This is a genomic window from Ekhidna sp. (genome assembly GCF_039960695.1).
Classification (GTDB): Bacteria; Bacteroidota; Bacteroidia; order Cytophagales; family Cyclobacteriaceae; genus Ekhidna.
Map to the genome: position 1 here is coordinate 230,687 of NZ_JBDVKP010000011.1, position 57,671 is coordinate 288,357.

Sequence of the window (57,671 nt, forward strand, 5' to 3'; positions counted from 1 at the left end):
ACCTTTTCTTTCATTTCGAAATCAGCTTGTGGCAAAAGATGGAATGTTCCAAATATGTAAGAGGTTACTATGCTGTCGCCTTCTACTTTCCATAGCAATGTACTTTCAAGTTTCTGTCCGCGGGCCTCTGAAATAATGGAAGTCCCAATCCAAATCCCAATAATCAGCAGAACTCTTCTTGACCACTCTTTTTGTGTATTGTTGTTTTCCATATTATAAGTTTCTTCTATTTGTAGGTGGTTAAGTAGGTTTATTACAAAATCAATATGAATTATTCCTCTACGATTACAATGGGGAAATCTTGACCTCTAGAGAATGTGTGTGGATATTGTGGGCTTCCCTTGTATAAAATGCTCAATTCAGGGACCTGATCATCCAAATAACCTTTTAATTCATAGATGGTCACTTTTCCATCTTTCGGAGCACCATCGGCTGCGCCGGATAGTCCTTTTAGTAAAGCATATGTAAACAATCCATGACCTAATGATTCAAACTCCGTAGCATATTGTTCGCTTCCTGCTGCTGCCATTACATGTATACCAGAACTACGTGATAATTGAGCAATGGCCTTTTCTTCTGGAGCTCCTCTTTGGGCAAGTATTTCAACCGAACCGCCAGACTGGCATGCGTCCATAACGATCAGCTGTTTCAACGCTTTTATCTCCAACATAGCTTGTTGAAGTTGTGAAGCTTCTATACCATATTCATTCATTTTATCACTATCGTATAGTCTGCTTGCATTGGAGGATACCAAATAGAATTTACCATCGATCATACTCCCGTGTCCAGCATAATAAAACACAAACACATCATTGACTGAGATTTGACTTTGAAGTTCCGTGACCTTTTTCAGAATGTTCTCTTTAGTGGCTTCTCTATCAAATATTTCGTGCAAAATGATATTAGAGTAGATTTCACCGCCTTGTTTTTTCATTTGCGCTGCAAACGAATTTGCATCCGTTTTTGCATAGTTTAAGTTCAGTGATTTATTCTGGTATTCATTGATGCCTACAGCTAATATATGGCAGGTACTTCCTGGTACTTTAGAATCTGAGAATAAGGTGACAGATGCTTTATTCGATTCTAGGTTAGCATTCGATGAAGCTATGGCTGTAAATTCATTATGCCCAGCTACCAATGGATATTCTATGGAATAGATTTTTGCATTCTTGTCTGAGCGTATTTTTTGGATTTGAGGTTCCAGTGAAACTCTTCGTCCATTATGAAAAAACTTTACTTCTTGGATGCCTCCTCCCTTATCTTCTGCTTTTAGGTACAGCTTAGCCGTCTCTTCTTGTATCAGTCCTGAGAGCTTTAAAACTGGCGGGGGATCCTGATCTATAAGGTTTCCCATTGATTTTTTTCCAGCTCTTTTCGAACTAAAAATATCTTCTACCAATCCGGGCACATAGAATTCTTCCATTAATTGATCGGCTCCCACAGCTTCCATTCCTCGAACAAAGTGGATATTGGAAACTGCATCATCTGTTGCGTCAAAATAACCATCCGGCGTTTTCACCATCCAGTCGTTCTTACCTATCTGAATATGCTCAAAAAGTTCTTTTCGTTCGGTTAAGTCCCAAAATTTTGTAACTCCATCAACATCGGATGTCATCATTAAATTTTGAGCAATGCTGAGACCATTGATTTCGCCTTGATGGCCAGCAAGTGTACTTATTTTTTTACCACTGTTTTTATCCCAAAAACTTACAACCCGATCCGCTCCAGCAGTCACGATATGATCACCATATAACACACCTCCAAAAACTGGCTTGCCTGCAAACATGCGCTGCTTAATAAGGCCACTAGGCAAGTCCCAAAGTATAATAGATCCATCCCAGCTTGTTGTTAAAATTTCGTCTCCAATAACTTCGATTGCTGTGACAATTTCTTTGTGGCCCACAAACTCCTTTACGAATCTTTTAGTCTCTACTTCCCAAAGCTTAAGTGTCTTGTCTAACATTCCAACAACGAGATAGGCATCATTCGCTGTAAAACTTAAGGTGTATGTAGAGGCTCCCTCGTTGTATATATAATTATATCTTTCCCAGGTGTCTGTATCCCAAAGGCTTATTACTCCATCCCAGGCAGTGCTCGCAAGTAGTTTTCCGCTGTGACTCAGTTCAATATCAAATACAGGTTCTCGATGAGCTTTTATTTCTTTGATGCTCTTTCCTGTCTTTTCATCCCAAATGATGATTTTACCGTCGCCAGCACCTGTTGCTATGATATTCTCTCCAATTCTTTCGAAACATAGGATTCCTTTGTTGTGTCCTAAATATTCCATTGAGATCGATGCATTTTTCACATTCCACTTTCTAGCCTTGCTTCCAGTCTTTCCTATGAAAATGGATCTATCATCAAGCATCCGTGCAGACTTATATTTCACCCACTTGGCTATATAGTGCTCCCAATAACTGCCCAAATCATAATCCAGCCCGGTGCTTGAACGATTCAATATGCCATCATATCTCCTGATCTGATTTCCGCTGAAGTCAGTAACAGTCACCACCTTATCCACGGCTGCAACTATTTGCTCCTCATTTGGGTGGAACGAAGCATCGTTGATTTCTCCTCCCATTGACCACTTACTCACCAATTTTCCACTGTTATTATTATAGAGAAAAATGGAATCCTCATTTGCTGCAAGGAAATGTTTTCCAGAGCTTTGAAATCCTACTGCAGACACGTCTCTGAATTCTCGCTTTCCCTCCCACAGTTTACTGCCGTTCCTTAGATCATATTTGGTAAAAGTGGTTCCATTCGAGAGTTTTAGCAGCTTTCCGTCTCTCGTTGAGGTGAGTGTCCCACAACCACCACAGTAGCCTTTTTCAGGTTTGAATTCATATTGAAATGACCAGTCGTTGGTAGCGTAGACTTTAGCTGTTCGATTATCTTCTCCGGTTATTAAGTACTGACTATCCTGGCTAAAGTTGATACTTACTCCATAACCAACACCTCGATCAGAATTCGCCTTAATCTTATGAAGCAGTTTAAAATCAGTAGCATCGAAAATTGAAATAGAGTCAGCGTAGCTTCCAACTCCCAATAATTTTCCATCTGGACTGAACATCACTGAAGTGACATAATCCCTGAATTTTTCACTTTGCCATAGCAACTCTCCTGATGCTATGTTCCATACACCTACGGTTCCGTCGGCACTACTAGAAGCCAGCTGATTGTCACTCAAAGAAAAGCCATTTACCGTGTGATCATGCCCAATTAAAGTCCTTATCTCTTTCCCTGAAACAGCATCCCATATCTTGATTGTTTTATCTCTACTTGTCGTGATTAAGTATAGACCGTCGTTGGCGAATCTGGCCGACTTTACCGCCTCACCATGCCCTTTTTGAATAACGGCCTGAAAAGATTGAGCCTCTGCAAAACAGAGGCTCAGAAAAAATAGTATACAATGAGAAATTCTCACATCTTAATCTTTTAAATGAGTGGTCCAAACTGGGAATTGAGAATGATTCACAACATCCTCAGCTATGCTACCAGATAGGAAATGACCTACACCTTTTCGCTGATGCGTACCAAGAGCAATCATATCGGCCTTTACATCTTCTGCATAAAAGATGATTCCATCTTCTTCATTTTTGTAATTGTAGATATCGATGGTGTAATTGCTAATTGAATATTTTTTTACAAATTCTTCCATCTGTTTGGTGTCATGTCTTGTAGATGTGAAGCTTGCAGGCGTATTGATTTTAACAATATTCAATTGGGCATCAAATGTTTTTTGCATGTCCTTCATTTGAGAGACAAAGTCATCATCAGTATGCTGAAAATCTGAAGCAAAGACAATTTTTTCAATTGGTTCAAGCTCACATTTATTCTGAATCGTAATGACAGGGCAGGTGGCTTTCCGAACGATTTTTTCAGCATTCGATCCAGCAAAAAATTCATTCAACCCTTCTGCACCTTCTGTTCCCACCACCAACAAGCTCATTTTTTCTTCGATAATTTGATCGATAATGGTATTGAACGGATTACCTAATTGAATCTTAGTTGTTATTTTATCATCTGAATATTTAGCGGCCGTAACAACGTCTGCTAATTTAGCTTGAACCGTTTCATACATTTTCTTGATGTAAATCTGCTCCATTGGATCTACATTCTGCATGCCTAAAGTTTTAAACGAGTCTGCCGTAGGATGCTCGATTACATTTAAAAGCATAATCTCACTGTCTGCCTTATCAGCAATTTGGCAAGCAAAATCCAATGCATGTTCTGATACTTTTGAAAAATCGTATGGTACTAATATTCTTTTCATTTGATCCGTGTTTTATCTATCCCAAGTTAACCAAAAATGGAATTTATAGTTTGTTTTTGATGAAAATCATTGCTGGGTAGAGCATTTGTCAGTCAAAGGTTAGGTTAAGCCCTGACCTATTGAAAATAATAATGCAAAAAGAAAAACGGAAATAGCCATTTGCTTCAGGTATGGATCTAATTCATCCAGAGGCTTGCTATGTACTGCTTTAATGTTTTTAAAGAACAATATGCTGATGAAAAGGAAGATTAATGGGCCATAAGATTGAAAATTGAGAATGACGAATGTGACTGATGATGCCATACCACCTGCCAACAGTATGATGTGATATACAACAGCATTTTTCCTACCCAATCTAACTGGAATTGAGTTTTTCCCCGCTGCCTTATCAGTCTCAATGTCTCGGATGTTGTTCACATTCAGTACTCCAACACTAAATAGACCTAGTGAAGCTGCAGGTAACATCACCAACCACCTAAGTTCTTGTGTTTGCAGATAGTAGGTCCCAAATACCAGAACGATTCCAAAGAAAGCAAAGACGAAAATGTCTCCGAATCCTACATACCCGTATGGGTTTTTACCAACCGTATATTTGATTGCCGCTATTATTCCGATTATTCCTGTGGATAAGAAAATGAGTGCAGAAACCCAATCTTCAGGAAATGCTATTGCAAGCAAAATAGAACCTGATACTAAAGCTAACAGCCCGAAAATGATCATGGCCTTTTTCATAGCCTGAGGAGTAATTTGACCAGAGCTCACCATTCGTTCTTCTCCTTTTCGTTCTTTATCTACTCCTGATGAAGCATCACCATAATCATTGGCGAGATTAGACAAAATTTGTAGCAAAATAGCGGTGAGTAAAGTAAGCCCCGCAGTTATATAATTCAGTCCGATCGCATTGGCAGCTATCGAAGTACCTACCAACCAACCTGATATAGCCAGTGGAAGTGTGCGTAATCGAAATGCTTTAATCCAGGACTTCATATTAGAAATTACATACGTTCAGGAACCTCAATACCGAGAATGTTCATACTCTTTTTGATCAGCTTCGCTGTAATCGCAGAAAGTACAATTCTAAATGCGAGCCTGTCGTTATTTTCTTCATTGAATATTGGTACCTCTTGGTAAAAGCCGTTGTAGTCCTTTGCCAGATCGTAAACGTATTGAGCAATGATCGCTGGTGAATATTCTCTGGCTGCTTCTCTAAGTGACTTGGTGAATTCGGTAATTTTAAAGATCAACTCCACTTCTCTTTTGCTAAGCTCGCCAACCTTTTCAGGATCAAAGCCGGTTTGAACTTCCAATGACTTGCCTCTCCGTAAAATCGCTGAGATGCGAGCGTGAGTATATTGTATAAATGGACCTGTATGGCCTTGGAATTCAATGGATTCTTGTGGATTGAAAAGCATGCGCTTTTTAGGATCCACTTTCAAAAGGAAATATTTCAAGGCACCCAGGCCAAGCATACGATATAGGTTCATCGCCTCTTCTTCGTCCATCCCCTCAATCTTACCTAACTCTCTTGTATGCTTTTCTGCTGTATTGAACATTTCCTGCAACAGATCGTCGGCATCTACCACGGTTCCCTCTCGAGACTTCATTTTACCTGTTGGAAGATCAACCATACCATATGATAAATGATAAAGTCCATCGGCATATGCTCGTCCCAATTTCCCCATGATAGCAAAAAGTACCTTGAAGTGGTAATCTTGCTCGTTGCCTACGACAAACACGGACTTGTCAAATGCAAAATCTTTGTGCTTCATGTCGCAGGTTCCCATGTCTTGCGTCATGTAAACGGCTGTACCATCGGCTCTTAGCACAAGCTTTTCGTCCATACCCTCCGCGGTGAGGTCTACCCAAACAGATCCATTTTCTTTCTTGAAAAAGACGCCCTTTTCCAAACCTTCCTCTACCACTTCTTTGCCAAGTAAATACGTGTTAGACTCTTTATACATGGTATCGAAACTGATACCCATGGTCTCATAGGTCTTGTCAAAGCCTTTGTAAACCCAACCATTCATCTTTTCCCAAAGAGCAACTGTTTCTGCGTCTCCACTCTCCCACTTTTGAAGCATTTCTTGAGCTTCTTTAATGGACGGAGCTTCTTTTTTTGCTTCCTCTGGATCTATTCCCTTATCAATCAATGTGTTGATTTCGACCTTATACATTTGATCGAACTTCACGTAGTACTTTCCAATCAAATGATCTCCTTTCATTCCAGCGCTCTCAGGTGTTTCTCCATTCCCAACTTTCTGGTAAGCAAGCATTGATTTGCATATATGCACACCACGGTCATTTACCAGGTTCACTTTTTTTACTTCGTAACCATTTGCAGCCAATATTCTGGAAGCTGAGTCTCCCAGAAAGTTATTTCTCAAATGTCCTAAGTGTAGTGGTTTGTTCGTATTAGGCGAAGAAAACTCGACCATAACCTTTTGACCATTTGGTGAAAATGATCCGTAGGATTCATCGGCAGCAATTTCACTAAAAGTTTTTAACCAACTTTCATCACTCAATTCAAGATTGAGGAAGCCTTTCACCACATTAAAATTTGTGATGAAGTCCGTGTTATCTTTTAACCAATTTCCGATCTGTGCGCCCGAATCTTCAGGCTTACCTTTAGTGATTTTTAAGTAAGGAAAGACAACAAATGTGTAGCTCCCTTCGAACTCTTTTCGAGTAGGCTGAAGACCTACTTCTACCTCCGGTAAATCATGGTTATATAATTGGGCAAACGCCTCTGAAATCGCTTTTTGTATTTTTTTCTCCAGCATTTTGCTTGGTACCTATTTCTTTGGATTAAAAATTTCTGCCATCATACATCTGGCACTTCCTCCACCTAGCTTCTCGATTGTATGAATATCGCTATGAACGAGCCTTCCATGCTTTGATAATCTTTCTTTTTGATCCTCATTCAGTGAATGGTAAGCTGCAGAAGACATCACGACTAATCGATGATCATTCGCTCCCAGCACTTGTAACATGTTACCTGCAAACTGTTCCTTTTGGTGCTCTGAAATATCGATGACCTCTTTATTTGTTCTTTTAAGGGTAGATATCAGGTTAGCACGCTCTTCACTATCATCAATGCTTTCCAGACATACCACGGCAAATGCTTCACCCAGACACATCATCACGTTAGTGTGGTAAATGGGTAATCGACTACCATTCACAGTTTGCAGTGCATGAAATGCTATCGGGTCAAACCCTGCTTCATCGCAAAAATCTTCAAGAACATTGGGCATAGTACGCTCAGATATTGCGGCATATGCTATCTTATTTTGTCGATCGAGTAGCAGGCTTCCGGTACCTTCTAAATAGGCCCCTTTAGATTCCCAATCAGTAAAACTAATCACTTCTTCAACCTTAAACGCCTGTTTCAACCCTTCGATAATATCTTCCCTACGTTCAAATCTTCTATTTTCCGCATACATTGGATATAACCTAATGACACCATCTTGATGGAATGAAATCCAATTGTTAGGAAAAATCGAATCAGGAGTGGGCGGCTCTATTGTATCATCAAAAACAGTAACATTCACACCTTCTGAACGAAGTACATCTACGAATTGATCGAACTGGATTTGAGCTTCTTTCTGAATTTCATCAGAACTGAGACTAACATCATTTTTCTGATAATAATTATTCACCGCGGTTTGCTCATTCATATGAAAAGCAACCGGCCGAATCATCATAATGTTGTTTGTAATCTGCTTACTCATATTTCCTTCTTAGTGGCATGGTCGAGCACCTAAGCAAACCTTCCATTTTAGCTGTTTCTCTATACTTAACTTCCTCCACAGTCAATCCCCATTTTTTAAACTGTTCATTGAGTCGTCTGAAGCTACTATCTGAGATGACAATTTCCGGGCTGATGGAAAAAAAATTTGAATTCATCTCATACATCTCATCTTTTGTGATTTCAAAAACATTGTCCTTTCCGAAGAAATTGATAAGAAAATCTGCGTCCTCCTCCTTTTTAAATCCTCCTCGATAGATAACCGCTTTATCCTTACCAACAGGCTGAAAGCAACAATCTAAATGCAAGGCATTTTCCAGTGGGTCATTGTCAGACTTGTTTAGTTCAAAAGACTTGACTTTAAAATCTGTAAACGTTTTCTTCAAATAGTCAACTGCAGCTTCATTTGTTCTGGAAACAGTGTATTTATCAAAATCTTCTGCCTTAGAATAACCGACAAAAATGTGGTCTCTCCAAGGCATGATATCCCCACCTTCCATCCGCTCATGTTCATCAGGGAGTAAAACATTCTCAACCTGATCAATTACAAATTGAATGCCATCGGATTCTAGTTTTCTTTCTGGAGTAACACAAGGCACCACAAGCTTATCCTGAATCACGAAAGCTATATCTCTTGCGAAAATTTGGTTCAGCTCTGAAATACTATTGGGACGATAAACCTTCACTCCATGCTTTTCCAGCACTTTAGCGACCTGATCCATCTCTGAAATAAGATCAGCTTCTTTTGGAAAGGTGCCAGCTAAAATATGCTCTTTCGACTTGGGATCGTAGGTTTCTTCAATCTTCGGAATCCCTCCCATGCTATTAGCTATGCCTAATATCACTGCCTCTAGTGGTGCTGTTTCGTCTATAACTTTTACGGTGATCATGCGATTAGAAAATTGACGCAAAATTAAGCTTTATAATCAAGGTATGTTGCATCATTTAAAAAGGAAACTTACAAGATATGACTAAGATGTATTTCTAAATTCTGAAGGTAAATATTTTTATGAATCCTGTTTTTAATGGATAATTGCGTCCCAATTTTTCAGAAAGTCAATGAGAAAATATGCTGATCTAATAGATCAAACCTTTTACTTCCCCAACGAAGAGTTTAAAGTTGTAAAAGACACGCTTCATTTCCATGGTGTCAACTTAATGGATTTGATAAAAGAGTATGGCACTCCACTGAAGCTGAGTTATCTTCCTAAAATCGCGAAGAACATCAATTATGCCTACAAGATTTTTGATGATGCAATTAAGAAACATAATTATGATGGGAAGTATACATACGCATATTGCACGAAAAGCTCACATTTTCGATTTGTAGTTGAAGAGGCTCTCTTGAATAATGCACACATTGAGACTTCTTCAGCTTACGATATTCCAATTGTAAGAAGTATGGAAAAAGCGGGAAAACTCACCAAAGATCATTTTGTGATTTGCAATGGCTTCAAACGCCCGCTTTACTTGCAAGAGGTTTCGTCTCTTTTAAATGAAGGTTATAAAAACTGTATTCCAGTTTTAGATAACCTGAATGAATTGGGTCACTACAAAGAAAATGTGCAAAATGATTTTCAGATTGGCATTCGAATCGCTGCTGATGAAGAGCCTAACTTTGCTTTTTATACTTCCAGACTTGGAATTCGATATGGTGATATACTTCCATACTACAAGGAAGAAATAAAGAATTCTAATGCGAAGCTGAAGATGCTTCACTTTTTCATCAATACAGGCATAAAAGACTCAGCTTACTATTGGAGCGAATTAAGTCGATTTATTTACAAATATTGTGAACTTAAAAAAATCTGTCCTGAATTAGACACAGTAGATATTGGAGGTGGGTTTCCGATTAAAAATTCCCTTCATTTTGAATATGACTATCCTTATATGGCTGAGCAAATCATTGAGAATATTCAATGGATTTGTAAGAAAAACCATGTTCCGGTTCCAAACATTTTTACAGAGTTTGGCAGTTATACCGTCGGTGAAAGTGGAGCGACAATTTATTCTGTTCTTGATCAGAAACTCCAAAACGACAAGGAGCTTTGGTACATGATGGATGGTTCGTTTATCACACACATGCCGGATGTTTGGGGACTAAATCAGAAATATATCATGTTGCCGGTTAATCATTGGAAAAGCCCTTATCATAGGGTCAACCTTGGAGGACTTACATGTGACAGCATGGATTATTATGATTCTGAAGCACACATTGGTGAGGTGTTTCTTCCTCAATATGATGAAAACGAAACTCTATTTTTTGGCTTTTTTCATACTGGTGCGTATCAGGAGTCGTTGGGTGGATATGGAGGTATTCAGCATTGCTTGATTCCGGCACCTAAACATGTAATAATTGATCGGGATGCTGATGGAAAAATAACTCATGAGCTTTTCGCACCCGAACAGCATAGCGATGCGATGATGAAAATTTTGGGTTACTAATTCTGGAAAAATGAAAAAAATCATAGTTCTTCTAGCTCTGATTGGGTTGAGTCATTCTCCCTTTTGTCAAGTACTTGTTGAAAACATCCGACTTACCAGCGAGCCCAAACAAATACCGATCAATTTCAAGATTGGTAAGGTAAGTTGCTCGACAGTTATTCGGGACACTATTACTAATCATAAGGGATGGCAATGGCCAATCGAAGATGGTTTGATTGGAGCTATCACTGCTCATATAAATGAACAATATGAATCCACCAGCCATGAGACATTTCGCATGAATATCAATGAGTATAATTTCATCGTAAATGGATATAAAAAATGGAGAAGTTGGCTTGATGTTTCGTTTTATGATCAAAACAGAAATGAAATTTTCAGAGTTCTAAGTTGGGAAGATCTTGAAAGCATGCCCAAGAAAGAAAGAGGAGCAGCTGTGATCAAAACACTACTTCACGAATGTCTTAGTTTATATAACTCCTATCTCAGGAAAAGGCAAAACTATCTTAACACTGACAGCTTAAGAGCTGGTTTTTACATGGATCAAAAAGGTTTCCTTGACAATCAACCTTACTTTAATGATGAGGTAACTATTATGGATCTTGAAAATGGTAAAGAAGGTACAGGCATGTACTCAATCAAGTTTGCTAATGACTCCACATATGAAAAAAGTTTAGGAGGGTTGGTTTTTGGATATTCTGACGGTACGGATAACTACATTAGCACCAGAAATTATCAAAATACAACTGCATTTTCTAAGGTCATTACACAGGGTAAGGACTGGGCGATCTTTTATCATGATAAAGTGCCCTCAGATCCAGGTTTGGTAGCAGGTTCTATAGCAGCAGGCGTTATTTTAGGAGCATTGACAGGTATTGCTGTAGTTCCATACTTTAACAACTATGAAGGATATGTAGTTATCGACTTTGCATCTAATGAAGTTCAACCAGCCACATTGCAAATGTTGAAAACCAAAATAAACCAAAACCCAAGTTTGAAAAAAGAGGCTAAACTAGTTAGCAACAAAGAGTTAAAGGCAAATCTTTTAGATTGGTGGGAAAAGACAATGGAATCTCGTTAAATATTTAATTGTTCTTACCATAAGTTCCTCTTAGTTTTGAAGAATTCAGAACACAATAATGTCTAAAAATCTTGTCGTCATACCTACCTACAATGAGTGCGAAAATATTCGTGACATCATCACCGTATCTCGAGTGATAACGCCTTCATTTGATGTCTTGGTGGTAGATGACGGCTCTCCTGACGGCACAGCAGATATCGTAAAGGAAGAAATGGAGAAAGCTCCAGATCGAATCTTCCTCATCGAGCGGGAAGGAAAGCTGGGGCTTGGTACTGCTTACATCACAGGATTTAAATGGGCGCTTGAAAATGGGTATGAATATATCTGTGAGATGGATGCAGATTTTTCTCATGATCCCAATGATCTCGTTCGACTTCATGAAGCTTGCGAAAATGGTGCTGATGTAGCTATCGGCAGCAGGTATGTCACAGGTGTAAATGTGGTGAACTGGCCAATGGGACGCGTTCTAATGAGCTATTTTGCAAGTTTTTACGTTCGTCTGATAACTGGAATGCCTTTCAGAGATAGCACTGCAGGTTTCAAATGTTATCACCGGCGGGTATTTGATAAACTAGATCTTAACAAAATTCATTTCATAGGATATGCTTTTCAAATAGAGATGAAGTTTAACGCCTGGAAACATGGATTTAAGATTGTGGAAGTTCCAATAATCTTTACCGACAGAACAAAAGGTGTTTCTAAAATGTCAAAAGGAATTTTCAAGGAAGCAATTTTTGGTGTTCTCCAAATGAAAATTAAAAGCTTGTTTCAGAAATACGAGCCTGCCACTTAATCGAATCTTATAGCTTTAACCGGCTGTACTCTTGATATTATAGCAACCGGAATCAATAGCGTAAGACCAATCAAAGTAAGTATAAGTAGGTTCAATCCAAGGATTGTAAGTGTGTCAATCACAATAGGGACGTGACTCATATAATAGTTTGCCTCATCAAGCGGAATCAGCTTAAAGTATTTCTGAATTAATCCAATGGAAAGACCAATCACATTGCCCCAAAAAAGTCCTTTTACAATCAATTGCAAGCCATTAAAAACAAAAATCTTTCTGATCAACTGATTAGATGCACCCACGGATTTCAATATTCCAATCATCTGTGTTCGCTCCATGATTAAGATCAAAAGAATTGAAATGATACTTGTCCCTGAAACGAACAAAATAATTGTAAGTAGAATTACTACGTTTCGATTCAGCAAATTCAGCCATTCAAAAATCTGAATGTATCGATCTGTAACTTTGTCAACGTAAAGGTCGATTCCCAGCGTATTAAAAAGCTCACTTTCAGCTTGATCCAACTTATCTAAATCAGAAATAAATACCTCTATACCGCCTGCCAATGAATCTGGCCAATTATTCATGCGTCGTACCAAATCCAAATCACCAATGATTATCTTTTCGTCAAATTCTTCAAGGCCTGTTTCATAGATTCCAGTCACTTGGAGTCGCCTGAATCTTGGGGGATTTTGAACAAAATAAACCAACACTTCATCGCCCACATCAAGCGCTAAATAATTAGAAACACGCTTACTTAATGCCACCTCAGTTGAATACTTAATAGAATAGACATTCGGAAATCGTCCCTTCACCATATGTTTATGAAAGCCCAACGTATCAAATGACTCATCTACGCCTTTAATAATTACACCTTGCACTTCTTCATCAGTTTTTAGCAAGGCCGCTTTCATTGCAAAGGGTTGGATTCGTTCGGTAAGCGGATAATTATTTAGGGTTTGAATGAGTGAATCGTCAACGATGATTGAACTTTCCTCAAACGATGTGGAAAGTGTGTATTTACTCACAATTAAATGCCCGCTAAAGCTGTATATTTTATCCTTTATCTCATTCTTGAATCCATAAAGCACCATAAATGAAATGATGAGAACCGCCAAGCCTAGGCCAATGCTCACCACAGCTACTCGATTGATAATGCTAGAAAAAGATCCAGATGCCTCTTTCGAAATTCGCTTTGATATAAAAAAGGGGAGATTCATCATTGCAATGCAAAATAGGGTTTTCAATCCTGTAAGAACAAGTTAACTTCGGGATTTAAATATGTTAAGACTTTTTTCACTTTGTATAATTGTTGCATTTGGATGCTCTAGCGAATCAGCAAATGATTCAACACAAATTCTGACCGGTGCAGATCAAACGGCCAGGTATGTTTCATTAATTAAAGGCAAGAGAGTTGGCCTCACCGTGAATCACAGCTCTCAAATTGCAGACACCCATCTGACAGACACCTTGCTTGAGCTAGGTATTGACATTGCAAAAGTGTTCACTCCGGAGCATGGTTTTACTGGAACAGTTAGTGATGGAGCCAAGGTTGAATACGACTCTTCACAAGCATCTTACACGCTTATTTCTCTGTATGGCAAAAACAAAAAGCCTACATCTGAGCAGCTCGACAATTTGGATGTGATGGTTTTCGACATTCAAGATGTTGGCGCTCGTTTTTATACCTACATCAGCACGATGTACTATGTGATGGAGGCATGTGCAAAAAACAATATTCCGCTTATTATTCTGGACCGACCAAACCCTAATGGCAGCTATGTAGACGGGCCAGTTTTGGATACTGCTTTTTCTTCTTTTGTAGGAATAGCTCCAATTCCACTTGTCCATGGAATGACCATAGGCGAATTAGCTCAAATGTTTAATGGTGAAGGCTGGCTGAATGATGGGGTTAAGTGTGATTTAAATGTAATTACGATCGCGAATTGGAATCATTCAAAACCTTATTCAGTTCCGATCAAACCTTCTCCTAACCTGCCCAACGATCTAAGTATCTCATTATACCCAAGTTTATGTCTATTCGAAGGCACAATTATGTCTGTTGGTCGCGGTACTGAGCACGCATTCCAGCAAATCGGTCATCCAGAATATCCTGAAGCTCAACACGCATTCACGCCAGCATCTAGAGAAGGAGCTAAATGGCCACCTTATGAAGATTTGATATGTTATGGGAGGTCGTGGATTGGTCAGGAGCCTACTTATGTCTTTTCTCTACAACCGCTGATTGATGCTTATCAAAAAATGGATCGTGGTGATTTTTTTAACGATTACTTCAAACGATTGGCCGGAACAGATCAACTTCGAAAACAAATTGAGTCGGGAATGACTGAGGATCAAATTCGTGAAAGTTGGGAAAACGAATTAGACCAATTCAAGCAACTGAGAGCTAAGTACTTATTGTATAAGTAATGGAAAAAAGAAACAAGATCATCTACTGGATTTCTACGGGCCTCTTAAGTTTATTAATGCTTACGTCCGCCAGCATGTACTTGGTTAAGACCTCCGAGATAATAAAAATTTTCATCTCGCTCGGATACAACGAACGGATCGTTATTCCGCTTGCTATCTTAAAAATTTTAGGCATCATCATCATTTGGACAAACCTCTCAAAAACATTGAAAGAATGGGCGTACTTTGGTTTTCTTTTAGATTTCATTCTTGCACTTGAAGGTCACCTTTCAACAAAAGATGGAGAACATTTAATAGCAGTCATCGCGCTTATTCTGTGGTCAATTTCTTATCTATACAATAAAAAAGTATTTGGTGAACTTAACAGTTAGCGAGCTCGCTTTTAATTATGGACTATCAAGGAATACTCGATCAGATTCAAGACAAAATAGACTGCAAGAAACTACCAGGCAATGTAGCTACCTATATTCCAGAATTGGCGAAAGTCTCCCCTAATAAATTTGGTATGCACTTGTGTAGTGTAATTGGAGATGACTTCTCTTTTGGAGATTCAACGGAGCGCTTTTCAATACAAAGTATATCTAAAGTCCTTTCACTCTCGCTGGCTTTGCTTTATGAAGATGAAAACCTCTGGAAAAGAGTTGATGTAGAACCATCAGGAGATCCATTCAATTCATTGGTTCAATTAGAATATGAAAATGGCATTCCCAGAAACCCGTTGATCAACTCAGGCGCTCTTGTGGTATGCGACACATTGATTTCCAACCTCAAGGATCCAAAAAAAGAATACATAGAATTTGTACGCAAAGTGGCAGGTAATCAAACCATTAACTATAATAAAAAGGTGGCAGAGTCAGAAAAGGAACAAGGATTTAATAATGCTGCAATGGTCAATTTGATGAAATCATATGGCAACATCCGAAATGATGTAAACGAAGTGCTTGACTTATACTTCTATTCTTGCTCCGTCAGTATGTCTTGCCAAGAGCTGGCAAATACATTCATGGTTTACGCAAATCACGGTTGTCTTCAAGAAACAGGAGAGCAAATTTTAAGCGTCAAACGAACCAAGCGTATCAATGCCTTGATGCAGACGTGTGGGTTTTATGATGAAGCAGGCGAGTTTTCGTTTAGGGTCGGTTTACCTGGAAAAAGTGGAGTTGGTGGAGGCATTGTAGCGATATATCCTAATATGTATAGCGTCGCTGTTTGGAGTCCGAAGCTCAACGAAAAAGGAAATTCAACAGCCGGTATGTCCGCTCTTGAGCTACTCACTGATATGACAGGATCTTCGATTTTTTAATAATTTATAAATGTCCAACACCGATTTGATCATAGAGGAAAGAAGTAGAGATATTGGAGACTTTCTTGTCGGCAGATTGATCCCATTTCGTAAGAAACGGATGGTTGGTCCATTCATTTTCATTGATCATATCGGCCCAACCACAATCAAACCCGGAACTTACCTTGACATAGACCAGCATCCGCATATCGGACTTTCTACCTTAACGTATTTATTTGAAGGAGAAATTCAGCATCAGGATAGTATTGGCACCAATAAGCATATCAAAGCTGGATCAGTAAACTGGATGACTGCAGGTAATGGTGTCACGCATACCGAACGAACACCAAAAGAGCTACGGCAAGGTCAACAATTAAGCATGCATGGTTATCAGATTTGGGTGGCTTTACCAAAAGATAAGGAAGAAATGCATCCAGAGTTTCACCATTTAGATGCTTCCGAACTTCCAAAATGGAATGATGGTGCTGCTTCGTTTAAGCTTATTGCAGGAAAAGGATATGGTAAAGAATCTCCCCTACCCGTGCATTGCCATCTATTTATGATTGAGATTGAAACAACTGACAATTACCCTTTAACAATAAAAGATCAATTGAAAGGTGAAATTGGCTTCTGCATCGTGGAAGGGAGTATCGATGCATGCAGTCAACTTATTGAAAAAGGAAACATGTTGATCTCCAAAGTTGAAGATGCGTGCGAGCTTACCATTAACTCTAATTCAAAAGTTCTGCTTTTTGGAGGTGAAGCCTTTCCAGAAGAGCGACATATTTTCTGGAATTTTGTATCTTCCGACAAGCAAAAAATTGAAGCTGCTAAAGAACGCTGGAGCAACAAGAACTTTCCAAAAGTTGCAAATGATGATACCTATATTCCCATACCTTAAACACTACAATTATGAGAGCAAATTGGTTTGAACTTCCCGTAAATGATATGGACAGAGCAAAGAAGTTTTATGCTTCCATTTTCGATATCCAAATGGCTGATAACATGGAAATGGGCAACTCAGTGATGTCCTTCTTCCCGTTTGAAACTGACGCTAGTGGAGCCACTGGCACACTTATGAAGCAGGAAAGCTACATTCCTTCTCATGAAGGAGCGCTGGTTTATTTTTCTGTGGATGAGATTAATGATGTGCTTCCAAATATCACTTCTGCCGGTGGGAAAATCTTAAACGAAAAGATGAGCATTGGTGAACATGGTTTTGTTGCACATTTTGAAGATTGCGAAGGAAACCGTGTTGCTTTACATCAACAAGCATCTTAAATATGAGTCAAGATCCCACCGAAAGCATAATTGAAATTCTTCTTAATAAGTCAACAGTAAAACAGAAGACTTATCGAAAGGTCTGCAAAGCATTCAAGCAGCTTGAGAAGGAAGCTCAACAGCTCATTGAAGTGCTTAGTGCAAAGACCATTGATCGGGATCAAGATGTTAAATTAAGCGTTGAGTCAATAAGCAAGCAAGAGTTTCATATTCGTGTTGCTGGCGATTTACTGGTGTTTGTCTTGCACACGAATATCATCACTTTGCCAGAGGATTACGAATACAACAAAAGTAGTTACGTCACAGACCAACCACTTCGCAAATACCTGGGTCAAATAAATGTATACAACTTCATGGCCGATTCATTTGAGTTTAATCGACTAAATGATCCCGGTTATCTACTAGCTCGCCTTTTGATAAACAGTGAAAACTATTTTATCGTTGAAGGTGATAGACAGGTTGGTTTTATGTTTAAGTCTGCCGCAGCCAAGGAGCTGAAAAATGTAGACTTGAATATTTTGATCAAACTTATCATTAGTCAGGCTGCAGAAAATGATCTTGTAGTACCGCCATTTCCCAATATCCGTAATATTACGGTTAGAGAGAAACTTGAAAAAACACAATCGCTGGGAGCTGGAAATAAAATTGGCTTTCAAATGAGCTACCAAAATGAAACTAAATCATAATTTAAAATGAGCACCATTCAATCCAATTTCGTCGGGATGACCATACTTGAAAGGTTAAAAGTAACCGGTCAGTATGGCGCATTTAAAGCCGCCTTAAAAAAAAATAAGGCTGCTGCAATAAAGATGTTGGAGTCATTGAATCTTGATCAAAAATCCATAGAAGGATTTTTGAAGTCAAAGTTTTAATAGCACTTCAATCTTTCTGACCCTTTTTTCCAAGAAGGATCAGACTTCTTATGTTCATCACTCCTGTGTAATTCAGCGAAACTTCCAATGATGTTTTAATCTTTGGAGTTAATGAATTATTGATTGTCAAGTAAATATTGAAATCCGATGATGGTGTGTGAGTGATGCCTATGTACCTTCTTTTTTCACACCTTTTTAGACACCAATCTGAAAAGCTTTCGCTGATCACACGATCATAAGTCGTCAGACGATTCAACACGAGTTCAAAAGCTTTATTCTCACTTGTACTTTGTCTCAAGTGGACAAAATCTGTACTAGGCTGTGCGCTTGCTAAGATGTAGTGAAGACTTAGCGCCAACATTAGGGCTAATTTTATACTTCCTATTTTCATTATTATCTGAATTTGGAGTACAATGCTGCATCTACATTTATTTTGAAGCCTCGCCGCTTAGTCTTCACTATTTTTTTAGTAGTTCTGATACCTAAAAGGATAAGTGATGCACCAAGAATCATCCAAATTGAGACCGTCTCACCCAGAAAAATGATACCCAAAATCACTCCATATATAGGCATCAGATAAGTGACTAAAGAAGCATAACCTGCACTGGATCTTTCGATCAGTTTGAAGTAAACAATGAAGGCAATGGCTGTCCCAAAGAATGCAAGTATGAGCAATGAGCTCAAGGCAGATTTACTTACTGCATCTAAACTAAATTCAGGATACATTATAAATGCCAACGGTACCAAATAGATGGAAACGGACAATAACTGAGCGGCAGGTGCTTTAAAGGAAGGTGAATTTGCAAAATGCTTACGGATATACGAAAGTCCAATCCCGTAGCTTATAGCTGCAGCCGTTATGGAAAGAATTCCCCAAGTGCTTCCCTCTACTCCTTGAATCATACTCGGCATTACTAATACAATCAATCCTATGAAGCCAAGGCCCACACCGAAAAGCTTTTGCCTGTTTAATCGTTCATCAGCTATAATAAAATGAGCAAAAATAATTGTGAATAGCGGCACCAATCCATTGAGAACTGATGCTAAAGAGCTATCTACATATTGTTCACCCCAGTTGATTAGTATAAAAGGGATTGCCTGCGCAAACAATCCAGCTATAAATGTCTTTTTCCAAAAACTTAAGTCAAAAGGCAACCGTTGGTTCCAAAAAATACGCAGGACATTAATTATGATTGCGGCAATACCAATTCGCAGTGCGGCAAGCATAACGGGAGGAATTTCCAATACAGCGATTTTTATAAATAGGAAGGATGGACCCCAAAGGCTAGCTAGTAAAATTAGGAGATGAACATTCTTGATTTTCATGATATAATGCGTTTAGTATTCCAAATTGAACGCTATTAAAAATCGAATGAACTATTAATTGGATGAATTGATTTTATCATTACAATTAATTTTACTAATATAGCCTTATGGAAATAAGACATCTTAAACTCATAAGGGAGGTAGCAGAAACCAAAAGTCTCACTAAGGCTAAGGATGCCCTATTTCTTTCACAATCAGCGTTAAGCCATCAGCTCAAAGAGATTGAAGGACAACTCGGTACGCAGCTTTTTCATCGAGTAAACAAGCAGCTGATCCTGACAAACGCTGGTAAAATGGTATTGGAATCTGCAGAGCGAATCCTAAAGGATCTGGAACGCACGGAGCTGTCCATTAAGAAGTATGTATCAGGAACTAGCGGAACACTTCGGCTAGCTACCCAATGCTACACGTGTTATCATTGGCTCCCATCATTGATGACGGACTTCAAGAAAGAATTTCCTAACGTTGAAATAGAAATATTCCACAACAATAATGCAGATGTTGAGGATCAGATTTTGGAAGGCGCCATTGATCTTGCGATCATCTATGAAAACTCCGAGCGATCAAATATTGCATATCATGAACTTTTCCGGGATGAGGTTTATGCGCTAGTACCCACTGGTCACCCATGGACAAAGAAGCCGTACGTAGAAGCAAAAGATTTTGAAAATCAGAACGTTATCATACATTCATATCCGCTTGAGTCGGTTTCACTTTTCTCTCAGGTATTAATCCCAGAAGGCATAAAGCCCAAACAAGTGATGCAAGTACAGGTGACTGAAGCAGTTGTAGAATTAGTAAAAGCAGGAATGGGCGTAAATGTAATGGCCAAATGGATTGTAGAGCCTTATCTTAAAGACAATCGACTGGCGCTCGTTCCCGTGACCAAGCGGGGGATTCATCGGACATGGAATGCTATAACCCTGTCTGATGAAAACAGTCCGCAGTATCTTCAAAATTTTGTTCAGCACCTGAGGTGTAACATTGGCGGACTGTGCTGCTGCGATAACTAGCCATCCATTTTGGCCAGTTCTTCTTCAGTGAAATCTGTAGGTCTTCCTAATTCCCTAAACTTATCAACTTCTTCCTTAAATTCTTGAAGGCGAATACCAACTCGCTTGTATGCCGGACCTCCCAATGGTAAATGGACTGGCGGGTTATCAAGTGTAGTTACTTCATACATTGCCCTGGCGGCACGAACTGGATCTCCTATTTGATTGCCACTTACTTCACGAATACTTTCCATGTTTTTGTTTGCAGTCTCGTTGTACTCAGCTATTGAGGATTCATTGTAAGTAGCTGACCTTCCCGCCCAATCTGTTCGAAATGGTCCAGGTTCAATGTTTGTGACCCTTATACCGAGGTGACGTGTTTCCGCAGCCAAAGCTTCTCCAATTCCTTCGAGTGCAAACTTGCTTCCGTTATAAATACCTACACCTGGAAAACCATTCAGTCCTGCTATCGAAGTGATATTCAGAATATTTCCACTTCGCTGCTTCCGCATAAAAGGAAGTGCCAGTTTCATCATGCGAACACATCCAAATACATTGACATCAAATTGACGTTGCATCTCTTTTTCAGAGGTTTCTTCAATTGGGCCAAGCGTTCCATAACCTGCATTATTTACAAGCACATCTAGCCGTCCATACTCTTTTTCAATAATTGAAGCAGTATTATCAATTGTTTCTTGCTTCTGTACGTCTAGAACCACTCCTTTCACTAAATCAGGATTTATGGCTTCCAAATCAGCGATTTGCTCTGTTTTTCTTACGGTTCCAACGGCAATTTCTCCGTTCTCTGCAACTATTTTCACCAACTCTCTTCCAAAACCTGTGGAACATCCGGTGATAAGCCAAACTCGTTTACTCATAGCTTCAATTATTTTGTCGGTCAACATCAAGAGATTAGAAATTGTTCACATCCCCAGCTATAACACTATGATGGTATTTTTCCTATCGTTATTTCTCAAGATCTCTTCAATAAAACCTGCATTTCTTCAAAGGTTAATGCAGATACGAAATGAAATTGAGGATTCAGACTTAGGATTAATAATCTGCTAAGTAATCTTTATTTGAGCATATTGTAATCATTTTACAAGCTTTGTCAACTAAACTTTTTAACTTCATCCGGTCATTTCAAAACAACCATGTCATGAAGAAACTAACCTACTTACTATCACTTGCTTTTGCACTCAATACTTTTGCCCAAGCACCTATTACAAGTATACCTTTCGAACTTTTCGGAGATCACATCATCATTAAAGTCAGTGTGGATGATTCAGAACCACTTGATTTCATATTTGATACTGGCTCAGGGTACACCGTAATAGATGATGATGTAGCCAAAAAATTAAACCTTACTGGGAAAGAAATAGAAATGAATCAGGCATCTTCAGCCTGGCATTTGCTAAAGCACAATACGATCGCGATCAATCACTTTTTGATGGAAAAAAATACCAAGGTGTATTCTACAGATCTTGATCATCTGGAGATAAGTTTAGGGATGGATCTTGATGGTATCATTGGATATGACCTCTTAAGACATCATTCCATCTATGTAAATTTCGACACAATGGTGATCAATATCTACGATCACAGCAATTCACCAAAAAGAGGAGACGCGATCCCGTTTACACTTCATGTGTCTATTCCTGTGATTAAAGGCACTGTTGTTTTAAACAATGATGAACCACATAATGGAACTTTCTTTGTCATGACTGGCGCAGGTACCACTTTAGATTTTAATTCCCCATATGCGAAACAATGGGATGTGATAAACAAAACCGGAAAGCACTACTCATACTTAGTCAAAGGATTGGGTGATTATGAAACACCTCATTATGAAGGACATGTAAAGTCATTCAAATTTGGAAATCAGACGATTGAAGACCTACCGATTGGAATAAGTGCTGCCGAATCAGGCATTCAGGCAGACAAAAAAGTATCAGGTATTATCGGCTCACAAATTTTGAGAATGTACAATTTTACACTCGATTATGGCACAAAAATGCTTTACCTGGAAAAAGACCATACGTACGATGCAAACTTCAAAGTTAATTGCAGTGGAATAGACGTCCAATTATCAAAAAGTAATGACAAGGTTTTAATCCATCAGGTTTTTGAAGATAGTCCAGCAGCTGAAGCAGGCATCAAAGTAGATAGTGAATTGATCAAAATCAATGGGAAAACCATGCAGGAGATTAATCTTGCAGAGGTTAAGAAAATGTTGAAAATGGAAGGAGAAACTGTTGATTTGGTTGTGAAACAAGATGGAGCAGAAAAATCATTCTCTCTTAAACTCAGATCTCTTATAGATTAGTTTAAGGTTTGGTTTCTTTGCATCTATATGAGCAAAGATCTTCGAATAATATTTCTTGGTACACCTGATTTTGCTGCTGCAAGTTTAAAAAAGCTTTTGGAGAATCAAGTGCGTGTGGTTGCAGTAATTACAGCTCCGGACAAGCCCAAAGGCAGAGGTAAAAAACTTGGCATATCTGCGGTCAAGGAATATGCACTTGAAGCCCGGCTACCCGTATTGCAACCGACTAATTTGAAGTCCCCAGAATTTCTGAAGGAGCTGAAAGACTATAAGGCTGATCTACAAATTGTAGTTGCCTTTCGCATGCTTCCTACTGCGGTCTGGGACATGCCTCGTTTAGGCACTTTCAACTTGCATGCCTCACTTCTCCCCCAATATCGGGGTGCTGCTCCAATCAACTGGGCAATTATGAATGGTGAAACGGAAACAGGCATAACCACATTTTTTTTAAAGCATGAAATTGATACAGGAGAAATCATATTTCAAGAGAGTGAGCCAATTCACCCGACAGATAATGTTGGAAGTCTCTACATAAGACTCATGAAAAAAGGGGCCGACTTAGTCCTGAAAACTGTTCAGGCAATCGCCAAAGATGATTATCCACAGCTTCCACAAGCAACTAATCAGGAGCTAAATTCAGCTCCTAAGATTTTCAAAGAAGATTGTCAGATCGACTGGGAACAATCATCAAATGATATATATAACTTCATAAGAGGGCTCTCGCCATATCCAGCAGCATGGTCAGAACTGCAGGGCAAAACGGTTAAAATATATGAAGTGAGTAAATCCGAAATTGGCACTAATAAACCTTCAGGTGAATTCTACTCCGATGGCAAAAGCTATTTGCGTGTAAACACAAAGAGCGGCACACTTAATATTTTGGACCTTCAGCTGGAAGGTAAGAGAAGAATGCCCGTTCAAGATTTTCTGCGTGGTTATCAGTTTACTGATTAGAGCCTTCTTTTTCTGAGTACCATTGCCATGGCCAACTCAGCGGGCCAATCAAAATAGACCAACTGATCCAGTCCCTGTAGTCATTGTCCTTCACACATGAAATAAAAATATTCCCGACAATAGAAATGAAAATGAAAAGGGTTAGCACTATAAACATCGCCATGATTAATTTTAATCTAATTACGAGGCAACAAGCAAAAGTGGATTTATGATCATTTCAATGATAGCAGCAATGGGAAGTAACCGAGTGATTGGAAAGGATAACGATATTCCTTGGCACCTCCCTGATGACTTTAAGTACTTTAAAGATACCACCAAAGGTCATCATGTGATAATGGGTAGAAAAAACTGGGAATCACTTCCCGACTCTTTTCAACCGCTACCAGGTAGAACAAATATTATAATAACGAGACAAGCTGATTATATAGCAAAAGGAGAAAAAGTCGTTGAATCATTAGAAAATGCGTTAGAAATAGCCAAGCAAAATGGGGAAACGGAAGCGTTTATAATTGGTGGTGGCGAGATTTACAGGATGGGACTTGAATACGCTGATCAAATCTACCTTACAGAGATCAATGAAGCTTTTAGTGGTCAGGTCACCTTTCCAGTCTTCAATAAATCAGAGTGGATAGAAACTTCAAGAAAACAACACCCTTCGGACGATAGACACAAATATTCATTTGATTTCGTTGTATATTCTAAAAAATAATAAGCACATGGACATTCAATCACACAAAAGAACCTTAGGAATCATACACCTCGTATATGGTTCACTCATTGCAGTCGCATTCATCTTTATTGGCAGTTTCATCACTATGTTATTCCCTTTCATCGCTGAAGAAATAGCTAATGACGTTGGCAATGATGCTGAGGATATCTTACTATTTGTAGAATCTATCATTCGTACCATATTTATTCTTCTTCTTGTTTTTTCCGCGCTACCATCCATTATCGCTGGAATAGGATTACTTCAAAATCGAAACTGGGGGATCATTATCGCATTAATAGCAGGATGTGTTTCAATTTTTAGTTTTCCATTTGGCACTGCTGTCGGAGTATACAGTATTTACGTATTTGTAGAAAACAATAAATCGAAGAATGACCAAAATAAAGAATAGTGTAGTTTGGCTTACAGGTGCTAGCTCAGGCATTGGTGAACAACTAGCCTATCAGCTTGCTGAAAAAGGTGCTAAACTCATTATCTCTGCTCGCAGGCAAGAAGAACTAGATCGAGTCAGCTCGAGTTGCGAGTCAGAAACTGTAGCAACATTAACCTTAGATTTAGAGGACAGCTTCTCGCTTAAACAACGTGCTAAAGAAGCCAATACAATTTTCGGTGACGTAGACATATTGATCAATAATGGAGGAATTAGTCAAAGAGACACCATTTTAAATACCAGTTTAAAGGTTGATAGAAGACTGATGGAAGTCAACTATTTTGGATCGATAACATTAACGAAAAAATTGCTACCCAGAATGGTTGAGCGCAAGAAGGGGCATCATGTCATAGTAACTTCCACAGTAGGTATTATAAATACACCATTCAGATCAGGATATGGAGCATCTAAACATGCCTTACATGGATTCTATGATGCGCTACGAGCGGAGCATCATACAGACAACATAAAGGTTACCATTGTACTGCCAGGATATATTAAGACTAACATATCCTACAATGCGCTTGTTGGTGATGGTAGCCAGCAAAACAAAATGGATCCTGGACAAGAAAAAGGAATGTCACCAAAAAAGTGTGCCCGATTGATTATTAAAGCAATCGAATCAAACAGACAGCAGGTATATATTGGAGGATTGAAAGAGAAAATGGGAATCTATTTGAAAAGATTCTGGCCAAAAGCAGCAGCGAAGGCTATAAGGAAATTGAGAGTGACTTAGTGAAACGTTTTTTTTACATACTTATGTTTTCGGTTTTAGGGTTTGTCTGTTATGGACAAACACCTAAAATGCTTCTAGCCACAGATTTTAATAATCAGCTCGATGATCAGTGGATTTATGTGAAATACAAAGACGGCTCTTCGCTTAATCTGAAGCAATCAGCTAAAAAACTCACCCTAAAAAAATCAATTCTCTCCAATGTGTTAAAACTGAAAGTTCCAAAAGGGATGGACCCGATAAGTTTTTGCAATGAGCTGAGACGAACATCACCAGACCTAGTTTATGCTGATCCAATCGTTCATTATTCTCCTCTATTCACACCGTCTGATGCATTAATTTCTAATCAATTTTACCTAGACAATATCAAAGTTTACGATGCTTGGGACATAACAAAAGGTGATGATGATATCACTATTGGAATTATAGATTCTGGAATTGATCTGGATCATGAAGACATTGTGACCAATCTATGGATAAACGCTGATGATCCAATAGATGGAACAGACAATGACGATAATGGCTACATAGACGACTACTATGGATATGATTTCGCTGATATTGATACTGACCCTTCCATTCAAAATGGCAATCATGGAATGATTGTGGCAGGAATTGCGGGAGCTACGACCAATAATACAATTGGAATTGCAGGCGTTGGATACAACACTAAAGTTGCTGCATTGAAAGGGTTCAAATCTGCCAACGGGCAAAGTGGTGGGTTATATGATGCGATCATTTATGCAGCTGAAAATGGATTCGATGTGGTGAACCTCTCGTGGGGAAGGATGGGACAACCGCTCCAATCTGAACAAGATATAATCAACTACGCAGCACTGGATCACAATTTAGTTTTGGTGGCTGCTGCAGGAAATGAAGGTGGAAAAACGACGGAAGAGAATAAGTGGTATCCTGCAAGCTATGATAATGTGCTCTCTGTAGGTGCTACGGACGAAAATGATAACAAATCTTCTGGTTCTTCTTTTAATCATTCGGTAGATCTAGTTGCTCCCGGCGTCTCTATGTACTCCACGGTTAATGGCAATGGATATACCAATGGAGGACCCGGAACATCTTATGCATCACCGCAGGTAGCAGCCGCTGCTGCGCTGGTTAAAGATCAATATCCTACGCTATCCGCAGTTCAGATCATGGAACGCGTTAGAGTCACTGCCGATGATATCTATGACATTGGAAGTAATTCCGTGTATGAAGGTAAATTGGGAAAAGGAAGACTTAATGTTCTACGAGCAGTCAGTGAATCAAACATTAAATCTCTTCGGGCAGAAAACCCCTCTCTTACTTCCAGCTTCGGAGAAAGTGTCTTTTTTGGCGATACTGTTCAGGTGACTGCTACACTCACGAATCATCTGACAGCTATCAACTCTCCGATGATTACAATTTCATCACCCAATAACGATTTCACTATCTCAAATGGTAGCTTTCAACCTGGATATATGAGTACGCTAGATACAAGACAAATTTCTTTTGATGTGTTATTAGATGAAAATATTGTTCCTGAGACTGATATTGAAATTCGTCTTGACTATTCATCAACCGGCTATAATGACTTTCAGTTTCTCGAGGTGACAACCTCGCCTGATTATGCAAACTTCGGAAATAATAACCTATCCTTAACAATCAGTGGAGATGGTGATTTAGGTTTTAATACATATGATCCGTTCGAAGGTTCTGGGTTCAGATATCAACTAGATACGTTGATGACTTACACTGGACTTCTATTGGCCACCAACTCCTCCGAAGTTTCTGATAATATCATAGCCAACTATAGCAGTAATGCACGCAATCAGGATTTTGTGGTCAAACAGTTTTACAAGCTATATCATCATCAGGCAGCTGATCATTTTGGATATTCAGAATTTACGGACATCAACAGACCTCTTATAATTGAGCAGTCCAATATGACCTGGGAAAATGAGGACTATCTTATCATCAGATATCGAATTGTCAACAATTCAGCCTCACCTATAACTAACCTATCGTTTGGCATCTTCGCAGATTGGGATTTAGAGGATAAAACAACAAATTATGCAGCGTATGACGCAGTTGATCATTACATGTTTACTCGTAATGCCAGTGGTAATTTATTTACCGGTATACAAGTAATCGGTGGAAATGCATATGAGTACAGTGCGCTTGATATGGCAGCCTTTAATGGTAATATCCAAGATATAAATAGCATCTTCAGTGACGCAGATAAGTTTGAATTCTTGGTTAATCAAGAAATTCTAATTGCTGGGAGCTCTGGAGCTGGAAACGATGTATCCACGATCAATGGAGTTACAATCAACCAGTTAGACGCATATTCAGAGGAATTCATCAATGTGATTTACGCAGTTTCAAATTCTCAAATCAATCTTGAGACAGCATTAAACAATGCCCAAAATCAACTAAATGCAATTCTACTCAAACCAAGAGTACTTGAAACGTTTTCGGTGTGCGCTGGATCCACTCTATCCATTGACCCAAGTGACGGAGTGATGTATGAGTTTTACGAGGACGCTTTGGCGCAGAACTTAATAACAACTGCAACAAGTCTTAACCCAGGAATAATCAACAAAGACACGCTATTCTATGTGAAAAATATCGACAACAATTATCCATCAGATGTTTTCGAAATAAGAGTAAAATTGTTCAATGATATCGCTGATTTCGAGATGTCAACAGACACCTTATACTTGGATAACCCGACTACAAATGTGGTTCAATTCATAGATATGAGTCTGGAGCCTATTTCGTGGAGTTGGGATTTCGATCAAGGCACTTCTTCTTCGATTCAAAACCCCACACTTTCCTTTTCAGAGCCTGGTACTTACTCCATTACACTTGAGGTTGAAAATGCCCTGGGATGCATAGATGAAGTGATTAAAGAGCTGGTTGTAGCCAACCGTCCGTCTACACCTACACTTGCAGATATTGTCATTTGCCCTGGAGAAGATGCTATTATTGAAGAGCCATCCGCTGAAAAAATACACCTTTACACCTTCGAAGGTAGCTCTTCGCCTGCTGCTAGCGGAACAAGTATAACCCTTCAATCCATCGATTTTGATACTACCGTTTTTGTAAGTGGTATTTATGGTTCGTTTGAGAGTTCAAAAGTTCCTTTGACTATTGACGTACTAGAAGTGCCTGGTCAAATTAAGCATAGCCCTGATACCACATCGGGAAATCATCAAATTTTCATAGAAGCCGTTGATATAGCTGACGAATCTGTTGTCGCATGGACAGTGAACGGATCACCTGCAGGCACTACAAATACTATTTCTGTCGCAGCAGAAGAAGGTTTACTTGATGTAACACTTGATATCACAAGCTCAGATGCTTGCATAATAACCCTGCAAAAACAACTATTGATAAGTACCTCTCCGTACGCCTCACATGATGATCTCAATTCTTGTTTTGGTGAAGAGGTGGAAATCCAACCTGGAAATGGTACCTACTTTGGCTTTTACGAAGATCCAGAGTTGATCACGCTTATCAAGAAAGGCACAAAATTGCGTACAAACGCATATAGTCAAGTCTACGTTGTTAATTTGGACGACGGTCTGCCTGGGTTACCTATTGAAGTCAATATTACTGATCAAACATTCACTTTCGATATTTTCCACACGGTTTCTGAAATAGGCCAAAAGAACAAAGTAGATTTATCGGTAGCAACTGAAGATGAATTAGAAAGCTATATGTGGTATATCAACGGGTTGCTAACTGAGACTTCATCTCAGCCTACATTCTTTTTGGACCATGAACGTTATGAAATTGTACTAGTAGTAACTGGCACCTCCGGGTGCCAAAGTACTGATACCCTCGTGTTGGACTTCATCCCTCCATTGGCCTTAGAGGATGATAATAATTTCAACATCTATCCGAATCCTTCAGAAGGAAGGATCAACATTGAGTCGAATGATCCAATTAAGGAACTCAGGTTATATAGCATGGATGGCAAGAAAATATTAAGCGTAGCTACTCCAGAAGAAGTCATTGATCTTACACATCTGCAACGTGGACTGTATATTTTGAAGGCAAAAATTGGAAATGAGACTTATGAGAAGCATTTGCTCTTGAGGTAATTATTGAACCATCTTTTTTACAAACTCCCGATCATAGGTCATTTCATAACCCCAATACCACATTTGCTTTTTTATCCATTCCACTCGTCTTTGAACGTATGGACCGGGAGCCTTTGCTGAATACCTTTTGGGGCTTGGAAGAATGGCGGCCAATCTAGCTGCTTGTGTGACATTTAAATCTGCGGCTGATTTATTGAAATATATCTGAGAGGCTGCTTCTGCACCAAAAATTCCATCACCCAATTCGGCGACATTGAGGTATACTTCCATGATCTTTTCTTTGCTCCATACCATCTCAATAAGAAGTGTAAAGTACAACTCACTAGCTTTTCGGATCCATGTTCGATCGGGCCAGAGAAAAACGTTCTTAGCTACCTGCTGCGTAATTGTACTTGCCCCTCGCACGTTTCCACCACGCCTGTTTGCCTCTTCAGCTTTCTTTATCGATCGAAAATCCAACCCTTGATGCAGCAAGAAATACTGATCTTCTGCACACATAACAGCAAGTTGTAGTCTTCCTGATATATCTTCCAGATCCCGCCATTCGTATTTGACTTCTTTTGACTTTCCTTCCAAAAGCATCAGCTTAGTAATTGGGATTGGTATCATTGAATAAATAATTACCCAAACCAATGCGAGCACATTGAACAGCAATACAAAGCCTGCTACTGATTTGATAATATAGTTTATGACCTTTTTCAATTTACTTCGATTAATTTCGGAGCATGAGACATTCACTCGCCGCCTTTTTTTGTCTTGTCATATCAATAACCATTGCACAAAAGGGTGACTTTCTACTGACTCATCACTTTCCCCGACATTCTAATATAGATAATTCGAACTTCGAAATCACGAGCGACAGCTATGGAAGGCTATGTATTGCGAATCGTTCTGGTGTATTGAAATACGACGGTGAGGCATGGGATTTTTACAAAACACCATCAGCTGCCCTATCCATTGCGGTTGATTCTACTGATGTAGTATATGTCGGCTGCATAGGTAGTATTGGGATGATTGACTTTCATAATCGGAAAATCCAATACAAACCTATTTTAGCAAATGACACACTTGATGATTTATTTCTAGAGACGCGATACCTGAGAGGTAAGGTTTATTTTATGGGGAGTAATAATCTCGTTGTTTATGATATAGCAAAGAGAGAGACCATCCGTCATCACGGGCAGTTCATCAATATTTATGAGTTAGATCATGAAATGTTGGTAAACACGGAAGATAAAACCTACATAATCAATGATTCCTTAACAGTAATTAATCCAGCTAAAAAAGTAGCCTATTCCAGCAGAAGGGCAGGCAAACCAGATTTAGCGGTCGGTTTTGATCAACAGATTTATATCTATCAAGATTTTGAATTTAAAAAGCTACAGCAGAACAGATCCCTTGAAGAAATGGGGGTAGAAGTAAAAGAGATTCAATGGCTAAATGACTCTCTTTTTGTTTGTGCGACCTACGAGAATGGTTTGATCTTATTTAATGAGCGCGATTCCGAATATGCAGAAGTAACTGACTATTATGCGGGTCTTCCTGACAATGAAGTCTACACCATACATACTGACAACTCCAACGGTATCTGGGCAGCACATCAATTTGGAATTACCCAAGTGGCTCCTCTGTTCCCAGCGTATAGCTATTCCCACTTCTTGGGACTTAATGGCAACCTGACCAGTGTTTCTAACTATGGTGATGATCTTTGGGTTACCACGAGTCTTGGTTTATTCTACTTCGATAGCGATACGCTATTTGAAAATAAAGTATACTATGAAGTGCAGCGAAAAAATAAGAAAGCTGCCAGGAAACCAGCTCCAAAACCCGAGGAAGAAAAGCCTTTATTGAAACGCCTATTTGGAAAGAAAAGTCGTGCTGAAAGTTCGGATCAGAATAAAAAGAAGAAAGGATTGTTCAATGCCATTGCAGACATATTTGATGATGACAAGAATGTAGAGAGCATAAAGGGTAAGCGAGACAAGAATGCAAAGTACGTACGGCGTGTAAGGAAGGTTCCATTAGATATTAGCTACACATTCAGACAAGTAAATGGAGCTAATGGCAAGTTTATTTCAGTCATACCCTATAAAAACAAACTGCTTGGAGTAAGTACCACTGGAATCTATGAATTGACTAAGGAAGGCGCTCAAATTATTATTCCCGAAAGTGTTAGATCTTTTATGGTGAACAGTCAAGATCAACTAGTCATTAGCACATCAAATTTAGAAATAAAGCTATACCATCTTGACGAAGAGATTTGGATTGAACAAAATAGCACTGCAATGAATGACATCATCGTGAGTATGCGCGAAGATGACTTGGGAAATATGTGGATGGCTGGTTCAGGATCTATTTATAAAACAACTTCAACGGATTCCACATTTAGTATTGATGAGAAGTTTCAATTAAACAACATATTTCTTGATGAAGTAAATATTCTTAATAGAAATGACACCCTTTACTTCATTAATTCTCAGGGTTACTTTTACTATGATCCTTCTTCAAATAAAGTAGCTGAAAATATAGATTTGAAAATGGGTATTGGTCAGCCTATTCATCACCTTTTTGATCCAGTGGAGAAAGGGGTTTGGGTGTTTAATGGCAAAGTGTGGTCTCATCTTAAGCAAGATGGTTCAATCGAGACGTTGGAGTATCTTGGCCTTTTCCCGGATCTTCGAGCTATTTCCGTTGATCAATCCTCGAATCAGCTTTGGTTAGTCACACAGAACAACGATATCTTAAAGTATGATCCGTCTAAAAAAGGTGGAATGGAAACATTTGATTTTTTCTTAAAACGCGTTTCAAACGAAAGTGGGGACCTGAATCAATCCGAAAAATTTACTTTGAGCTATGATGAAAATTTCTTAAGCATTGAACTTTCTAAACCTGATTTCTTGGGATTACTGAACCCGGAATTTCAATACAAACTTGAAGGTCTTCATAACGATTGGTCGGATTGGACGAGAAGCAAATCCATAGACTTTAGCTTTTTACCTGAGGGGAGCTACGCACTAAATGTAAGAGCCCGAGATGCATTTGGAAGAATTGAGCAGGAAGAAGTTCTGTATTTTTCAGTTAAACCACCTTATTGGCAAACACCCTGGTTTTACGCCATTCAGATACTCTTTTTTGGTGGACTGGTGTATTTCTCCACCAAGCTAAATCAGGACAGTTCAAAAAACAGGTTGTTGAGAAGTGGGCTGACTCTTTTAACGTTGGTATTGATTATTGAATTCCTACAAAGCGCGATAGGATCACTCTTTAGCTTTAAGAGTACACCAGTAGTTGATTTCTTACTCGATGCTTCAATCGCTTTTATGATTTTCCCGCTTGAGCGACTGCTCAGAGAACTAATGACAAAAGGCAAAGTGAAAGTGAAGATCAATACGGATAATATTCCGCTAGTCGGAAAGGACACCTCGTCCGAATAGCCAATTTCCGGGAGCATCAGGATCTTCGCTTCTGAAAAACTCTTTTACCGCACTTATCAGCTCACCACGACTGATCAAATCATCATGATTACGATCTAACTTCCTGAAAGATTTCGCAGCAAACCGAACCTCTATGCGATAGCCAACCAATAAATCGATGTACTCATCCAGATCTATATATCCATCGTTATCAGCATCAAAATTGTCAAAAATTTCGCCAACGAATTCATCTACATATTCGCTAAAAATAGCCTCATCACCATTAACAATCACCTGCTCTGCAAAATGTAACCAATGATCCCAATTAGCCTTTCCGGTATTATTGTTTACAAAAAGATTGAACTGATTCCACTCTTCTTCAAATCGTGTCAGAATCTGATCATATTTCTCTTCGCCCTCCTTAATTCGCCATAAAATGCAGAGATTTTCGGCAATACCAATAAAGTCTTCCTTTTCTATAATTCCATTGCGGTCATAGTCGAGAACATAGAAAAAACGTTCTAATTTATCAATCTGTAGTTCAGTGAGCATAATGATGAATTTATGCGAAAATAAATAATCCTCCAATTATACAGTTTCTTGTGAGTCTTAGCTAACAATTGATTGCGATTAATGTCTCGCCTTCACTTGTAAATCTTATTTTTGAGGCCTAAATAATAAGGTGAATTTTTTATTCACAGAAATACCCCAAAAAGCATGCCTGCGAAAGCAATTATTATATCTATCGGTGACGAAATTTTATATGGTCAGACCTTAGACACAAACTCTCATTGGATAAGTGGTGAACTTGACAACCTTGGTGTCCGAGTATTAAAAAAAGTTACCATCAGCGATGCCAGAGAAACCATTTTATACAACCTCCAGGAAGCTGAAAAAAACGCTGATATAGTTTTGATTACTGGCGGTCTCGGGCCTACAAGTGACGACTTGACTAAGCCTTGCCTAGCGGAATACTTCGGCACACAACTGGTGAGAAACGAAGAAGCATTTGCAAACATTAAAGCGATCTTCGAAAAAGCTGGCTGGGAAATGAATGAATCGAATGAGCAGCAGGCCGATTTACCAGCCAACTGTACGGCAATTAAAAACCCCATTGGGACCGCTTCAGGAATGTGGTTCGATTCAAATGATAAGGTAATTGTTTCCATGCCAGGCGTGCCTTTCGAAATGAAGCACATGATGAAAGAAACTGTTTTACCGAGACTGAAAAAGCAATTTGTTGAGGACGGAATCTATCATCGAATGATTCGAACAATTGGTATCGGTGAATCGAAGTTGGCAGAAATTATTAAGGATTGGGAGAATAAACTTCCTGAAGAAATTAAACTGGCATATTTACCTACATTGGGAGCTGTAAAGCTTAGGCTTACAACAGATAATGATAGTGCCCAGACAAAAAAGCAAATTCAGAATCTAATCGATCAAGTACTCCCACTTATTGAAAAGTATGTATACGGATTTGATGATGAAGAAGTGCCAGAAGCCATTGGTAGAATTTTAAGAGAAAAGAGCCAAACACTTGCTATAGCAGAAAGTTGTACGGGTGGTTACTTATCGCATGTGGTTACTTCTGTGCCTGGAAGTTCCGGGTGGTTCAGAGGTTCGATGATTCCATACTCCAATGACCTGAAAAGAGATTTATTGGCAGTAGATCAAAAAATCCTTGATGCAGAAGGGGCTGTCAGTGAGGCTGTTGTTTTAGCTTTGGCTGAAAATATAAGGAAATCGCTAAAAGCAGATGTTGGTATTTCTGTTAGTGGTATAGCCGGGCCGGATGGTGGAAGTGAGGAAAAACCTGTAGGGACGGTCTGGATTGGCTACTCTGACAAGAATAAATCGGTTGCAAAGAAATTCCGTTTTATCAGAAACAGAGAGATCAATATCAAATACAGCGCGATTGCTGCCTTAAACATGATTAGAATAAACTTAGATAAGGATTGACAAAATTATTATCTTTGAGAGCGAAATAAACAACCTAAAACAGAATATAATATGGCAACTGTAGAAATGGTCATGCCTAAAATGGGCGAAAGTGTGATGGAGGGAACCGTGCTTGCATGGTTAAAGAATGTAGGTGATACGATTGAAGAAGATGAGTCAATCCTAGAGGTGGCTACTGACAAGGTTGACACTGAGATACCTGCAACGCATGCAGGAGTACTTAAAGAGGTAATGGCCCAGGAAGGTGATGTGATAGAGGTAGGAAAGCCAATTGCGATAATTGAAATCGACGGAGAAGCAGGAGGCTCAACCCCAACTCCAGAGGAAGCTCCAAAAGCAAATAATCCAGTTGAAAAAGCTGAAGAAATATTGGAAACTGCCATAAGCACAGCTTCTGCAAGTAATGGTACAGCTGTTCCACGTACTTCCAACTCAGGGAAATTCTTTTCACCTCTTGTGAGAAGTATTGCAAAGGAAGAGGGAATTTCCGTTGCCGAACTAGAAACAATCGATGGTTCAGGCAAAGAAGGAAGAGTAACTAAAAATGACATCCTTGATTATGTAAGGACCAGAAAGTCTGGTGGTACCTCAACATCCATCCCTACTGCAGCCCCAGTTATGCCATCTGCATCACATCAGCCCATGCCAGTTGCTGTTGATGGTGGAGACGAAATCATCGAAATGGACAGAATGCGCAAGATGATTGCCGAACGTATGGTAGCGTCTAAACATATCTCTCCTCATGTAACCTCATTTGTCGAGGCTGACGTCACTAAGGTAGTAGCCTGGAGAAACAAAACGAAAAACGAATTCTTTAATAGAGAAGGTGAAAAACTAACCTTCACTCCTATTCTTATTGAAGCCATAGTACGTGCCATCAAGGATTTCCCTATGATCAACGTGCAGATAGATGGAAGCAATATTGTTAAGAAAAGGGCAATCAATATAGGAATGGCTACTGCGCTTCCTTCTGGAAATTTAATTGTTCCTGTTATCCACAATGCAGATCAGCTTAGTCTTGTAGGCATTACCAAAAAAGTGAATGACCTGGCAAAAAGAGCTAGAGAAAACAAGCTTAAACCAGATGAACTTCAGGGTGGCACATACACTGTTTCCAATGTTGGATCATTTGGGAATGTGATGGGAACCCCAATTATCATGCAGCCACAAGTGGCCATTATGGCGCTTGGAGCAATTCAGAAAAAGCCATCGGTTGTAGAGACACCTGAAGGTGATATGATTGGTATCCGTAGCAAAATGTTTCTTTCTCACAGCTATGATCATCGCGTAGTGGATGGAGCACTCGGAGGTATGTTTGTTAGAAAAGTAGCAGACTATCTTGAGGAGTACGATCTAAACAGAGGTATTTAATATAAGTAAGTGGGGCACTCGCACCACCATCACGATCATTCTGAAGGCAACATCAAAGTTGCCTTCTTTCTTAACCTCGGTTTTGCAATAATTGAGTTTATCGGTGGATTATGGACGAATAGTGTAGCAATCTTATCAGATTCACTCCATGATTTGGGCGACAGTCTTACACTTGGTGTATCCTGGTATTTCGCCAAGGTCGCAAAGAAAGATCGCAATCAAAGTTTTTCGTATGGCTACAAACGATTCTCCGTCCTTGGAGCATTGATAAATTCAATTGTACTTGTAACAGGTTCTGTCTTTATCATCATTGAAGCTATACCTAGACTATTTTCACCGGTAAATCCGAATACCGAAGGGATGATCTACCTTGCTATAGGTGGAATCATTGTAAACGGAGCCGCAGCGTTTAAATTGAGTAAAGGAGGTAGTCTGAATGAAAAGACTGTTTTTACGCATCTACTGGAAGACATCCTTGGGTGGGTAGCAGTACTCATCGGAGCAATAGTGATGCACTTTTGGGATTTCCCAATTATTGACCCTGTCTTGTCCGTCCTAATAGCAACATTTATTCTTTTTAATGTTTACAAAAACCTGAAGGAAAGCTTCAGAATCATCCTCCAGGGAACCCCCTCCAATATCAACATCAAGAAAATACATGAGGTAATTATTGATATTCCAAAAGTCCTTGATGTACATGATTGTCATACCTGGTCAATGGATGGCGAATATCACATCCTCTCAATTCATCTGGTCATTGAAGATAACCTTCAGCTATCTGAACTAGAAAGCATCAAAAAGGAAACAAAGACACGAGTTTCTAAGCTAGGTATCAACCACACGACCATTGAGTTCGAAACTTTGAACGAAAACTGTGATCCTTGCTAATTTCGTAGTAATGAGATTCTTAATCATCATTGTTTTCATATCGACTGCCAGTTTGGGATTCAGCCAAAAAAAGTTTCTCACGCGTGAACTCCAGGTGGAAAATGATAATGACGCCTACACATTAAATCTGACCAGAGACCAATACTATAGCAATGGTGTAGCCATCCGGTATCGATCACTTACCGACTCCTCAAGGTGGAAGTCAGTAGTAAGCAAAGTAATCAGGTCTTATGATCTCAATCATAGAATCTACAGCCCAAGGCATTTATTCTGGGAAAATGTCGAAGACATGGACAGGCCCTACGCGGGACAAATCACGCTTGCGGCCTCCAACGAATATTATTATGTAAAAGGTGCATATTTAAAAGCCAAGTTAGAACTCGGCTGGATGGGTCCGTCCTTGCGAACGGGAGATTTACAATACGAATGGCATAAAACATTTGGCATGCAGCTTCCTTTAGGATGGGATTACGAAATCAACAATGCCCCGATCGTAAATACGTATGGGACCTACGCAGTGACATTAGCCACAGGTAAAGACCTGGATCTATTCAGCGAATCCAACCTGGCATTGGGCACTACCTTCACACACATGAGACAAGAGTTTACCATAAGAGTTGGGACATTCAAGCCCATCCAACACTCCACCCATTACAATGGAGTCTTAGGCATCGAAAACAAGGAACCTGGAAATCATGAATTCTATTTTTTTATAAGTCCTGGCGTTGAATATGCTGCATACAATGCAACTATCGAGGGCAACCTTATCGGTAAAGAATCTATTTACACCGAAATTCGAGAGCCCTTAATTTTTCAAATGAGAGCAGGAATTATGGCAAGCTGGACCAAGTTCGATTTTGCTCTTCTTTATTACCGCAGAACTAAAGAGACCACAGAGGCTACTTATCACAAGTATGTCGGTATTCGCATGAATCAACGATTCTAAACTGCTAGTAAAACCCAATCTTCTAACCAGATTTTCTCATCGCGAGATAAACAAAGTTGTATGGAAGGAAACGGAGTATGTTTGAAAAATTAAGCGTGATGAATAAAATTCTAATCTAAACATCCCTCCAAGCATCCTACATTTGCGGCATGCAAGAAATAGATAACATAGAGCTTACTTACTTAAGCTTGAAAGATTATCAAGAGCTCAAAAAAGCAATGATAGCCTCCTATCAAAAGGTTGAAGACAATTACTGGGAGAAACATGAAATTGAGAAACTCATCACGCTTTTTCCTGAAGGACAGGTAGTGATAAAAGTCAATGGAGAACTTGCCGGTTGTGCCTTATCGTTAATTGTTAAGAGTAGTCTTGCACAAAAAAAACATACCTACAAGCAGATCACAGGAGATTATACATTCAGTACACATGATAAAGATGGAGACATGCTTTATGGTGTGGATTTGTTTATTAAACCTGAATTCAGAGGCTTAAGACTAGGTAGGCGACTGTATGACTATCGCAAAGAGCTTTGCGAGCGAATGAATATGCGGGGAATCGCCTTTGGCGGACGAATCCCTAACTACCACAGACATTCCGATGAATTGACGCCCCGTCAATACATTGATAAGGTGAAGAAAAAGGAAATTGAAGATCCGGTTCTCAATTTCCAATTAAACAATGACTTTCACGTGAGTAAGATTCTGAAAGGCTACCTGGCTGGCGATGAAGAATCGAAAGAATATGCTGTATTACTCGAGTGGGACAATATCTACTTTGAAGAGGAAAATGATCAAGCAAGCTCTATAAAGAGAGTGGTAAGGCTAGGTCTTATTCAATGGCAAATGCGATCTTACAAAGGGCTGGATGATGTGATGCAACAGGCGGAATATTTTATCGATGCAGTTTCTGACTATCGCTCTGACTTTGCTTTGTTTCCTGAATTTTTCAATGCACCTCTAATGGCTGAAAATAATCACATGTCAGAGCCTGATGCCATTAGAGAGTTGGCTAAGCATACGCAAGAAATAGTGACAAGATTCTCACGCCTAGCCGTTTCCTACAATATCAACATCATTACAGGAAGCATGCCGGAAATACTAAATGATCGCCTTTACAATGTAGGATATCTCTGCCGAAGAGATGGTTCTGTTGAGCGCTACGAGAAACTGCATGTAACTCCAGATGAATCTAAAATTTGGGGAATGGAAGGCGGAAAGAAACTTCAAACCTTTGAGACTGACTGTGGTAAAATCGGCGTTTTGATTTGCTACGATGTAGAGTTTCCTGAATTAAGCCGACTGTTAGCCGATGAGAAAATGGATATTTTGTTTGTCCCATTTCTTACAGATACCCAAAATGGATACTCACGTGTAAGAAACTGCTCACAGGCTCGTGCCATTGAAAATGAATGTTATGTGGCTATTGCTGGAAGCGTTGGCAACCTACCAAACGTTCACAACATGGACATTCAATTTGCACAATCGATGGTCTTCACTCCGTGTGACTTTGCATTTCCTACCAATGGAATCAAAGCTGAAGCTACTCCAAATACCGAAATGATTCTAATAGCTGACGTGGACGTAGATGATCTTAGAGAGCTGCATGAATTTGGAAGTGTCAATAATCTGAAGGATCGAAGAAAAGACGTCTACGAACTAAAGAAACGTTAATTAGGATTTTATATTTTCAAACAATTTTTAGGGGTTTTTACCAAGGAATATTACTTATCTATAACTAACCAATTCCTATCTCATGTTAAAAATAAGCCTCTTTTTACTCACTATAAGTCTGTCTTTATCATCATTATCACAGTATACGCAATCTTTAGATGGATTGAACAGAAAAGAGATACGAAAACTTATAATAAATCAAGATGACTCCAAAAAAGCGAATAACTTGATGGAGCTGCATCAAGGAGCAAAGTTTTTCTCAGTTATTGGATATACGATTGGGGTATTCGCTATAGCCTCTGGAGAAGCACCAAAAAATGATCAGGAAGTAAACCTTGCAGGCCTACTAGGTGCTGTGTTTATCGGATCGGCACTTGTATTTACAATAATCTCAGAAACCGCATATTTCCATTCGGTTAAAGCGTATAGGAAGACATTACCGTCAATTCCATCTTCAAAAGTATTTATAAGAGACAGCAGAGAAATTTACGATTCTATCTATTAACACCTAATAATTCATAGACAATGAAAGTACTGCTCACCACCATCATCACATGCGCAATGACATTCTCACTATTGGCTCAAGGGAAGTCAGACTTTAACAGCATGAGTGCTCCTGAAATTCGCACATTTCTATTAAATCAGGATGACTCTAAAACCGCTAAAACACTCACAGAAAAACACAATACTTCGCGAATCAGTGCATTCAGCTTTTTCGCTGCTTCTGTAATACTGGGTATTGCCTCTGGGGGAGCCAAAAACCCGGATAAAGACAACAATGCAAGTATTCAGCTTGCTGCGTATTCAGGCATTAGTTTTTTCATTGCTGGTGCCTGTGGCATTGCCGCTAGTGAAAGGCTAAAAAAAGCTAAAAATGCGTATCTAACGACAAATGTCAGTTCAGAAAACGACACTTCATTTCATATCAGAAATGATGCTGTTATTTTGGCATCAATCTTTAAATATTCCAGGCCTCGTTGAGTTGTGAAATGGCGTGATGACCCGTCATATCAAATTGGCATGGAACAATGGATACGTAGTTATTCGATAATGCCCACTCATCGTTATCCTCGCCTTTGTCGTGGTTAACAAAGTTACCAACCATCCAAAAGTAGGTACGCCCGTATGGATCTTTACGTTCATCAAAATCTTCTTCCCAGTTGGCATTTGCCTGGCGGCAAACTTTCATTCCTTTTATTGATTCTTTCTGACGTGCTGGGAAATTCACATTGAGTGCTATCCCTTTTGGAATTCCATTTTTCAACGCCTCTTCTGTCACTTTTTTGATGTATTCATCTGTGTGATCCATATCTGCCGAAGGATCATAATCACAAAGTGAAAATCCGATGGAAGGGACGCCCTCAATTGCACCTTCAATTGCCGCGCTCATGGTACCAGAGTATAGCACACTTATGGAGCTGTTGCTTCCGTGGTTTACACCAGAGACCACCAAATCTATCTGACGCCCTTTTAGCACATAATGTTTAGCAAGTTTGATGCAATCTGCCGGAGTACCACTGCACTCATATGCTTCAATCTCACCAAACAAATCATTTTTTGTTAATCTAAGCGTATCTCCAACTGTTATCGCATGTCCCATGCCGGATTGTGGGCTATCAGGAGCTACAACAATAACCTCCCCCAATTCTTTTACCACATTTACTAATTTTCGAATGCCTCGGGAGGTAATACCATCATCATTGCTTACGAGAATAAGAGGTTTTGTCATGTTTTAGATTGAGTTATAAAAAGAAGTTATACGTACCAAATCGGCCATTTCGTCTGTATCTAATTTGTTATCCTTGATGAATTTTTTTACAGCCGATTGTTTCTTAATCATGAGTGTCAGCAAATCCTTTTTTCTTCCACTGTAGTAGCTGATTTCGCCTTTATTATTCATAAAGTAGAAAGTATATTGAATAACCAATCGTGTGCTGTTCCCACCACCCCAATAGGCGGAAGAACTATTCACCGTCTGACTTACGATGTGTTCACGTGCCATCAATGATAACTTTCCTTCGTATACCAACTCAAAAAATACAGGAATTTTATAGTCTATATTCACTGTGTACGGAATGCTATAAAATTGTCGATAGTTGTTTAGTATCGAATCAAAGATTTCAAAATAAAACACCTTGTGACTTGAAAATGACTTGGTTTTCCCTTTATAAACTACCGTCAGAATATTAGCATCTAAATCATACTTTAGATCCCCTTTGATCGTGTCTTTCTCGGTGGTCACCATGAAGCCTTGATGAAAAACATCCGATGAGAATGTTTGTGCAGACAGGCCTAGGGTGCCAATAGTTAAAAGAAAAATGAATAAATATCTCATTTCAAAATTTCGTGTCCTAGTTTATCTCTTTTAGTTTCCAGATACTTTTGATTGTGCTGGTTGGGTGCTATCTCTATTCCAATATTTTCTACAATTTCCAAGCCATATCCCATCAACCCCACTCTCTTCTTGGGATTATTTGTGATGAGTCTGAGCTTAGTGATACCAAGTTTTCTTAGAATCTGAGCTCCAACTCCATAGTCTCGTTGATCTGATTTAAAGCCCAATTCAAGGTTAGCCTCAACAGTATCTTTTCCCTCTTCCTGAAGTTTGTATGCCTTCAGTTTATTCATTAGGCCGATTCCACGTCCTTCCTGATTCATGTAGAGCACTACACCTTTTCCTTCTTCCTCCACCATTTTCATTGCTCCATGCAGCTGACCTCCACAGTCGCATCGGCACGAGCCAAAGATATCGCCTGTCACACAAGAGCTGTGCACACGAACCATTACTGGTTCATCTTTTTTCCAGGTTCCTTTCACCAATGCTAAGTGCTCCTCCCCTGTATTGATCTGCTTAAAAGCTTTCAATTGAAAATCACCCCAATTCGTTGGCATCTTCACTTCTATCTGCTCCTCCACCATCGATTCCTTATCCATTCTATATTCAATAAGATCAGCAATGGAAACAAGCTTCAATCCAAATTTATTTGCAATTTCCCTGCAGTCAGGAAGTCTGGCCATGGTTCCATCATCTTTGAGAATTTCTACTAAAACTCCTCCTGGCGTAAGTCCCGCCAGTCTGGAGAAATCGACGGCTGCTTCAGTATGTCCAGCGCGCCTCAATACGCCGCCCTGCTTTGCTTTCAACGGAAAGATGTGTCCAGGCCTTCCTAGATCTTTCGGCCTGGTATCTTCATTCACCAACGCCTGAATGGTTTTTGCACGATCCGAAGTAGAAATTCCTGTGGAAGTTCCGTGGCCTATTAAATCCACAGATACAGTAAATGGTGTTTCGTAAGTGGCTGTATTTTTCCCAACCATGAGATCTAAGTCCAGCTCTTTACACCTATCCTCAAGCAGTGAAGCACAAATCAGGCCTCTACCTTCTTTTGACATGAAGTTGATAATGTCCGGTGTTACCTTCTCAGCTGCGCAAATGAAGTCACCCTCATTCTCTCTGTCCTCATCATCTACTACGATGATCACTTCTCCATTCTTAATAGCCTCAATGGCCTCTTCTATTTTATCAAGCATTACTTATCCTACTAATACGTTTCCTAATATTTTGGCGATCTCTACCGATACCTTCTTCAACTCATTTATGTCATCCAAAAGTTCATCGACTTGAGCTTCATTTGTTGTGTGCTTTAGTTTTTCTGTTTCCTCCTGAATCAATTGCTGAACAATTCTGAACTTTAATCGAAGTACATTGGTGTAAGTGACATCCTTTAAAAACTCTGTCTCCCGAGGTACATGAATCTGATATTTTTCACTCCAATTCTCACTAAGCTCGTATTTATCAGCGCTGAGATCGATGACTGTTTTCCTCACTTCTTCATCTTCATGATTTAACAGAAATTCACCATCAATCACTTCACCTTCTCTCAGCTTTTCCTGGAACACCTCCACGATTTTTCTGTACGTCTCATTGGTAAACTGAATTTCATCCGCTTCGTTCAGAAAATAATCGATTAAATACTGATCTTGAAGTTCTCTTGTTTGAATCTTATTCTTTCCATAGTTGACCAGTACTCTCACGCTTTCCCGCTCCTGAAATTCGATAATCTTACTGATATCAAGATTATCTACCATCTCTTCCTCCATTGGGAATGGAGGCATCTCCATCGGCACTGGTGGTTCGTCTCGCCTTTGCCCTTTTCTATTCTCAATCAGAATCTTATTCTGTTCTGCAATCAAAACAGATTCAGCTATTCCCAATAGATCGCTGCATTCTTTGATATAGACCGTCCGCTTTAACGGATCATTGATCTTCGTGATACTGGATACGATATCCTTAATAACACCTGCCTTTTTTACGGGATCATTACCTGTCTCATCAAGTAGTACTTTGGTCTTAAAGCGGATGATGTCTTGTGCTTCTTCAGCGACATAGTCTCTGAAGCCTGCAGCTCCCAGCTGTCTCGCATAGCTATCCGGATCTTCACCATCAGGAAGAGCCACGGCCTTAACATTTAGATCACCCTCCAACAGCAAATCTATTCCACGCATGGAGGCTTTGATACCAGCCTGATCACCGTCAAAGATCACAGTGACATTCTCCGTATACCTTCGAATCAGCTTCACTTGGTCCTCAGTTAATGCTGTTCCCGAGGAGGAAACAACATTTTCTATTCCGGCCTGATGCATGGAAATTACATCTGTATAGCCTTCTACCAGGTAGCAGTTATCCTCTTTTCGAATGGCATTCTTGCCCTGATACATGCCGTAGAGTACCTTGCTCTTGAAGTAGAGTTCAGTCTCCGGGCTATTGATGTATTTGGCAGACTTATCCGTGCTGGAAAGCTTTCGTCCTCCAAAGGCGATGGTTTTCCCGGACACATTATGGATCGGGAACATCACCCTGCTACGGAAACGATCATAGGTCTTTCCTTCCTTATCAATGATCAATCCGGCCTCAGCAAGTAGTTCTTTTTTATATCCTTTGTTTGTTGCCTCATTCAGCAAACCATCCCAAAGTTCTTTAGAGTAGCCTAGTTCAAATTTCTTGACAGTTTCATCTGTGAAGCCACGCTCTTTGAAGTAAGACAATCCAATTGATTTGCCTTCATCTGAAGAGTGAAGTACTTCTTCGAAGTACTCCTTGGCAAAATTGAGAACTATATAGAGGCTTTCACGTTTGTTTTGAGCGATTAAGGCCTCATCGGATTGCTCCTCTTCTTTAACCTCTATTCCGTACTTGCCAGCCAGATATTTTAAAGCTTCTACGTAGCTTAAACCATCTACCTCCATTACAAATGTGATTGCATCTCCACCTTTCCCAGAACTAAAGTCTTTGAAGATGCCTTTTGATGGAACGACGTAAAAAGATGGAGTCTTCTCGTTAGTAAACGGGCTCAGCGCTTTATAGCTTGATCCAGATCGCTTCAAGGTAACAAAGTCACCCACCACCTCGACAATGTCGATTCGGTTCTTGATTTCTTCGATTGTAGAAGGTTGGATCATAATAAAAATTGGAATGCAAAATTACCTGATAAAAAGGATACTAAATCATCAGTATTTCATTCTACATTTAAAGAAAAAAATCAATGCCAAAGCAAACCGCAAATCCAGTCAACATTCTCTTTGTTTCTATCTCTGGCTTAATAAGCGATATAGCCTGGCTATGCAAGCAGGAAGGACATCAGGTCAAGTATTTTATTGAAGAAGAAAGTGAAAAAGAAATAGGGAATGGATTTATCGAAAAAGTTGATGATTGGGAAGCAGAAGTAGACTGGGCTGATCTAATCGTGTTTGATGATGTCCTAGGTCAAGGGGAGAAGGCACAAAAATTAAGGGAGCAAGGTAAGTATGTAGTCGGAGGTACTGCGTACACGGACAAGCTTGAAGATGATCGATCGTTTGGTCAGAGTGAGCTTAAAAAGCACAAGGTTAATATCCTCAACTATCATGAGTTTGATTCTTTCGATGCAGGTATCGAACACATCAAAGCTAATCCTGGTAAATACGTTCTGAAACCTAGTGGAGAAGCCCAAAACATCAAAAGGCTACTTTTTGTAGGGATAGAAGATGATGGTAGTGATGTGCTCCGAATATTAAGCGCTTATAAAAACGCGTGGAGCGATGAAGTCAAAATCTATCAACTACAGAAGAAAGTAGATACGGGAGTGGAAGTGGGCGTCGGCGCATTTTTTAATGGCAAGGAATTTATCTACCCTATCAACATCAACTTTGAGCATAAAAAGCTTTTCCCAGGTGAATTGGGCGTTGCTACTGGAGAAATGGGTACCAGCATGTTTTGGAGTGGTCCCAATAAGATTTTCAATTCTACCTTGAAAAAAATGGAACCCACCTTAGCGACAGAAGGATATGTCGGATATATAGACGTAAACTGCATCGTGAACAGCAATGGCATTTATCCATTAGAGTTTACCTCTCGTTTTGGATATCCTACCATTTCAATACAAGCGGATGGCATGCTCAATCCGATCGGAGATTTCTTTTATCAACTTGCAAAAGGTGAAAAAATAAATCTCAAAACAAAAAGTGGTTTTCAAGTTGGCGCTCGGGTAGTTGTCCCACCGTTTCCTTATAAGGATCCAAAAACATTTGAGGCCTTTTCAAAAGACGCGGCAATAGTTTTCAAGAAGCCCGTGACGGAAGGCATCCATATTGAAGATGTGAAAATGGTAAATAATGAATGGCTAATAACCGGTGGCAGTGGAGTAGCCCTAATCGTGACTGGAATGGGACTAACGATGAAGCAAGCTCAGCAACAGCTTTATACGCGAATCAAAAATATCATGATTCCTAACATGTACTACCGAACTGATATTGGCAATCGTTGGTTTGAAGATAGTGACAAGTTGCATGCCTGGGGATATCTCAGGGAAAATTAATGCGCAATAAATCTTAACTTGCGCCACGAATGGAATTGACGAAGGAAAACCTATTAAAAGCCCTCAGTGAAGTCATCGATCCTGACTTGAAAAAGGATTTAGTGACACTGGGTATGATTCAAAATATCCACATTGATGGAAACAAGGCTGCATTTGACGTAGTGCTTACAACACCAGCTTGTCCTCTGAAGGAAGTCATCAAAAAGGATTGTGAAGATAAAATCTCTAAGCACCTGGGAGAGCATTTAAAACTGGTCATAAATATGACCTCAAATGTGACTACCAAACGTGATGAAGGCCCTGTGTTGCCTGGTGTTAAAAATATCATTGCTATATCCTCAGGAAAAGGTGGAGTTGGGAAGTCTACCATAGCATCTAATTTGGCTGTTGCGCTAGCTAGATCAGGCGCAGATGTGGGAATAATCGATGCGGACATCTATGGTCCATCCATCCCAACCATGTTTAATTGCGAATTTGAGCAGCCAGGTATTGTAGAAGAAGATGGTAAAAACAAAATTGTACCTATTCAGCAATACGGCGTGAAGCTGCTTTCTATTGGTTTTCTTACCAATAGCGAAGATGCCGTTGTTTGGAGAGGACCTATGGCTAGCTCAGCGTTGAGGCAATTTATTACTGACGCAAAGTGGGGAGACTTGGATTATCTACTTATTGATCTTCCTCCAGGCACGAGCGACATTCACTTGACATTGGTGCAGGCGGTACCTGTAACTGGAGCCTTGGTTGTAACTACTCCGCAGAAGGTGGCTCTAGCAGATGCTCAGAAGGGTATTTCCATGTTTAAACAACCACAAATCAATGTCCCGATTCTAGGTTTAGTAGAGAATATGGCTTGGTTTACGCCTGAAGAACTTCCTGATAATAAATACTTTATCTTTGGAGAAGGTGGTGGAAAAAAGCTGGCTGAAAAGAATAAAGTTGAACTTTTAGGTCACATACCAATTGTTCAATCCATACGAGAGAGCGGAGATAGTGGGTATCCGGCGGCCATGAAAGATGGTGAAATCGCTGAGTCCTTTAAGCAGCTTGCAGAGAGCGTTGCACAGCAAGTAGCGATAAGAAACGCAACACAGACAGAGACTAAAAAAGTAGAAGTGACCGTTTAGCATATGTCAGAACTAGTAGAAAAAGTAGAAAAAGCTTTAAACAACATCCGGCCTTATCTTGAGGCTGATGGTGGCGATGTGAAAGTTTTAGAGGTAGATAAGGATATGAATGTTATTCTAGAACTGATGGGTAACTGCGGTTCATGTCCCATGTCTACAATGACGTTGAAAGCTGGAGTAGAAGAGGCGATAAAACGTGAAGTGCCCGAAATTAAAAGCGTGCATGCCGTTAATATCACAACTCCGGACGATCCAAATGCCAAACTTCCATTCGCAAACTAATGGACCCATGCGAAGTGGGTTATTCTTTTTTCTCCTTTCACTTTTATTCAGTATCCATGCTCAGGAGCGCTGTGGAACTATAGCTCCAGCCACTAGTGCTTTCGAAAATTGGATGAGCACCAAAATATCCGAACGAGAAAATCAGGCAAAAAGCCCTTTCGCTACCCTATATCAAATCCCAGTTGTTGTTCATGTATTTCACAAAGGTGAGCCTGTTGGTGTTGGTGTTAATTTATCTGAAGACCGTATAAAAGAGCAAATAGATTCCTTAACTGCGGACTTCAGGCGTATGAATGCGGATGCTGCCAACACTCCATCCGAATTTCTACCTGTAGCTGCTGATATTGAGGTGGAGTTCTTGTTAGCCAAACAAGACCCTGCTGGTAATCCCACCAATGGAATTGTTAGGCTCCAAGGGTCGCGCGACGTGTATCGAGCCAACTCACATCGGCCGCTGATGAGATCTGAAAGCTATTGGCCAGCAGAGCATTACCTAAATATTTTCGTAGTGGACTTACAAACGTTTATTGGCTACGCTTCTTTTCCTATTATTGATTTGGAGGGTATTACCAACAACAGCGACGATTATGCCTTCGATGGCGTCCTTGTAGACTTTGAATACTTCGGTGTCAACTTATCCACCCCCACTTTTGATAGCTATGGGCGTACACTGACGCATGAAGTAGGTCATTGGCTTGGGTTGAGACACATTTGGGGTGATGGTAACTGTGCTGCAGATGATTTTGTGGATGATACCCCTTTGGCCAATACGGATAATGGAGATTACACTTCCCCATGTACCTTTCCTAATCCGGACGATAATGAGGTTTGTGTAGTTGGCGAGCCAGAAATGTTTCAAAACTATATGGACTACACCGATGATATCTGTATGAATCTATTTACCAATGGTCAGAAAACACGGATGCGTACCGTGATGGAAAATGCAGTCAACAGACTCTCTTTAACTACTTCACCTGGGCTCACAGAGCCAGCCAAATTTGCTGATGACCTTGCTGCAGTAGACATTATTAGCCCGGAGTACGCTCAATGCGAATCCAGCGTAATACCAATCGTCAGGGTTGAAAATCATGGGACAACTGTTGTCACATCCTATGATGTACAACTTTATCTTGATGGTAGTCCAAATGGTAGTGCACAAAATGTAACTACTTCCCTTGCTCCGTTATCTTCAGATACTGTTGCATTTTCAGCTAAAGCAATATCAAGTACGCCTTCATCTGTTTCATTCGAAATTATAAACGTAAATGGAGGTACTGATGGCAATACCAGCAACAACTTAATTACCAGAAATATATCTGCCACTAATTCAATGAACCTTCCATTCATTGAAAGTTTTGAAGGAACACCTGATGTACTTGGAACCTATGGCGTATTATTTCCATGGGAAGTAGCAAACGCTCCAAAAACTACTCCTTCTAATCAAGCATTTATATTCAAAGCCCATGACAATACTGAGTGGTTTGGTGAAACTGCCATTTTTAAAACGCCCATTTTTGATCTGACAGGTCTGCCTTCAGGGGACTTACTTTTTAGCTATGCACATGCAAACCCGTTAAATACATTTTATGATGGGCTTATGGTGAAAGCCAGCATAGATTGTGGTGAAACATTTCCAGATCTAATCTTTTCTAGTTTTGGTCCCAATCTCGCCACCGCGCCAGAAGCAGATACTTATTTCGTTCCTGCAAATCAATTGGAATGGATTGATACACTGCTCAGCATTACAGAGTATAGAGATATTGATGGTGTCCAATTTGCCTTCATTGGCATTAATGGCAGTGGAAACAATATTTACGTCGATGATATTCAGGTAGTCGAAACCAATCTTTTTGAAAACGACATCATACCTACCAACTTAAATGCACCTCTGATTACTTGTGCTGAGACTTCTGAACTAGACCTGAGGATTAGGAATGTTGGCTCACAGATCATCACTTCATTTGAGGTGAAATATCATGTAAATGGTGACACTACATTAACCAGTTTTTCCGGGCTAAGCATTTCATCAAAAGATTATGCAACTGTCTCTATAAATGCTAACAACCTCAATGAGGGTGAAAATAACGTTGGTGCCGAAATTACACTTGTCAATGGCGTCTCTGATGAATCAGTAATCGATAATTCAATACAGATTATGCTTAATAGAAATGTGATTGAGGACAATTATCCGCTCAATGTTGATTTTGAGTCTACTGACAATTGGAGTTTAACCAGCACTGGCTCAAACATATTGTTTGAAAGGGCTCAATCATTCTCAAATGGAGTCTTGCGTGCGAATGGATTTGGAGCAACTGAGCTAGGCAAGTCCAGCTGGTTTATAAGCCCTAAACTAAATACAGGTGGCCTGGACAGTGCAGGATTATATTTCAAAGCATCCTATGCCTCCAGTCCAGGGTTTAATGACCGACTGCAGGTATTATTATCTACAGATTGTGGAGAATCCTATCCAACAATACTGCTCGATGCTGACTCAGACTCGCTTGCTGTTATATCTACTTCAGAGCAATGGACACCATTGACAGATGACGATTGGAATGAATATCGTCTTGATTTGTCTCATTCGTTTTTCTTTGATGAAAACATTCGAATCGCTTTTGTATTCACACCTGGGGGCGGGAATGATCTTTACATTGATGATATCAGTATAAGAGGAAATGAAGTGCCTACTTATGAAAATCTAACGAGGGTTTTCCCAAACCCAGCTATAACCAGGTTTAATGTTGGCCTTAATCTTCCGCAAAAGGAGTCAGTCACCATCCGAATCATCGATATTAGCGGACGGATCGTATTTGAAGAGCAAATTGAAAATGCCTTAAACCAAATACTTGAATACCAAGCTCCAAGTCAGGAAGGGTTATATTTTATTAATGTGGAAGGCAGTCAATTCAGCACCTCTCAAAAACTGTTTATTAGTCGCTAATTGATTAGGTTTATCCCTTCATTTTAAAAGTCTTATGTCATTTAGAAAACCAGCCAGTTTTAAAGATTATTTAATGCATCTGGGAGTACTCTTGGGAAGCTCCCTTCTAATTGTGGTAATTGTATTTTACATATGGCTTCCCCTGACTACAAACCATGGCGAAACCATAACTGTCCCAGATATCAAGGGAATGACTGTTTCAGAGCTAGATGAATTCTTAAGCAAACGAAGCTTGAGATTTGAAGCGACTGCAGATTCTAGTTACTCTCCGAATCATCCCCCACTTGCAGTGCTCCGACAAGTACCGGCACCGAATACTAAGGTGAAAGAAAATAGAAAAATCTACGTTACACTAAATGCAGAAAGTCCTCCAAAAGTGCGTATGCCAAAAGTGGAAGACTTGTCTTTGAAAAGTGCAATGATGGTATTGAAATCATACGACCTAAAGTTGGGTGCAGTGAAATATGTCCCGGATGTCTTTTTTGGTGTGGTGCATGAATCGCGGATGAACGGTAGAGTTGTATTGGAAGGAGAGCGTATTGAGAAAGGATCCTCAATCGATTTAATTGTTGGAGATGGTTATGGAAATACGGTTTTTCAATCGCCTCGATTAATCGGATTAGAGCAGGAAGAAGCTGAAATTGCTATCATCGGCTCAGGGCTGAAAATTGGTAAAATTAGTACTACCAACAAATCCTTAGCTGGCTTCTCAGCATTAGATTCACTGGGCGGTGATATATTAGAGTACCGTGAAATTGCACCAGGCACAGTACAGCAGCAATATCCCCGACCTGAAAGAAGAGTACAAATTGGAGATCCTGTAGATATTTGGATCTATAAACCAGACTCAGTAAGCAATACAGCTACGATTTTAGATAATCAATGAAGGGAATTTTAGTTGCCATATTATTTTTTGTTGCTCAATTGGGAATAGCTCAACTGACAATTAAGCCAATCGTCAAACCTAAGGATAATAGGCAAGGTCGTGTTTCACTAACAAGAACAGTCAATAAAGCAACGCTTCCATTTTGGGATGATTTCTCTGTCACCACTGATTCTCCAGACAGCATTCGGATTTGGGGGAATGATTCAACCAGACAATGGAATTATGAATTGAGTAAAAACGTCTATGTCAATGCGACACTGGCCGTCAATCCTCCTTCCTACAAAGTAGTGACTTTCGATGGGTTGGACGCCAATGGTGGATTTCATCCAGGCTCCGACATTGGACTTGCCGATGAACTAGTCTCGGACACGATTGATCTTCAAGGGAAAGCCGACGTAGTACTTTCATTTTATTGGCAAGCAGGTGGCAACGTGGAGATCCCGGAAGAAGGGGATTCGCTTAGACTTCAGTTTTATGATCCAAATACCAGCCCAAACCAATGGATCACCGTCTGGAAAAAAGATGGAGGAGAGTTAGCGTCAGATCAAGACTCAGTCTTCACACAAGAAGCAATCAATGTATCATCTCGATTTCTAACACAGAAATTCTTATTTAGATTTCAATCATTCGGTGACAAAGACGGTCCTTTTGATGCATGGCACCTGGATTGGATATATCTGGATGAAAACCGAGCCAGCGACAATTACTATTACCTGGATCGCGGACTAACAGGGCAGCTTACTTCACCACTTTCTCCATATAAATCCATGCCCCTTAGTCAGTTTAAGGCGAATGAAAGTGCCTTTAGCAGCAGTCAAATGGTGCAAGCATTCAATTTAGATGAACAACTTCAGCCAACAGAATACATCTTGGTTATAAGAAATGAAAATAATGGCAGTCGAATTGATTCGGTTGAATATGGTGCTGAAGACCCATTATTTAGCAACCCAAATCCCTTTAAAATTACAAATACAAGATTCATCAACTTAGATGGATTGGATCTTTCAAGTCTACCAAATGAAGATTCCGTCGTAATTTCTTCAAAAGTTTATTTAGAAAGTTCAGATGATGATTTCCTCAATGGCACAGCTGTCGACCTTAAGATAAATGATACACTAAGAGCTGAGTACCTACTTCATAACTATTATGCGTATGATGATGGTACAGCGGAGTATGCAGTTGGTACCAATATAAACGGTGCTCAGGTGGCCGTTCGATTCTTGCTGGAACAAGAAGATACACTTACACACATCGATATCCATTTCCCTAATATTGACCCAATAAGTGCAGGAAGCCTTCTCGAGTTGCGCATTTTTAAAAACCTAACTGACGAACCAATTAAAACGATGGATGTGACGGTTGTTAACGCCACCAGATTGAATGAATTTACACGCTATCAGCTATCGGGCTCATTGCTTCTTGCTGACACTTTCTACATTGGATATGAGCAAAGTAAAAACGATTACATCGGTATAGGATTTGATCGAAGTAATCCTGCTGCTTCGGAATTCATCTATGAAAATAAGACCGGAGAGTGGGAACAAAATGTCCGGCTGGTAGGTGCATTAATGATTCGACCGGTCTTTGCAAGTATCGATAGCATCGTACTCAGCACTGAAAATGAAGCGCTGACCTTCAAGACTTACCCAAATCCCACCACAGGATTAATCCAAATCGAAGGAGCTTATCATTCTATCACTTTAATTGATTTTGCAGGGAGAACCTGGGTAAAAGAAGCTTATAAAAGGACACATGATTTTTCAAGTTTAAAGGCGGGCTTATATTTGCTAACCATTCACCGAAAAGAAGGTGATCAAACACTAAAAATCATTAAAAAATGAATGAAGATATCACGTGTAAGCAAGTGAAATCGCGCTTGGATAGCGGCGAAAAATTCAATTTCATAGATGTAAGAGAAGAGTGGGAACATGAAGAGCGCAACATTGGAGCTCAATTGATCCCACTGGGCGAACTCCCAACTCGACTTTCAGAAATTGAACACATGAAAAATGACGAGGTTATTGTTCATTGTAAGTCAGGTGGCCGATCAGGGCAAGCCAAAAAATTCCTAAATAGTCAAGGATTCACCAACGTACGCAATATGCTTGGCGGTATTACGGCATACGCCGAAATCTAAAGACCTTCTATCACTAATGGCTGGGGACTGAAGCTAAGGATGAAAATCACCAAAGCTACCCAGCCTAGTATTTTTCTTCCCGTAGATAAAGGACTATTGTCAACTACTGGTGGATGATCCACGCCAATAAACCTTCCGATCAAGATGGAGAAAAGCAACCACCCTGTATAGCCCTCTACATTGAAAATAGATGCTACGAAAAACTGTACAGTAAACATGACTGTAGCATACAACAATCGATCTCTTTTCTGTTTAAATACACTATAAGCACTCCAGTAGACTACCACCAGGTAGATTGCAATGCTGATAAGGAAATTACCAATACTCTCGATCGAAGAATTGGCTAAATCCGCTGTTGTTACCCATCCAAGTCCTGCGTAGAAGAGAAACCCTGAAAACATAACCCTCGATATGATTGCATGATTTTTTGGGCCGAAAAGACCAAACATCACATGACCACCATCCAATTGGCCAATAGGCAATAGATTCAATGCCGTAAAGAAAAAAGCTAAATAAGCAGCAAGGAGAATCGGATAATGCATGAGCTCACGGGAGCTGGGAACATAGCGGTCGTTCGGAGCAAAGTATGTTCGTCCGAGATACATTAAAATATTATCTCCAAAGAATACCGCCCCTTTCCTACTTGTGTCGATCGTATCTTGTAGGGCTTCATATAAAAGTCTCTCTGAATTCAAGTCTTTTTTAAGAATCAGTGTATCCAATCCTTCCATTCGCTCTTCAAAATTTTCACCGAACAGTTCGTATTCCGGATGCATCTCGTAGATGTATTCTGTCTCTGGAAGGCTTTGAAAGCCATACACCAATAATGCAAACGCTACAACGAAACCCGCGATGGGGCCTGACACCCCCACATCGAAATATTTAACCCGACTGAAAATGCTCTCCTTAATTCGTATGAAAGCCCCCATCGTACCCAAGGAGGCCATACCAACAAACCCAAACCACATAGGAATGTAATAAGGAAGTGTCACATTGATCTTGTGATACCTGGCTGTGAAATAGTGCCCAAATTCATGGACGGTAAGAATGAATAGGAATGGAATGGAAAAGTTGAAACCAAATAGGAAGTCATCCCAGGTGATTCCAAAGATTAAAAACTTACCACGCGTCCATTCAGCACCTGCAAACGTTGTGGTAATAAGCGTAACAACAAATAAACCCAGTTGTATGAGTTTGGTCTTTAACTGTTTATCCAAGCCCGAAAATTTCGTTTAGCTGTGTGTCTGCATCAAAGATCTGAACGGCCTTCATTCCCGCTTTTCGAGCAGCCTCCACGTTATCCAATCGATCGTCTAAAAACAACATTCTTGATGCGTAATTGTCAATGTCATCTATAACATGCTCGTAGCAGTTGAGGTTCGGTTTACGTAGACCAATTTCGTGAGAATAGTAAACTTCATCTACGAAATCACGAAGACTGGCGCGTCCGGTCTCCTCCATAATCATCTCTTCGTATGCGATCTCATGGATCACATTGGTATTGGAAAGAATGTAAGTTTTGTAACGCTCACCTATTTTCAGTACTTTATTCATTCGGTGTTTCGAAATAGATTTAAGCATGCTGTTCCAGATGCTTTCAAATTGGCGTTCACCCATTTTAGTGCCGAGCAGCTTATTGATCTCCGCCCTGAACTCGTCCGGCCCTAACATTCCACGTTCAAATTGCTGAAGAACAGGTGAGGTGACAACCATTTCTTCAATCTCGTCTGTATTCTTTTTGGCTACTTCGGAAAATCTTTTGATGACCCTCGGATAGTCCAGGTCGATAAGTACATTTCCGAAATCAAAAATTATGGCATCTACGCCTTGTAGTAGGTCAGACATTCGTTGGCTATTAAGTCGCAAATATGTAATATTGCGCTCCCTTTTAAAAGGCTGTTAACGACAGCTTTAAATATTTATCTTTGGAGCTTGGCACAAGATAGCTAGCAAAAGGATAATTTTTCCGGGAGGTTTAAAACTTTCGGATACCAAACAAGGGCCTATAACTCAGTTGGTTAGAGTAACTGACTCATAATCAGTAAGTCCCAGGTTCGAGCCCTGGTGGGCCCACATTTAAGCATCACGAAAGTGGTGCTTTTTTTATTTCTGAGACGTGGAAATGACGAGCCTCTTTTGGCCTGATGATTTCAACCGACTTCTTTTTGTTTATCGAGAGACATGCTTTCACCTATTTTAGGATTGGGTAGTAGTATATCTAGCTTGGTACCTCTTCCATGGCCCAAAGACGAGATTACCAGCTCCCCTCCCATGTCATGAATGATATTATAGGTAATATATAAGCCCAATCCGACACCCTTTCCTGGCTGCCGTGTAGTAAAAAATGGATCAGTCACATGCTTTATATAATCATCATCAATCCCTTCCCCTTCATCTTCAATCGTAACTCTTACAAAGGACTGCTCTAGTTGAGTTATGATCTTAATCTTGCCTGGCTCACTCATTGATTGTTCAGCATTTTGTAAAACATTGATTATGGCTTGATGAAGCTTTCCAGCATTTCCCTTGACACTGATTATTGACTTTTCAAATTCTTTGAATAGAAAAACTTTATGCTTAAACTGATTTTTTAATATTTCGAGACAGTTATTGATAATTTTATGAATATCACAATCATCATTATCTGAACCTGTTTGTTGACTGAACTGGTTGAGACTCTGAATAATCACCGTAGATCTATTTACCCCTTCCAGAATTATTTCCAAAAGCTTATCTACTTGAGCATTATCTATTTCCTTATACAAAAATGCCTTTTTGAGGCCTTCTGCACCTCCTTTTATGAAATTGAGCGGGTTATTTAACTCATGAGCAACACCATTACTAAGGATACCTACGGAGGCCATTTTCTCGGATAATATCAATTTGTCTTGGGTGGCTTCTAGCTGGCTAAGTGTCCTTGTCAACTCAACATTATTTCTAGCTAATTCATCATTCTTCTCCTGCAATTGTATCGTTCGTTCTTTTACCTTCCTTTTCAGTGAGTCCTTTTGTAGGTTTAATTGTCTGGTTCGCAAATAGTAAATGATATAAATGGTTCCGAAAAAGATCAGCGTATAAATCACTTTTGACCAAATATTCCAATACCACGGTGGTGTAATAATTATTGATAAAGAAGTGGTCTTTTCTATCCAATCTCCATCGGTGTTGGTGGATTTTACATGGAACATATACTCTCCTGGAGGGACATTCGTAAATACTGCTTTTCGGTCTTTGTAGTCAGTATAAATCCAATCTTCATGAAAAGGGGCCAACCTGTATGCATACTTGATGTCTGGTAATTTTTTAAACGCCAATGCAGCAAACTCAATGGCAAATACATAATCCTTATGTGTGAGCTTAATTTGATCGGCAGTACCAATTGAAGATTTTAATACCGTAGATGTTGTGGGTATTTGACGCTCATT

52 protein-coding genes and 1 tRNA gene (2 of these 53 running past the window's edge) are annotated in these 57,671 nt (G+C 39.7%); 33 read left to right on the forward strand and 20 right to left on the reverse strand.

Features of this window, described 5'->3' with window-relative positions; all coding sequences use genetic code 11:
• The 7 genes from ABJG98_RS07565 to ABJG98_RS07595 all read right to left on the reverse strand — a co-directional run.
• Positions 1-212: the beginning of a TraB/GumN family protein gene (locus ABJG98_RS07565; RefSeq protein ID WP_348278887.1), read on the reverse strand. Its footprint begins 682 nt before the window's first position; only the first 212 of its 894 coding nucleotides appear in the window; its start codon is at positions 210-212; its stop codon lies off the left edge, out of view.
• A gap of 59 nt (positions 213-271) precedes the next feature.
• A complete protein-coding gene (locus tag ABJG98_RS07570) occupies positions 272-3,427 on the reverse strand; it encodes a caspase family protein (RefSeq protein WP_348278888.1) in 3,156 nt (1,051 codons plus the stop codon).
• Positions 3,428-3,430: 3 nt separating this feature from the next.
• A complete protein-coding gene (locus tag ABJG98_RS07575) occupies positions 3,431-4,276 on the reverse strand; it encodes a universal stress protein (RefSeq protein WP_348278889.1) in 846 nt (281 codons plus the stop codon).
• A gap of 99 nt (positions 4,277-4,375) precedes the next feature.
• On the reverse strand, positions 4,376-5,263 hold the full coding sequence (gene menA / locus ABJG98_RS07580) for a 1,4-dihydroxy-2-naphthoate octaprenyltransferase (protein ID WP_348278890.1): 888 nt from the start codon (positions 5,261-5,263) through the stop codon (positions 4,376-4,378).
• Positions 5,264-5,271: 8 nt separating this feature from the next.
• Positions 5,272-7,056 carry an arginine--tRNA ligase gene (argS, locus tag ABJG98_RS07585; protein ID WP_348278891.1) on the reverse strand — a complete coding sequence of 595 codons (1,785 nt, stop codon included), beginning with the start codon at positions 7,054-7,056 and terminating at the stop codon, positions 5,272-5,274.
• Positions 7,057-7,068: 12 nt separating this feature from the next.
• Positions 7,069-8,004, reverse strand: coding sequence for an arginine deiminase-related protein (locus ABJG98_RS07590; RefSeq protein ID WP_348278892.1), 936 nt, complete (start codon positions 8,002-8,004; stop codon positions 7,069-7,071).
• Positions 7,997-8,911: an arginine deiminase-related protein gene (locus tag ABJG98_RS07595; RefSeq protein WP_348278893.1), complete on the reverse strand. Its 915-nt coding sequence runs from the start codon at positions 8,909-8,911 to the stop codon at positions 7,997-7,999. The genes ABJG98_RS07590 and ABJG98_RS07595 overlap by 8 nt, the downstream gene beginning before the upstream one ends.
• A gap of 169 nt (positions 8,912-9,080) precedes the next feature.
• On the opposite strand from ABJG98_RS07595, the gene ABJG98_RS07600 reads away from it, so the two are divergent.
• The 3 genes from ABJG98_RS07600 to ABJG98_RS07610 are packed head-to-tail and all read left to right on the forward strand — an operon-like array spanning position 9,081 to position 12,337.
• Positions 9,081-10,466, forward strand: coding sequence for an arginine decarboxylase (locus ABJG98_RS07600; protein WP_348278894.1), 1,386 nt, complete (start codon positions 9,081-9,083; stop codon positions 10,464-10,466).
• Between the two features lie 10 nt (positions 10,467-10,476).
• The gene (locus ABJG98_RS07605) at positions 10,477-11,544 is read left to right on the forward strand and encodes a hypothetical protein (protein WP_348278895.1); all 1,068 of its coding nucleotides are present in this window, start codon (positions 10,477-10,479) and stop codon (positions 11,542-11,544) included.
• A gap of 58 nt (positions 11,545-11,602) precedes the next feature.
• On the forward strand, positions 11,603-12,337 hold the full coding sequence (locus tag ABJG98_RS07610) for a polyprenol monophosphomannose synthase (RefSeq protein WP_348278896.1): 735 nt from the start codon (positions 11,603-11,605) through the stop codon (positions 12,335-12,337).
• Here the strand turns inward: ABJG98_RS07610 and ABJG98_RS07615 are convergent.
• On the reverse strand, positions 12,334-13,578 hold the full coding sequence (locus ABJG98_RS07615; protein ID WP_348278897.1) for an ABC transporter permease: 1,245 nt from the start codon (positions 13,576-13,578) through the stop codon (positions 12,334-12,336). The genes ABJG98_RS07610 and ABJG98_RS07615 overlap by 4 nt on opposite strands.
• A gap of 34 nt (positions 13,579-13,612) precedes the next feature.
• On the opposite strand from ABJG98_RS07615, the gene ABJG98_RS07620 reads away from it, so the two are divergent.
• The 7 genes from ABJG98_RS07620 to ABJG98_RS07650 are packed head-to-tail and all read left to right on the forward strand — an operon-like array spanning position 13,613 to position 18,196.
• A complete protein-coding gene (locus ABJG98_RS07620) occupies positions 13,613-14,761 on the forward strand; it encodes a DUF1343 domain-containing protein (RefSeq protein ID WP_348278898.1) in 1,149 nt (382 codons plus the stop codon).
• Entirely contained in the window at positions 14,761-15,132 is a 372-nt protein-coding gene (locus ABJG98_RS07625; RefSeq protein WP_348278899.1) for a DoxX family protein, read from the forward strand. Before ABJG98_RS07620 ends, ABJG98_RS07625 begins: the two co-directional genes overlap by 1 nt.
• A gap of 17 nt (positions 15,133-15,149) precedes the next feature.
• Positions 15,150-16,064: a glutaminase gene (locus ABJG98_RS07630; protein ID WP_348278900.1), complete on the forward strand. Its 915-nt coding sequence runs from the start codon at positions 15,150-15,152 to the stop codon at positions 16,062-16,064.
• Between the two features lie 10 nt (positions 16,065-16,074).
• The gene (locus ABJG98_RS07635; RefSeq protein WP_348278901.1) at positions 16,075-16,944 is read left to right on the forward strand and encodes a pirin family protein; all 870 of its coding nucleotides are present in this window, start codon (positions 16,075-16,077) and stop codon (positions 16,942-16,944) included.
• An 11-nt stretch (positions 16,945-16,955) separates the two neighbouring features.
• Entirely contained in the window at positions 16,956-17,324 is a 369-nt protein-coding gene (locus ABJG98_RS07640) for a VOC family protein (RefSeq protein ID WP_348278902.1), read from the forward strand.
• Between the two features lie 2 nt (positions 17,325-17,326).
• A complete protein-coding gene (locus ABJG98_RS07645; RefSeq protein ID WP_348278903.1) occupies positions 17,327-18,010 on the forward strand; it encodes a hypothetical protein in 684 nt (227 codons plus the stop codon).
• Positions 18,011-18,016: 6 nt separating this feature from the next.
• Positions 18,017-18,196: a hypothetical protein gene (locus ABJG98_RS07650; RefSeq protein WP_348278904.1), complete on the forward strand. Its 180-nt coding sequence runs from the start codon at positions 18,017-18,019 to the stop codon at positions 18,194-18,196.
• A gap of 7 nt (positions 18,197-18,203) precedes the next feature.
• Here the strand turns inward: ABJG98_RS07650 and ABJG98_RS07655 are convergent, their stop codons facing one another.
• Both ABJG98_RS07655 and ABJG98_RS07660 read right to left on the reverse strand, forming a co-directional pair.
• Positions 18,204-18,587, reverse strand: a complete 384-nt coding sequence (locus tag ABJG98_RS07655; protein WP_348278905.1) for a hypothetical protein — start codon at positions 18,585-18,587, stop codon at positions 18,204-18,206.
• Between the two features lie 2 nt (positions 18,588-18,589).
• Positions 18,590-19,522 carry a DMT family transporter gene (locus ABJG98_RS07660; protein ID WP_348278906.1) on the reverse strand — a complete coding sequence of 311 codons (933 nt, stop codon included), beginning with the start codon at positions 19,520-19,522 and terminating at the stop codon, positions 18,590-18,592.
• Between the two features lie 107 nt (positions 19,523-19,629).
• Here ABJG98_RS07660 and ABJG98_RS07665 point away from each other — a divergent pair, with 107 nt between their 5' ends.
• Positions 19,630-20,535 carry a LysR family transcriptional regulator gene (locus ABJG98_RS07665; protein WP_348278907.1) on the forward strand — a complete coding sequence of 302 codons (906 nt, stop codon included), beginning with the start codon at positions 19,630-19,632 and terminating at the stop codon, positions 20,533-20,535.
• On the opposite strand, the gene ABJG98_RS07670 is transcribed toward ABJG98_RS07665, so the two are convergent.
• Entirely contained in the window at positions 20,532-21,392 is an 861-nt protein-coding gene (locus ABJG98_RS07670; RefSeq protein WP_348278908.1) for an oxidoreductase, read from the reverse strand. The genes ABJG98_RS07665 and ABJG98_RS07670 overlap by 4 nt on opposite strands.
• A 281-nt stretch (positions 21,393-21,673) precedes the next feature.
• On the opposite strand from ABJG98_RS07670, the gene ABJG98_RS07675 reads away from it, so the two are divergent.
• The 6 genes from ABJG98_RS07675 (at position 21,674) to ABJG98_RS07700 (ending at position 29,772) form a co-directional block, all read left to right on the forward strand.
• The gene (locus ABJG98_RS07675) at positions 21,674-22,840 is read left to right on the forward strand and encodes an aspartyl protease family protein (RefSeq protein ID WP_348278909.1); all 1,167 of its coding nucleotides are present in this window, start codon (positions 21,674-21,676) and stop codon (positions 22,838-22,840) included.
• A gap of 27 nt (positions 22,841-22,867) precedes the next feature.
• On the forward strand, positions 22,868-23,794 hold the full coding sequence (gene fmt / locus ABJG98_RS07680) for a methionyl-tRNA formyltransferase (protein ID WP_348278910.1): 927 nt from the start codon (positions 22,868-22,870) through the stop codon (positions 23,792-23,794).
• A 208-nt stretch (positions 23,795-24,002) separates the two neighbouring features.
• Complete coding sequence (locus ABJG98_RS07685; protein WP_348278911.1) at positions 24,003-24,503, forward strand: dihydrofolate reductase; 501 nt, start codon at positions 24,003-24,005, stop codon at positions 24,501-24,503.
• Positions 24,504-24,510: 7 nt separating this feature from the next.
• Positions 24,511-24,912, forward strand: a complete 402-nt coding sequence (locus tag ABJG98_RS07690; RefSeq protein ID WP_348278912.1) for a hypothetical protein — start codon at positions 24,511-24,513, stop codon at positions 24,910-24,912.
• Positions 24,893-25,687, forward strand: coding sequence for an SDR family oxidoreductase (locus ABJG98_RS07695; RefSeq protein ID WP_348278913.1), 795 nt, complete (start codon positions 24,893-24,895; stop codon positions 25,685-25,687). The genes ABJG98_RS07690 and ABJG98_RS07695 overlap by 20 nt, the downstream gene beginning before the upstream one ends.
• A gap of 68 nt (positions 25,688-25,755) precedes the next feature.
• Positions 25,756-29,772, forward strand: a complete 4,017-nt coding sequence (locus ABJG98_RS07700; RefSeq protein ID WP_348278914.1) for a S8 family serine peptidase — start codon at positions 25,756-25,758, stop codon at positions 29,770-29,772.
• Here ABJG98_RS07700 and mtgA read toward each other — a convergent pair whose 3' ends face one another.
• Positions 29,773-30,474, reverse strand: coding sequence for a monofunctional biosynthetic peptidoglycan transglycosylase (gene mtgA, locus ABJG98_RS07705; protein WP_348278915.1), 702 nt, complete (start codon positions 30,472-30,474; stop codon positions 29,773-29,775).
• Between the two features lie 23 nt (positions 30,475-30,497).
• Here mtgA and ABJG98_RS07710 point away from each other — a divergent pair, with 23 nt between their 5' ends.
• Positions 30,498-33,206 carry a triple tyrosine motif-containing protein gene (locus ABJG98_RS07710; RefSeq protein ID WP_348278916.1) on the forward strand — a complete coding sequence of 903 codons (2,709 nt, stop codon included), beginning with the start codon at positions 30,498-30,500 and terminating at the stop codon, positions 33,204-33,206.
• Here the strand turns inward: ABJG98_RS07710 and ABJG98_RS07715 are convergent.
• Entirely contained in the window at positions 33,177-33,737 is a 561-nt protein-coding gene (locus ABJG98_RS07715) for an EF-hand domain-containing protein (protein ID WP_348278917.1), read from the reverse strand. The two genes, ABJG98_RS07710 and ABJG98_RS07715, sit on opposite strands and share 30 nt — an antisense overlap.
• A gap of 165 nt (positions 33,738-33,902) precedes the next feature.
• Between ABJG98_RS07715 and ABJG98_RS07720 the strand changes: the two genes are divergently transcribed.
• From ABJG98_RS07720 to ABJG98_RS07750, 7 genes are all read left to right on the forward strand, one after another.
• Positions 33,903-35,147 carry a competence/damage-inducible protein A gene (locus ABJG98_RS07720; RefSeq protein WP_348278918.1) on the forward strand — a complete coding sequence of 415 codons (1,245 nt, stop codon included), beginning with the start codon at positions 33,903-33,905 and terminating at the stop codon, positions 35,145-35,147.
• Between the two features lie 51 nt (positions 35,148-35,198).
• Positions 35,199-36,518, forward strand: a complete 1,320-nt coding sequence (locus ABJG98_RS07725) for a dihydrolipoamide acetyltransferase family protein (protein ID WP_348278919.1) — start codon at positions 35,199-35,201, stop codon at positions 36,516-36,518.
• A gap of 9 nt (positions 36,519-36,527) precedes the next feature.
• On the forward strand, positions 36,528-37,406 hold the full coding sequence (locus ABJG98_RS07730) for a cation diffusion facilitator family transporter (protein ID WP_348278920.1): 879 nt from the start codon (positions 36,528-36,530) through the stop codon (positions 37,404-37,406).
• A gap of 10 nt (positions 37,407-37,416) precedes the next feature.
• Positions 37,417-38,352 carry a lipid A-modifier LpxR family protein gene (locus ABJG98_RS07735; RefSeq protein ID WP_348278921.1) on the forward strand — a complete coding sequence of 312 codons (936 nt, stop codon included), beginning with the start codon at positions 37,417-37,419 and terminating at the stop codon, positions 38,350-38,352.
• Positions 38,353-38,501: 149 nt separating this feature from the next.
• Positions 38,502-40,022 (forward strand): bifunctional GNAT family N-acetyltransferase/carbon-nitrogen hydrolase family protein, encoded by a 1,521-nt coding sequence (locus ABJG98_RS07740; protein ID WP_348278922.1) that lies wholly within the window; start codon positions 38,502-38,504, stop codon positions 40,020-40,022.
• An 82-nt stretch (positions 40,023-40,104) separates the two neighbouring features.
• Positions 40,105-40,527, forward strand: coding sequence for a hypothetical protein (locus ABJG98_RS07745; protein ID WP_348278923.1), 423 nt, complete (start codon positions 40,105-40,107; stop codon positions 40,525-40,527).
• Positions 40,528-40,547: 20 nt separating this feature from the next.
• A complete protein-coding gene (locus ABJG98_RS07750) occupies positions 40,548-41,003 on the forward strand; it encodes a hypothetical protein (protein ID WP_348278924.1) in 456 nt (151 codons plus the stop codon).
• Here the strand turns inward: ABJG98_RS07750 and surE are convergent.
• Genes surE through dnaG form a run of 4 tightly spaced genes read right to left on the reverse strand, consistent with a single transcriptional unit; the run spans position 40,981 to position 45,482 of the window.
• Positions 40,981-41,751 carry a 5'/3'-nucleotidase SurE gene (gene surE / locus ABJG98_RS07755; protein WP_348278925.1) on the reverse strand — a complete coding sequence of 257 codons (771 nt, stop codon included), beginning with the start codon at positions 41,749-41,751 and terminating at the stop codon, positions 40,981-40,983. The genes ABJG98_RS07750 and surE overlap by 23 nt on opposite strands.
• 3 nt (positions 41,752-41,754) lie before the next feature.
• Positions 41,755-42,357, reverse strand: a complete 603-nt coding sequence (locus ABJG98_RS07760; protein WP_348278926.1) for a hypothetical protein — start codon at positions 42,355-42,357, stop codon at positions 41,755-41,757.
• Entirely contained in the window at positions 42,354-43,553 is a 1,200-nt protein-coding gene (locus ABJG98_RS07765) for a bifunctional 3,4-dihydroxy-2-butanone-4-phosphate synthase/GTP cyclohydrolase II (RefSeq protein WP_348278927.1), read from the reverse strand. Before ABJG98_RS07765 ends, ABJG98_RS07760 begins: the two co-directional genes overlap by 4 nt.
• A gap of 3 nt (positions 43,554-43,556) precedes the next feature.
• On the reverse strand, positions 43,557-45,482 hold the full coding sequence (dnaG, locus tag ABJG98_RS07770; protein ID WP_348278928.1) for a DNA primase: 1,926 nt from the start codon (positions 45,480-45,482) through the stop codon (positions 43,557-43,559).
• An 83-nt stretch (positions 45,483-45,565) separates the two neighbouring features.
• On the opposite strand from dnaG, the gene ABJG98_RS07775 reads away from it, so the two are divergent.
• From ABJG98_RS07775 to ABJG98_RS07805, 7 genes are read left to right on the forward strand one after another with little or no spacing between them, the layout of a single operon-like run.
• Positions 45,566-46,876 (forward strand): hypothetical protein, encoded by a 1,311-nt coding sequence (locus ABJG98_RS07775; protein ID WP_348278929.1) that lies wholly within the window; start codon positions 45,566-45,568, stop codon positions 46,874-46,876.
• A 29-nt stretch (positions 46,877-46,905) separates the two neighbouring features.
• On the forward strand, positions 46,906-48,000 hold the full coding sequence (locus tag ABJG98_RS07780) for an Mrp/NBP35 family ATP-binding protein (protein ID WP_348278930.1): 1,095 nt from the start codon (positions 46,906-46,908) through the stop codon (positions 47,998-48,000).
• Between the two features lie 3 nt (positions 48,001-48,003).
• Positions 48,004-48,282, forward strand: a complete 279-nt coding sequence (locus ABJG98_RS07785) for a NifU family protein (protein WP_348278931.1) — start codon at positions 48,004-48,006, stop codon at positions 48,280-48,282.
• The gene (locus ABJG98_RS07790; RefSeq protein ID WP_348278932.1) at positions 48,224-51,223 is read left to right on the forward strand and encodes a choice-of-anchor J domain-containing protein; all 3,000 of its coding nucleotides are present in this window, start codon (positions 48,224-48,226) and stop codon (positions 51,221-51,223) included. Before ABJG98_RS07785 ends, ABJG98_RS07790 begins: the two co-directional genes overlap by 59 nt.
• Before the next feature lie 34 nt (positions 51,224-51,257).
• Positions 51,258-52,109, forward strand: a complete 852-nt coding sequence (locus ABJG98_RS07795; protein WP_348278933.1) for a PASTA domain-containing protein — start codon at positions 51,258-51,260, stop codon at positions 52,107-52,109.
• Positions 52,106-53,950: a T9SS type A sorting domain-containing protein gene (locus tag ABJG98_RS07800; protein ID WP_348278934.1), complete on the forward strand. Its 1,845-nt coding sequence runs from the start codon at positions 52,106-52,108 to the stop codon at positions 53,948-53,950. Before ABJG98_RS07795 ends, ABJG98_RS07800 begins: the two co-directional genes overlap by 4 nt.
• The gene (locus tag ABJG98_RS07805; protein WP_348278935.1) at positions 53,947-54,246 is read left to right on the forward strand and encodes a rhodanese-like domain-containing protein; all 300 of its coding nucleotides are present in this window, start codon (positions 53,947-53,949) and stop codon (positions 54,244-54,246) included. The genes ABJG98_RS07800 and ABJG98_RS07805 overlap by 4 nt, the downstream gene beginning before the upstream one ends.
• Here ABJG98_RS07805 and ABJG98_RS07810 read toward each other — a convergent pair.
• Complete coding sequence (locus ABJG98_RS07810; RefSeq protein WP_348278936.1) at positions 54,243-55,463, reverse strand: site-2 protease family protein; 1,221 nt, start codon at positions 55,461-55,463, stop codon at positions 54,243-54,245. The two genes, ABJG98_RS07805 and ABJG98_RS07810, sit on opposite strands and share 4 nt — an antisense overlap.
• Positions 55,456-56,091 (reverse strand): HAD family phosphatase, encoded by a 636-nt coding sequence (locus ABJG98_RS07815; RefSeq protein ID WP_348278937.1) that lies wholly within the window; start codon positions 56,089-56,091, stop codon positions 55,456-55,458. The genes ABJG98_RS07810 and ABJG98_RS07815 overlap by 8 nt, the downstream gene beginning before the upstream one ends.
• 154 nt (positions 56,092-56,245) lie before the next feature.
• Between ABJG98_RS07815 and ABJG98_RS07820 the strand changes: the two genes are divergently transcribed.
• Positions 56,246-56,319, forward strand: a tRNA-Ile gene (locus tag ABJG98_RS07820).
• A gap of 77 nt (positions 56,320-56,396) precedes the next feature.
• On the opposite strand, the gene ABJG98_RS07825 is transcribed toward ABJG98_RS07820, so the two are convergent.
• On the reverse strand, positions 56,397-57,671 hold the 3' portion of the coding sequence (locus ABJG98_RS07825; RefSeq protein ID WP_348278938.1) for a two-component regulator propeller domain-containing protein. 2,097 nt of this gene lie beyond the right edge of the window; the window shows 1,275 of its 3,372 coding nt (coding positions 2,098-3,372); the start codon falls outside the window, past its right edge; it ends in the stop codon at positions 56,397-56,399.

Coding starts and splice junctions, on each gene's coding strand:
- ABJG98_RS07575 (WP_348278889.1), bottom strand. CDS start 4,276: ATGAAAAGAATATTAGTACCATACGATTTTTCAAAAGTATCAGAACAT.
- menA (WP_348278890.1), bottom strand. CDS start 5,263: ATGAAGTCCTGGATTAAAGCATTTCGATTACGCACACTTCCACTGGCT.
- argS (WP_348278891.1), bottom strand. CDS start 7,056: ATGCTGGAGAAAAAAATACAAAAAGCGATTTCAGAGGCGTTTGCCCAA.
- ABJG98_RS07590 (WP_348278892.1), bottom strand. CDS start 8,004: ATGAGTAAGCAGATTACAAACAACATTATGATGATTCGGCCGGTTGCT.
- ABJG98_RS07595 (WP_348278893.1), bottom strand. CDS start 8,911: ATGATCACCGTAAAAGTTATAGACGAAACAGCACCACTAGAGGCAGTG.
- ABJG98_RS07600 (WP_348278894.1), top strand. CDS start 9,081: ATGAGAAAATATGCTGATCTAATAGATCAAACCTTTTACTTCCCCAAC.
- ABJG98_RS07605 (WP_348278895.1), top strand. CDS start 10,477: ATGAAAAAAATCATAGTTCTTCTAGCTCTGATTGGGTTGAGTCATTCT.
- ABJG98_RS07610 (WP_348278896.1), top strand. CDS start 11,603: ATGTCTAAAAATCTTGTCGTCATACCTACCTACAATGAGTGCGAAAAT.
- ABJG98_RS07620 (WP_348278898.1), top strand. CDS start 13,613: ATGTTAAGACTTTTTTCACTTTGTATAATTGTTGCATTTGGATGCTCT.
- ABJG98_RS07625 (WP_348278899.1), top strand. CDS start 14,761: ATGGAAAAAAGAAACAAGATCATCTACTGGATTTCTACGGGCCTCTTA.
- ABJG98_RS07630 (WP_348278900.1), top strand. CDS start 15,150: ATGGACTATCAAGGAATACTCGATCAGATTCAAGACAAAATAGACTGC.
- ABJG98_RS07635 (WP_348278901.1), top strand. CDS start 16,075: ATGTCCAACACCGATTTGATCATAGAGGAAAGAAGTAGAGATATTGGA.
- ABJG98_RS07640 (WP_348278902.1), top strand. CDS start 16,956: ATGAGAGCAAATTGGTTTGAACTTCCCGTAAATGATATGGACAGAGCA.
- ABJG98_RS07645 (WP_348278903.1), top strand. CDS start 17,327: ATGAGTCAAGATCCCACCGAAAGCATAATTGAAATTCTTCTTAATAAG.
- ABJG98_RS07650 (WP_348278904.1), top strand. CDS start 18,017: ATGAGCACCATTCAATCCAATTTCGTCGGGATGACCATACTTGAAAGG.
- ABJG98_RS07655 (WP_348278905.1), bottom strand. CDS start 18,587: ATGAAAATAGGAAGTATAAAATTAGCCCTAATGTTGGCGCTAAGTCTT.
- ABJG98_RS07660 (WP_348278906.1), bottom strand. CDS start 19,522: ATGAAAATCAAGAATGTTCATCTCCTAATTTTACTAGCTAGCCTTTGG.
- ABJG98_RS07665 (WP_348278907.1), top strand. CDS start 19,630: ATGGAAATAAGACATCTTAAACTCATAAGGGAGGTAGCAGAAACCAAA.
- ABJG98_RS07670 (WP_348278908.1), bottom strand. CDS start 21,392: ATGAGTAAACGAGTTTGGCTTATCACCGGATGTTCCACAGGTTTTGGA.
- ABJG98_RS07675 (WP_348278909.1), top strand. CDS start 21,674: ATGAAGAAACTAACCTACTTACTATCACTTGCTTTTGCACTCAATACT.
- fmt (WP_348278910.1), top strand. CDS start 22,868: ATGAGCAAAGATCTTCGAATAATATTTCTTGGTACACCTGATTTTGCT.
- ABJG98_RS07685 (WP_348278911.1), top strand. CDS start 24,003: ATGATCATTTCAATGATAGCAGCAATGGGAAGTAACCGAGTGATTGGA.
- ABJG98_RS07690 (WP_348278912.1), top strand. CDS start 24,511: ATGGACATTCAATCACACAAAAGAACCTTAGGAATCATACACCTCGTA.
- ABJG98_RS07695 (WP_348278913.1), top strand. CDS start 24,893: ATGACCAAAATAAAGAATAGTGTAGTTTGGCTTACAGGTGCTAGCTCA.
- ABJG98_RS07700 (WP_348278914.1), top strand. CDS start 25,756: ATGCTTCTAGCCACAGATTTTAATAATCAGCTCGATGATCAGTGGATT.
- ABJG98_RS07710 (WP_348278916.1), top strand. CDS start 30,498: ATGAGACATTCACTCGCCGCCTTTTTTTGTCTTGTCATATCAATAACC.
- ABJG98_RS07715 (WP_348278917.1), bottom strand. CDS start 33,737: ATGCTCACTGAACTACAGATTGATAAATTAGAACGTTTTTTCTATGTT.
- ABJG98_RS07720 (WP_348278918.1), top strand. CDS start 33,903: ATGCCTGCGAAAGCAATTATTATATCTATCGGTGACGAAATTTTATAT.
- ABJG98_RS07725 (WP_348278919.1), top strand. CDS start 35,199: ATGGCAACTGTAGAAATGGTCATGCCTAAAATGGGCGAAAGTGTGATG.
- ABJG98_RS07735 (WP_348278921.1), top strand. CDS start 37,417: ATGAGATTCTTAATCATCATTGTTTTCATATCGACTGCCAGTTTGGGA.
- ABJG98_RS07740 (WP_348278922.1), top strand. CDS start 38,502: ATGCAAGAAATAGATAACATAGAGCTTACTTACTTAAGCTTGAAAGAT.
- ABJG98_RS07745 (WP_348278923.1), top strand. CDS start 40,105: ATGTTAAAAATAAGCCTCTTTTTACTCACTATAAGTCTGTCTTTATCA.
- ABJG98_RS07750 (WP_348278924.1), top strand. CDS start 40,548: ATGAAAGTACTGCTCACCACCATCATCACATGCGCAATGACATTCTCA.
- surE (WP_348278925.1), bottom strand. CDS start 41,751: ATGACAAAACCTCTTATTCTCGTAAGCAATGATGATGGTATTACCTCC.
- ABJG98_RS07760 (WP_348278926.1), bottom strand. CDS start 42,357: ATGAGATATTTATTCATTTTTCTTTTAACTATTGGCACCCTAGGCCTG.
- ABJG98_RS07765 (WP_348278927.1), bottom strand. CDS start 43,553: ATGCTTGATAAAATAGAAGAGGCCATTGAGGCTATTAAGAATGGAGAA.
- dnaG (WP_348278928.1), bottom strand. CDS start 45,482: ATGATCCAACCTTCTACAATCGAAGAAATCAAGAACCGAATCGACATT.
- ABJG98_RS07775 (WP_348278929.1), top strand. CDS start 45,566: ATGCCAAAGCAAACCGCAAATCCAGTCAACATTCTCTTTGTTTCTATC.
- ABJG98_RS07780 (WP_348278930.1), top strand. CDS start 46,906: ATGGAATTGACGAAGGAAAACCTATTAAAAGCCCTCAGTGAAGTCATC.
- ABJG98_RS07785 (WP_348278931.1), top strand. CDS start 48,004: ATGTCAGAACTAGTAGAAAAAGTAGAAAAAGCTTTAAACAACATCCGG.
- ABJG98_RS07790 (WP_348278932.1), top strand. CDS start 48,224: ATGCCGTTAATATCACAACTCCGGACGATCCAAATGCCAAACTTCCAT.
- ABJG98_RS07795 (WP_348278933.1), top strand. CDS start 51,258: ATGTCATTTAGAAAACCAGCCAGTTTTAAAGATTATTTAATGCATCTG.
- ABJG98_RS07800 (WP_348278934.1), top strand. CDS start 52,106: ATGAAGGGAATTTTAGTTGCCATATTATTTTTTGTTGCTCAATTGGGA.
- ABJG98_RS07805 (WP_348278935.1), top strand. CDS start 53,947: ATGAATGAAGATATCACGTGTAAGCAAGTGAAATCGCGCTTGGATAGC.
- ABJG98_RS07815 (WP_348278937.1), bottom strand. CDS start 56,091: ATGTCTGACCTACTACAAGGCGTAGATGCCATAATTTTTGATTTCGGA.